Below are 57,671 nucleotides of genomic sequence, written 5' to 3'. Positions count from 1 at the left end.
AGTTCATCACGTAAGTCTCTTCGACCTTCAATTTCACTAGGATTGATTTCCTCTGGTACTGCTTTCGCTTCGGCTAAAACATTATCTGGAAACTCAATTTCAATACCATGTTGATAGATAATAGATAAAATATCTACACCTGGATCATTTTTGTGACCAAGTATGGCAGAAATATGGCCTTCGGGATTATCCGTACCGTCTGCATATTTAGTAATTTGAACTAACACTTTATGTCCGTCTATAGCGCCTAAATTTTGACCTTTAGGGATAAAAATATCCTGCATGATACGTTTATCGTCTGGTAAGACAAATCCGAAATGACGTGCTTCGCTATAAGTTCCTACGACTTGTGTCACTGCGTGGCTCTCAATAGACTTAACTTCGCCTTCTGTTTTACCTTTATGCTCACCCTTCGAATTCTGAATTTCAACTGTTACAGTGTCTCCATCCATTGCGCGGTTTATTTTTGTAGGTGGAATAAAAATATCTTCCATATCTTCTAATTCAGGACGTAAGAAAGCAAAGCCTTTTTTATTTTGACTTAATTTACCTCGAATTAATTTTGTTTCTTTTGACTTAGCAGAGACTTTACGTTGATATCTATCTGTCTTTGTACGTTCAATCAAACCTACTTGTTCTAATTCTACAAGTACTTTAATTAAATCTCTAAATGAATCTGCGCTGCTTAAGCCTAAGGCATCTTGAAAATCAGACACTGACATCGGTTCATAATCTGGTTGTTTGATTATTTCTTCAATGGATTGTTTTAAATTCATTATGCCCCTCCTTTCTATATTTTCTACTTATAATTTTTATTTTGACCAATCTAATGATTCTAGGAATTGATATACAGCTTCAAAGACTTGTTCTTTTTCTTTATCAATTGTTATTACATGTCCTGAATTTGCATACCATTTAATATCTTTAGTATCAGATTCGCTCTCGTTGTATATAATGTTTGCAGAATCTGTATTGATCATTTTGTCTTGTTCAGCTTGAATCACTAATAACGGATCCATAACTTCATCTATATGATCACGTACATCTTGTATTTGACCTTGTAGGTCTTTCAATGTATCTGTTGGATGAAATGCTGACATTTCTGATTCTATTGTATCTTGATCTTTACCCTCGTATTTTTTAAAATTACGTGCATAATCTAAGACCCCTTCAAACATTGCGCCTTCTGTTTTAATATACATAGGGGAACACATGGTTACAATACCCTTTACATCTCTATTTAAGCTTATTTTTAAAGCATAACATCCGCCTAATGATAATCCTGCAACTACTATTTCTTCATAGCCTTTGTCTACCAAAAAGTCATAGGCATCTATAGCATCTTTATACCATACATGTGGGCTTGATTTAAGGATTTCTTCAGGTGGTGCTGCATGTCCTTCATACTGCGGCGCATAACTTGTATACCCCTTCTTCTGTAAAAAGCGACCTAATTGTCTAACATCTGCTGAATTTCCTGTAAAACCATGTAACAATAACACAGCTCGAGGACCTTCTTCAAAAAAGAATGGCTCTGGTAGTTTGATTTGCATTATGATTCAATCCTTTCGCATATGCTTGTATCAATATTTGTTCTATAATTCGTTTTTAAAAATCCGTTTCTTTATAGGGCGCTACCCTATATATTATAAATAAAAAAGCCCGACTTTTACATTGTCGGACCTTATAAACCCAAATAACTTATGCCTAACATCAACAAGAAGAAAATGACAGACAATACAATTGTTAATCTATGCAAGAATAAATCGATGCCGCGTTGCTTTTGTTTTCCAAATAACTGTTCGGCGCCACCACTTATCGCACCTGAAAGTCCATTACTTTTACCTTCTTGGAGTAACACAACAGTTATTAATGCAATACAATCTATGATTAAAAGTAAGATGATTAATGTATGCATGAAAATTGTCCTCCATTCATTATATACGAAACGCATTATATCATACGTTCGTTAAGATTAGCAAACTTCTATCTATTAAATGTACTTTTACGCTTAATTGAAACGATAAACATATAAATTGCTAGTAACAATGACATCACGAGTACGATTGTTAACGGTAATATATTTATTGTTGCTTTCACATCTAATATCGCACCATAAACTGAACTTATATTTATTAAATTATATAAGATTTGTGATGTGAATACAGCAAACATAAACCACCATAAGTAAGTGTGTCTATTCCATATTGCAATCACCCCAGCCAAATTGGCTAATATATACATGACACCAGTAAACTGAAAGCTATTTCTAATTGTACCGATTGCGTTTGATGATGGTTGTTGACCACTGTTGGCTAACATTTGCTTAACTACACTATCATCTAATATAACAAATAGATGAATTGCATAAAGTATAGCGATGATTAATGAACAATAAGCAATCATGTGAGCAGTCTTAGTTTCTCTAGATTTTACTTTTGCCTCCATAATAAGTTCGTGCTCCTTCTTTAAATTACAACTTTAATTATATCAGTTTCAGAGCAAAATATGAATAAATTAAATAGCATATATCAGTATGATTGAAATTTATGGACATTCTGTAGATAAATAATCATGATACAACATAAAAAATGTATGCATTATCATTCGTCCAAGTAATCTTCTTTAATTTTCTTGTCAGTTTTGTTTAATATTTGCTATCTTAATTAGGTTGTTTTACTTATATCAAAAATTTTGATTATTTGCTTTCCTAATTATAAAAGAAAAAGAGCCGATTGAAATCTTTAAATTTCAATCGGCTCCCTTTATTGCTAAGATTTAAATCTTAAATTTAAGCGCGTGAACTCTCATTTAAAAATCTTAGTACTATTATTTAGATAAGTTATAGAAAGATTTAAGTCCGTCAAACTTGCCTGTTTCGTATAATTCATCTTCAATACGTAATAATTGGTTGTATTTTGCAATACGGTCAGTTCTTGATAATGAACCAGTTTTGATTTGTCCAGCATTTGTAGCTACTGCAATGTCAGAAATTGTAGTATCTTCAGTTTCACCAGAACGGTGAGAAACAACTGCTGTGTAACCAGCTTTTTGAGCCATTTCTATAGCATCAAATGTTTCAGTTAATGTACCGATTTGGTTAACTTTGATTAAGATTGAATTACCGATACCTTTTTCGATACCTTCAGATAATTTAACAGTATTTGTAACGAATAAGTCGTCACCTACTAATTGAACACGATCACCGATACGGTCAGTTAATACTTTCCAACCATCCCAGTCGTTTTCATCCATTCCATCTTCGATAGTGATGATTGGATATTTGTTAACTAATTCTTCTAAGTAGTCAACTTGTTCTTCAGCAGTACGTTTCGCACCAGTTTCACCTTCGAATTTAGCATAGTTGTATACGCCATCTTCGTAGAATTCAGAAGAAGCACAGTCAAATCCTAAGAATACATCTTTACCAGGCTCTAAACCTACAGCTTTGATAGCTTCTAAGATTGTTTCAACAGCATCTTCAGTACCTTCGAATTTAGGAGCAAATCCACCTTCGTCTCCAACTGCTGTTTCTAAACCACGGTTTTTAAGGATTGATTTAAGGTTGTGGAAGATTTCAGCTCCCCAACGTAATGATTCTTTAAATGATTCTGCGCCAACAGGCAATACCATGAACTCTTGGAATGCGATTGGAGCATCTGAGTGAGAACCACCATTTACGATGTTCATCATTGGTACTGGTAATTGTTTACCATTGAATCCACCTAAATATTTATAAAGTGGTTGACCTAATAAGTCAGCTGCTGCACGAGCTACGGCGATTGATACACCAAGAATCGCGTTAGCACCTAATTTACCTTTGTTTTCTGTACCGTCTAATTGAATCATCATTTTATCGATAGAAACTTGTTCTAATACTGAAAATTCACCTTCAACGATTTCAGGCGCGATGATTTCGTTAACGTTATCAACGGCTTTAGTTACACCTTTACCTAAGTAACGTGATTTATCACCATCACGTAATTCAACTGCTTCATGTTCACCAGTTGATGCACCTGATGGAACTAATGCGCGACCAAATGCGCCACTTTCAGTTAAAACTTCAACTTCAACTGTTGGGTTACCACGTGAGTCTAAGACTTCGCGAGCGTAAACATCTGTAATAATTGGCATGTTTATAATCTCCTTTTAATTAAGTAGTTTAGAAATATTAAATTTCATCTTCATTATAGCTTGTAAAGCCATAAATACAAGTAATTTAATTGTTTATAAATATATCAAGACATCCTATTGCTTAATTCAATTTTCTAATAAAAGTAATCATACAGAATGCCTTGATATTTCTAAAATTAGTCCTGTAAATTATTCATGGTTAATTAGTGATTCACCAGTCATATCTTCTGGTTGCTCAACATTTAATAAATCAAGTAATGTTGGAGCTAAATCGCCTAATTTTCCCGTTTCTTTTAATTTTAATCTATCTTTAGTAACAATAACTGGTACTGGATTTGTTGTATGAGTAGTCATTGGCTGATCATCATCTGTTAGGACCATATCTGAGTTACCATGGTCAGCAGTGATAATTGCTTGTCCACCCATTTCGATAATTTTATCGACAACTTCACCAAGACACTCATCAACAGCTTCGATAGCTTTGATTGTCGGTTCTAGCATTCCACTATGGCCTACCATGTCAGGGTTAGCAAAGTTTAATAGGATTAAATCTAAATCGCCTTTTGCTAATTCCTCTAATAAAGCATCTTTAACTTCATAAGCACTCATTTCAGGCTTCAAGTCATAAGTTGCTACTTTAGGAGAGTCAATAAGACGACGTCTTTCTCCTTCAAACTCATCATTTCGTCCACCGCTCATGAAATAAGTAACGTGTGGGAATTTCTCAGTTTCAGCAATACGTAATTGTTTTAAACCATTATTTTGAGCAACTTCACCGATAGTATTCGTTAAGTCAACTTTTTCAAATACAATTTTAGCGTCTACATTATCGTTGTATTTTGTGAAAGTTGCATAGTATAAATCATTTACACGATCAACTTTGAAACCGTCAAATGCTTTATCTGTGAATATTTCAGAAAGTTGTCCAGCTCTGTCGGGTCTGAAGTTAAAGAAGATTACTGCATCTCCATCATTCACACCGTTATTTTGGTCAGCAACAACAAATGGCTCAACAAATTCATCTGTTAAGTCTTTAGCATAGTTTGCTTCTACACCTGCTTTAGCAGATTCGAATTTTTCGCCACCAAAATTACGAATTGCATTGTAAGCTTTTTCTTCTCTATCCCAACGTTTATCACGATCCATCGCATAGTAACGGCCTGAGATAGAAGCGAATTGACCTACGCCAATTTCTTTGAACTTAGCTTCTGTTTCTTCAATATATTTCAATGCAGATTTTTGGTCTACGTCACGTCCATCTAAAAATCCGTGAACATAAACTTTATCTACACCTTGTTTTTTCGCTAATTCTAAAACAGCAAATAAATGCTTGTAGTGACTGTGAACACCACCGTCAGATAACAATCCGAAGACATGAAGTCCTGAATTATTATCTTTAACATGTTGCATTGCATTATTTAATACGTCATTGTCAAAGAAATCGCCGTCTTCAATTGATTTATTGATACGAGTTAAACTTTGATAAACAACACGCCCAGCACCAATATTCATGTGTCCAACTTCTGAATTACCCATTTGTCCTTCTGGAAGACCAACATCTAAACCACTTGCTTCGATTTGTGTTGTAGGGTAGTTACTGTAGTAACGGTCAAAATTGGGTTTGTTAGCTAGTTTTACGGCATTGCCATGTTCACTTTCTCTATTTGCAAAACCATCTAAAATAATTAATGCAGTTGGTTGTTTTGCCATATTATTTTGCACCTTCCAACAATTGTACATAATCATCTACTTTAAGAGATGCGCCTCCAACTAAAGCACCATCAATATCTGATTCAGCCATGTATTCTTTGATGTTGTTAGGTTTAACACTACCACCGTATTGGATACGTGTAGCGTCTGCAACTTCTTGGCTAGCTACTTCAGCAACTGTTGTTCTAACAAATGCACACATTTCGTTAGCATCTTTAGCAGTTGATGATTTACCAGTACCGATTGCCCAAATTGGTTCATAAGCGATAACAACTTGTTTTAATTGCTCTTCTGATAAACCTTCTACAGCTTTCTTAACTTGTTCTCCAACTACTTCGTTAGCTTTACCACTTTCGCGTTCTTCGTCAGTTTCACCAACACAAATGATTGGTGTCATACCATGGTTAAATACGGCATGCGCTTTTTTGTTAATTTCTTCATCAGTTTCATGGAAGATTTCACGACGCTCAGAATGACCGATAACTACGAATTTTACACCTAAATCAGCTAATGCTACTGGTGAAGTTTCTCCAGTAAACGCACCATTGTCTTCAAAATAAGTGTTTTGCGCACCGATTTGTAGACCTTGTGCCTTACCATCGTTAACAGCTGATACTAATGCATCTAATTGAATTGTTGGTGCACAAATAACAGATTCTACTTCGTTTGTATCAGGTAATGCTGGCAATGCATCGATAAAATCTTTTGCTTCTTGAACTGTTTTGTTCATTTTCCAGTTACCTGCGATAATTGGTTTTCTCATTATATTACACTCCTATTAGTTAAATTATGACTTAGTCTTTATTAAGACTAGTAATCAAAGGATCTTAGTCATTAGTTGTGTGTATTATTTATTAGCGATTGCTACTACGCCTGGTAATTCTTTACCTTCAAGATACTCTAATGATGCTCCGCCACCTGTTGAGATATGACTAAAGTCATCGGCATAGCCTAATGAAATTGCAGCTGCAGCTGAGTCGCCACCACCGATGATTGTATTTGCATCTTTAAGTCCTGCAATTGCTTCACAAACACCAATAGTACCTTTTGCAAAATTACTTAACTCAAACACACCCATTGGTCCGTTCCATACGACTGTATGCGCACCTTGTAATTGTTCTTTAAATAATTCTACTGTTTTAGGACCAACATCCATCGCTTCTTGATCAGCAGGGATGTCAGAAACAGAAACTTCTGTGATTTCAGCATCATTTGAGAACTCTTTTGCAACTTTACAATCTACTGGTAAGACAATTTGATCTCCAGCACGTTCTAATAACTCTTTAGCAAAGTCCACTTTATCTTCTTCTAAAAGTGATAAACCAATTTCTTTACCTTGTGCTTTAAAGAATGTGTATGACATTCCACCACCGATAAGTACTTTATCTGCGATGTTTAATAGGTTTGTGATGACACCAATTTTGTCAGATACTTTAGCTCCACCAAGGATTGCTACTACTGGCTTCTCAGGATTTTCAACTACGCCGCCGATATACTTAATTTCTTTTTCCATCAAGAATCCTGCAACTGTTTCTAAATTAGAAGCGATACCTACGTTTGACGCATGTTCACGATGAGCTGTACCAAATGCATCATTTACAAATACATCACCAAGTGAAGCCCAGTATTTACCTAATTCAGGATCATTTTTAGATTCTTTTTTGCCGTCAACATCTTCAAAACGTGTATTTTCTACTAATAATACATCGCCATCATTAAGACTTTTAACAGCTTTTTCTAGTTCTTCGCCACGTGTTTCTGGTACAAACACAACGTCTTTGCCTAATTTTTCAGTTAAAGCTTCTGCAACTGGTTTCAAAGTTAATTCAGCTTTATCGCTTTCTTCTTTCACTTTTCCTAAGTGTGAGAATAATACAACTTTTCCACCTTCATCAATAATATAATTGATAGTTGATAATGCTTGAACGATACGGTTGTCATTTGTGATTTTTCCGTCTTTCATTGGAACGTTAAAATCAGCGCGGACAAGTACAGTTTTACCTTTTAATTCTAAGTCAGATACAATTTTTTTAGCCATCTAAACTTCCTCCTTTTAATGGAACAATAAAGTAAAATAAGCGGAGAAGCGTTTGTGCTCCCCGCTTACTCCTAAGCCTATTGCTAAAATTTAATACAGCACATTGGGCTTGCTAAATTAATTTGACATTAAATATTATTTAGCTTGAGTTGCTAAATGTTCTAATGTACGTACTAATTGTGAAGTGTAAGACATTTCGTTATCATACCAAGCTGCAACTTTAACTAATTGACGGTCGCCAACAGTCATTACACGAGTTTGTGTTGCATCGAATAATGAACCGTAAGTGATACCAATTACGTCAGAAGATACGATTTCGTCTTCAGTGTAACCGAATGATTCGTTTGAAGCGTTTTTCATTGCATTGTTAACGTCTTCAACGCTTACGTCTTTTTCTAATACAACTGTTAATTCAGTTAAAGAACCTGTAGCAACTGGTACACGTTGCGCACCACCGTCTAATTTACCATCAATTTCAGGGATAACTTTACCGATAGCTTTAGCAGCACCAGTTGAGTTAGGGATGATGTTTTCTGCTGCTGCACGAGCACGGCGTTTGTCACCTTTAGCATGTGGAGCATCTTGTGTATTTTGGTCACCAGTGTATGCGTGGATAGTAGTCATAAGACCTTCAACTAAACCAAAGTCATCATTTAATACTTTAGCTACTGGAGCTAATGAGTTAGTAGTACATGAAGCACCTGATACAACTGTTTCTGAACCATCTAATTCGTTATGGTTAGTGTTGTAAACGATTGTTTTTAAATCACCAGTTGCTGGAGCTGAGATTAATACTTTTTTAGCACCTGCATTGATGTGAGCTTCTGCTTTAGTTTTGTCAGCGAAGAAACCTGTACATTCTAATACTACATCGATATCTAAGTCTCCCCATGGTAATTTACTTGGGTCTGGCTCAGAGAATGATTTAACTTCTTGTCCGTTAACACGGAAACCGTCATTTTCAACTTCAACTTCTCCAGTGAAGCGACCTTGCATAGTATCATATTTTAATAAGTGAGCTAACATTTCGTCATCTGTTAAGTCATTTACTGCTACTACGTCGATTCCGTCAACGTTTTGAATTCTTCTAAATGCTAAACGACCGATTCTACCAAAACCATTAATTGCTACTTTTACTGCCATTAAAATGGCCTCCTTTAAAAATGATATTTAAAAAGTGAAATCACTTTTTATTACTATTGTTTGCAATAACTCTAGCCGCACCTTCATCTGTAATCAATACAGTGTTTTTAGGAGCAATCGAGAGATAAGCTTTAATCGCTTCTCCTTTTGATTTACCCCCTGCTACGGCGAAAATAAACTTCTTCGATTCAAGATCTTCTAACTGAAGTCCAATTGTTTTCACTTTATGGACAATGTCACCTTGATCATCGAAATAATATCCAAATGCTTCTCCTGAGGCATTGTGATGTTGAAGCTTATTTATAACTTCACTAGGTGATTGACGTCTTCGCGCCATCTTCAGCGCATCACCAATGCCGTGGATTGTAATATTGGACTCTTTAATTTTTTCAAGTGTATGGATTACTGAAGGTTCCAACATAAGTGTGTTATAAGTTGTTTCACTTACATTGTCCGGGACGTATAATGTCGTATAATCTCCACCAGTTTGTTGCGCCATACTAGCTGCAATTGTGTTGGCTTGATATATCACATTTTCGCCTAACCCGCCACGTGCTGGGACAAAAAACACATCAAATGGTTGATCATGCATAGCTTCACTAACATAAGCCATAGTTGATCCACCCGTAACAGCTACAATCGCTTGTTCATAGAGTACATCCTCAACTAGTTGTCCTGCTTGTCGTGATAATTCGATCTTAACCGTCTTATCCGAATCAGAATCACCAGGAATTACATAAACATCCTTGATATCATATGTTTCTTTGATAACTTGAGCCAAATGGTGATCATCAGAATAACTGTTGAAATAACTATTCAACTGTCTAATCGTCGCTTCACCTTCGTCTGTAATTTCCATCCCAGTTGGCTTTACTTTTACAAGCTCTTGTTTCTTTAATGCATCCGTTTCTGATCGCAATACACGTTCAGTTAAATCCATATATTCACTTAAACTACGTCTACCTACAGGTTGATACTTTGAGATAGTAGTGAGAATTGAAAAACGACGATACATTTTTTCAACAATTTCAGGCACTAACTTCTGTTGAATTTTTATCAAGTCTTTCACTACTATCCTCCTCCTTATCAATTTAAAGGGTCAAGTTCTAACCATAGATTGACTTTTTACGTCCCTGGTGGGACAAAAAAATATAACCTTTATAGTTGCAATACTACTACTATATTTTCTAAATTGCAAGAGAAATACAAAGTGAAAAACAAATGATAACACTTACATTATTTTACCCATACTTTTACAACTTTCACTATTTACATTTTACCCTTTTATTCATTTATTAATCATAAATCATCAATTATATTTATATTATGATACCAAAATTGAACCTTCGTCAATTAGAATTATTTATTAAATTTTGCTATGTTTTTGCTTAAAAGTTAAACTAACTATAATACTGATATAAGGAGGTGTGTTATGACAAATTCTGAAACACCTAAAGTATTAAAGCCTGGTGATGAACAATATAAAGATGATAAGTATTTTAAAAATGAGCGTCATGACACAGATCATTATGATTCCAATGGTTATCGTCGCCATTATAAATATGGTACCCAAATAGGTTGTGGACCCTTGGGGTGTTTTAGCGGTTGCTTAATATTAATATTTTTCCCAATCATTATTATCTATTTATTGCAGTATTTATTTTAAATAAATATATCTATAACAATATCTATGTTACGACAATACCTTATTATTACAAATAATAAAAAGACATCGCACTTTAATGTTAAATCTAGTAAAAGTGTGATGTCTTTTTATTTTATATTATTTGATTAATCTTCATCTGAGGATTGACTGCTCTTTTCTGAGTTGTTATTACTTTGACTGCTAGAATTAGATGTGTCTTGTCCAGAACTTTGAGATGATCTTTGTTGTGTGGACGGTTGTTCAGTTGTTGATTTTGGTTCAGTCGTTTTTTTTTGTTGTGTTGATGGTTCTTCTGTTGTTTTTTCTTCTGTTGATGGTTCTTCAGTAGTCTTTTCCTCTGTTGATGGTTCTTCAGTAGTCTTTTCTTCTGTTGAAGGCTCTTCGGTTGTCTTCTCTTCAGTAGAAGGTTCTTCTGTCGTTTTTTCTTCAGTAGATTTTTCTTCTGTTGATGGTTTTTCATTTGTTTTCTTTTCTTGCGTTGTTTTACGCTCTACTGTCGCAGGTTGCTGTGTTTGTTGCGTCTGCTGCTGAGTCTGTTGTGTTTGCTGCGTTTGTTCTGTCTGTTGTTGTGTTTGTTGCGTTTGCTGTTGTGTTTGTTGTGTTTCTTCTGTTGATTTTTCTTTTTTCTTTTTCTCTTCTTTGGTTTTCTCTTTCTTCTTATCCTTTTCTTCTTGCTTTTGGTCACTTAAACGTTCATTCGCTTTATTAGAATGATCTACAAAAGCAAAGATTGCAAAAACAAGGCCGAATAAAAGTAGGAATACAATTACCCCACTCACTATCTTGGCGAACAAGCTCATCTTCTTTTTACCACGACCATCAAAATCATCATTATGATTATGCTTTGGCATATGCTTCCCTCACTTCAATTTATATCTATTTACTCGTAAGCTTAGTTATATATATATTTACTATTATTAAAAATATATTTTACAACATTTCAATGTTGATTAAAACTTATTAACTCTTTTTCATTCATTGATTATCAATCGGACATACCTTATTGTAGAATTAAAATACTATATAATTTATTATTAACTACAAATTCATCTTAATCTTTAATAGTTGTCCTTTCAATGCAATATTAAAATCTTAATTATTCTTAACATTTTAAAGGATGTGTTTTCACATGTTAGAAAATAATGACTTATTTAATACGCCCTATCAATCACCACAAGGTAAGCAAAATGGAATTCGAAAAATGATGACCGACAATGATGAGTATGAATCATTAGGCACAATCAAATCCAAATTCATTTTCCCGATTATAATACTAATTGTAATTATTTCTACTATTTCATTAATTTATTTTTTATAATCTCATAATCATGCATACAATACGCATTACTGATTAACATTATAAATTTATTTTGTGAAGTTATCAAAAGATAAAAAGATAGTTTTATAACAAGAATTGAGATAACATAAAAAAGGTCTATACTATAATGTATAGACCTATACTAAAGGGAGTCAAAATTTTACCTTCGCTTGTATATTATGGGGTATACTCGAATAATTAAGAAAAGATTAATTATTTTTGAAGGTACTTATATTATAACGTATATATTTTGAATTTAAAGGCTTCTAAAGCCTAGTAAATGACATATTATTGAACAATTTTTGAAAAAAATATGACTTATAAAATTTACCATTAATTGTAATTTTTATAAGTTTAACATGTAAAGTATCTTATTATAGAGGTGATATGATGAAACAATATTTAATCACAGGTGGAACAGGCATGATAGGGAGTCAACTTATCGATGCAATCGTACAAAGTGATGCACATGTAACAGTATTAACAAGACAAAATAAAATCAATTCTCATCCAAAAATCACTTACATTAATTGGACAGAAAATGGTTGGGAACAAAAAGTACCAGATATTGATATCGTAATCAATCTCGCAGGTGCAAGCTTAAACCATAGATGGACAAATCGTCATAAGCAACAAATCATGTTGAGTAGAATTCAATCTACTCAAGCTTTATTCGACTTGTTCAAAACACGAAAGAAACGTCCAGATATCTTTTTCAATGCAAGTGCTGTAGGTTATTATAGACCAGATTTAAATCGAACTTACACTGAATTATACAAATCTTTACCCTTCGATTTTCTATCGGAAGTTGTGTATCAATGGGAACGTCGGGCTCAACAGTTTGAATCGTTTGGCACACGCGTAATTATCGGTAGATTCGGCATGGTATTGTCCGATAAAGGTGGTGCCTTACCTTTAATGAAACAAGCATATGATTATTATGTTGGCGGAAAATTAGGTTCTGGCCGACAATGGTATTCTTGGATTCACATTGACGATTTAATAAGAGCGATACTTTATACTATCAGTGTCGATGAAGCAAATGGCGTATTTAACTTTACCGCACCAATTGTTGAACGACAAAACTTATTCGGATATACTCTAGCACGTATTACTCATAAACCCCATTATACTTGGGCACCATCATTGGCACTTAGATTAGTTTTAGGCCAAATGTCTACTGTTGTTTTAGACACACAAAAGGTCATTCCTAACAAATTACAAGCCCTTGATTTTAAATTTAAATATCCTGATTTAAAAATTGCACTAGAGGACCTAGTTCATTAACTTAAGAATCATTGAGAGGTGATATACGTGAATAAAGATAGTTTAACTCACATACTTTTGTTAATAGCAGGCATATTAATTATTATAAATGGCATATTTGCATTTGAAAGTTCCACACCTATGATAATCATTTCTTTATTCTTTATTGTAGTTGGAAGTATTTGCACAGTTTTTGCTAGCATACTTATCTATAAAAAAATCAAATCATAGTGTATTAGTTACAATACTTATAAAAAACAGGCAAGTTTCAAATAACTTTGAAACTTGCCTGTTTAACTTTAATTATACTGATTTATTATTAAGCTTCAGGATTCATAACATGGTCTACTAAGCCATATTCTTTTGCTTCTTCAGCTGATAAGAAATTATCGCGATCAGTATCTTTTTCAATTTTTTCAATTGATTGACCAGTACGATCTGCTAAAATTTGATTTAATTTAGCACGTGTTTTTAAAATATGGTTAGCAGCAATTTCGATTTCAGTTGCTTGACCTTGAGCTCCACCTAATGGTTGGTGAATCATAACTTCTGCGTTTGGTAATGCATAACGTTTACCTTTTGCACCAGCAGCAAGTAAGAATGAACCCATTGAAGCTGCCATACCAATACAAATTGTTTGCACATCAGGTTTAATATGTTGGATAGTATCATAAATAGCGAATCCAGCAGTCACACTACCACCTGGTGAGTTGATATAAAGATAAATATCTTTCTCAGCATCTTGTGCTTGTAGGAATAATAATTGTGATACGATAGAGTTTGCTACGTTATCATCGATTTGTGAACCTAACATGATGATTCGATCTTTTAATAAACGTGAGTAAATGTCATAAGCGCGTTCCCCACGGTTTGTAGTTTCAATTACTGTAGGTATTAAATTCATTAATATTGCCTCCTTATTTCTAACTGATAAACTTATTTTAACTCAAAAGTCAAACATGGTCAAAAAATAACGCTCAAAATATTTATCCATTTTTATTTCGTTCTTATTGACCCTAAGTCATAACATTTGTAAACTAATATTATCGTTATATTTACCCCTCGTAGTGTAATGGATAACACATAAGATTCCGGTTCTTAGAATAGGGGTTCGATTCCCTTCGAGGGGGCTATTTGGATATGCTATATTACTTGTTTCTATAAATTATATAATTGAAAACTCAAGAAGCATAAGGAACTAAAAGTCTAACTTGTTTTATAATAATATCAACTAAATATAAATGCACTGCCAATCACATAGATGCTTTAAAATTCAAATGTACTATCCAGTAAATATTTTTAAATTTTCAATAAGATAATAAAATTAATAAAAGCATATGCATATTTTCTATTGTATTCATAAAAACGTTATATAAAGGAGCTTTTAAAATGAGTTTAACTGTCAATTTATATTATACTGGTAAAAATGGGAGCGCTAAAAGGTTTATTGAAGCTATGATTAACAAAGGCATTGTAGCGAAGATTAAAGCACAACCAGGGAACCTTAAATATGATTATTTTATATCTTATGATGACCCTGAAACTGTATTGCTTATAGATAGTTGGATTAATCAAGAAGCATTGGATAAACATCACGCTTCAGAAATGATGCAGGACATTGCTGCATTACGGGATAAATATGATTTATATATGAAAATGGAACGCTATCAAGACGATAATACTTCACACGAGGATGATCATTTTTTAAGAACTTGATATCTATTTTAAAGACTAGATGTAAATGTTGCATCTAGTCTTTTTTATCAAAAAAGCAGTATAGCCGTAATGTGTATTTTCTAAATATATTTAATACAAAACAGAAGTATTATTATTTACCTTAATTTTCAACATCGTATGTGCATTTTTCTGAAATTCATAATCAACTTTAATTAATTCTGTCTCATGACCTAAGTCGTTAATATATGTCAAAATTTCATGCAAATACTGATATGGTTTTCCACTTAAATCAACAACTGGAAAAATTCTAATCTCATCTTTCGCAACGCGTAACATTTCATTTAAACAAGCAAGATGAAATTCATAATCTAAATGTTCAGCATACATAAATAAAAAATGAGCAGATAATAGCAGGTCAAAACTATTATTTTCATAAGGTAAATCAGGCAATCTCACAGCTAAATAATCTGATTCATTAATCAACATATCAGAATAACAAGCTTCTAAAGCCTGATTTCGTGCTTGTTTTAATTCTTGTATATCATTAAAATAGGTCCAATTATAAAGATTTGATGTTTGCTTAATTCCTTCCATTGCATGGTTTATATCTGCCTTACCTTTTTCAAATAATTCTTGTTTATCAAAATAATAAGCTATATCACAAGATTTAATATGTATTCCCATCGCCTTACCTTTTGACGCAAAAGCACATGCTCCTGCAGGACAATCAAGAAGTTTCTTATTTCTTAACATATTAGCGTTTAAATTAAACATCTTGATATATTCATTAAAAGTACGTCCAATAAATATAATTCTATCAAGGCGTAATTGATCCATATTTGTACTCAAACGAAACACCCCTTTAAATGGCTATTTTTTAGTTTGCTACTTAATATATCATAAAAATTAAAGTTTGAATATTCTGATATTTGCTTTTAATAATATTTCAGTTCTTAAAAATGAAATAAATTATTAGTAGTAGAAGTTCTGTATTAATCCAATACATCACTTATATATTTGATATTATATTCTACGGAAATCAAAGCACAATAAAATTCTTAGTTCACATAAAACGTGTATATTTATCTAATAAATTAACTATTAAATTAAAATAAGCACTTAACCTAGATGTTAAGTGCTTACTTAATTATACTATTTCAATTCTAATGGCTCACCACTTCTAATCTTATCAGCCATCTCATTCAATTTTCTTAAGCGGTGGTTTACACCAGATTTGGAAATTGCACCAGTAGACATCATTTCACCAAGTTCTTTTAACGAAACATCTTGATGTTCCACTCTCAATTTTGCAATTTCTCTCAATCTATCTGGTAAATTATCAAGTCCAATTTCTTGATCAATCAACTGAATACTTTCTACTTGTTTCATTGCTGCACTTACAGTTTTATTTAAATTGGCTGTTTCACAGTTCACAAGTCGATTCACCGAATTTCTCATATCTCTTACAATACGTACATCCTCAAACTTCAATAATGCTTGGAACCCACCAATCAAACTTAGAAAATCAGAAATTTTTTCAGCTTCTTTCAAGTAAGCTATGCTTCCTTTTTTGCGTTCCAAATGTTTGGCATTTAACTCATAATTATTCATTAATTGAGTTAATCCTTCAGAATGATCTTCATACAATGAAAATATTTCTAAGTGATAAGAAGATGTTTCTGGATTATTTACCGATCCACCAGCAAGAAAAGCACCTCTTAAATAACTACGTTTCATTTCATCATCTTGGATCATTGATTCATCAATTTCTCTAGTAAATACGCCTTCTTTTAATATACCTAATTCGTTTAATATTTCTCTAGAGCGTGCTTTAATTCTACAGATATAAATATTATTTTTTTTCAATTTCATTTTCTTTCTAACAAGTAACTCAACTTCTACACCAAAGACTTTCTTAATCAGTGAATAAATTCTTCTGGCTGTTGTTGCGTTTTCCGTTTGAACATTGATTACAAACTGCTGATTGGCAAGACTGAGTGCACCATTCATTCGAATCAGTGCACTGAGCTCTGCTTTTGCATTCGCTTCATCAACTTCTATTCTCGTGAGTTCATTTTTCATATCGGATGCAAAGCTCATTGTGAATCAGTCCTTTCCTTACTAAATAGATATTTCTTAGTAATAATTTATTATTCTTTCTCATTTCTATTAAATTCAATTGTCTCTGTTTCGTTAATAGCAATTTCGTAAATCATCTTCGCTAAAATTTCATAATTATGACGGACAAAGTTCTGTGATGATATTTCAATTAAATCAGAATGTGTCATCACTTTAATACCAAGTTTTTCCATTTCTATCGTATCACAATTAACAGGTTCTGCATTTTCTTCTCTATAACGTCTTAATACCTCTTCATTGTATGTTTGGGGACCACAAATTGCGTAATCTATGCACTTTTCACCAACATGTTCATGAATTGCATTTACATGATCTTCTGCTGTATAACCAGTTGTTTCACCGGGTTGTGTCATCACATTGGATACATATAATTTAGGGGCTTCACTTTTTAATATAGCCTCACTAATTCCTTTCACACATAAATTTGAAATTACGCTTGTATATAATGAGCCAGGACCAAGAACGATTAAATCAGCTTCTTCTAATGCTTGAATTGCTTCTTCCATTGGTTCAACATCTTCAGGCTCTAAAAAGACCTTTTTAATCCTTTTATTCTTTTTTGGAATTTCTGATTCCCCACAGACAACTTCACCATCATCCATTACCGCATTTAAACGCACACTTGTATTAGTTGAAGGAATTACTCGCCCTTTAATATTTAAAATTTCACTCAATAATTTTACAGCATGACCAAAATCATCTGTGATATTGGTCAATGCAGCAATAATTAAATTACCTAATGCATGACCTTCTATTTGATTTTCTTTAAAACGATATTGAAATAATTGATTTAAAGTTGTTTCTGTCTCACTTAATGCTGAAATTACATTTCGTATATCACCGGGTGCTGGTATATCCATTTCATTTCTAATTTTCCCAGTACTACCACCATCATCTGCTACTGTGACAATAGTCGTAATATCGATTGGATAGTCTCTTAAACCACGTGCTAAAACGGGCAATCCTGTACCTCCACCGATGAGAACAAGTCTAATTTTTCTCATTTTTATTTCTCACGCCACTTTCAACATGTGCATCACGATGGTGCACATATACATTATAGTCAAAACTATCTTGCAAATCTGTGCCTATTCGCTTCGCTAACGCAACAGAACGATGTTGTCCTCCTGTACATCCAATTGCAATTACTAACTGTGACTTACCTTCTTTTTTATAACCAGGAATCATAAATTTAAGTAAGTCCATTAATTTATCGAAGAATATATTTGTTTCTTTCCATTTCATAACGTAATTATAAACAGGTTCATCTTCACCCGTTAGTGGTCTTAAATCGTCTACATAATGTGGATTGGGTAAAAACCTTACATCGAAGACTAAATCGGCATCCATTTGTATACCATGCTTAAATCCAAAACTCGTGACACTAATATTAAATGTATCGATATCATTGCGATTAAAATAATCTTCAACGCGTTTTCGTAATTCTTTAGGTTTCATATATGAAGTATCAATCGTATAATTGGCTAAGCTCTTAATTTCATTTAATAAGTAGCGTTCTTCATCAATAGATTCAATTAATGAGCGTTGACCATTTTCATTCAATGGATGCGCCCGACGTGTTTCCTTATATCGAGAAATCAATTTCTCATTTGATGCTTCTAAAAACATCAATTCGACAATTAAATTTGAATTACTTTTGATTTGATCCATCTCTTGAATCAACGATTTAAACAGCTCTTTTCCCCTTAAATCGATTGCTATTGCAACTTTTTGTAATGATGAGTTACCCTGTTCCATAAGCTCAACAAATTTTGGTAACAAAATAGGTGGTAAATTATCAACACAAAAGTAACCTATATCTTCTAAACTTTGTATTACAACTGATTTACCGGCGCCTGATAAGCCTGTAACAACTAATAATTCACTCTTAATTATTTCCTTATCTCCATGTTGCATACCTTTACACCATCCGTTACATATTTTCTGTTGCTACTGCCAAGCAATTTCCTGTCTCAACTATTAAGCATTGTTGATATTGCATATTTAACTAATATGATTCATGCTATCATATAATATATTACATTAAAATCAACTCAGGTAATAGTTTATTATCTTAATAATTAAACCATATTTTTATTACTTCGTCTCTAATCTACTTTGAAACTACCTATATTAAACATGTGCAACTTTATCCCTTTTCCCCAATAGATTACTTTATAACAGTTCAATCAATTTTAACGTTCAATACATATGTAAAAAGCTAGAATGACATCATCACAATAAAATTAGTGAAATGAACATTCTAGCTATTACTGAAATTTTATTCTATTATATGCAAATGCGTATCAATCATTTAATTATGCTTCAATTGTGTCCATTAAATGTTCGATATATGCAATCGCACTTTGCGCAGCAATACTACCATCACCTGTTGCAGTTACGATTTGACGTAAACCTTTGTCACGTACATCACCTGCTGCATAAACACCTGGGATACTTGTACTCATATCTTCATTTGTAACAATATAGCCCACTTCATTTGTAATACCTAAACCTTCAAATGGTGCTGTTAAAGGCTTCATTCCGATATAAACGAATACACCATCAGCATCTAATGTTTGTTCTTCGCCATCTTTAGTAGATTCTAAAGTGACAGAACCAACTTTACCATCTTTTTCATTGATTGTTTTTAATGTATGGCTCCAAATAAAGTCAATCTTATCGTTTTTAAAAGCACGATCTTGTAGGATTTTTTGTGCACGTAATTCGTCTCTACGGTGAACGATTGTTACGCTATCTGCAAATTTAGTTAAGAATGTACCTTCTTCGACTGCTGAGTCACCGCCACCGATAACAAATAATTTTTTGCCTTTGAAAAATGCGCCATCACATACAGCACAATAACTTACACCTCGGCCACCTAATTCTTGTTCACCAGGAACACCGATTTTTTTGTATTCTGCTCCTGTGGAAATAATTACAGCACGCGCAGTAATTTGACTATTTCCTAAATTGATGACTTTATATTCACCTTTATCTTCAATTGATTTAATATCACCATATTGATATTTAGCACCAAATTTTTTAGCATGTTCAAACATTTTTGTTGATAAATCCGGTCCAGTCACCATTTCGAAACCTGGAAAATTTTCAACTTCTTCTGTGTTTGCCATTTGTCCACCTGGCATACCGCGTTCTATCATAACAGTGCTTAAATTTGCACGAGATGCATAAACTGCTGCAGTCATACCTGCTGGTCCAGCACCAATAATTGCAATATCAAAATCCACTTGTTCAGCCATTTAAATTGCCTCCTGTTTATTAATTCATTATGCGCATTATATATGATTTCTTGCTTTTATTAAACTTATATGCTCAATAGATAATCTATGGTTTTATTCAACTTATAAGTAGAAATTTCAAACCAATCACACACTTGTTGTTTAGTCACTTTCTGCTCTGAAACTTTGTAATGCATATACACATACGCTGCTACATATGCATTGGTGTCATCTAAATCCGTATTTTCTGCGATAATAGCTTCTGCTTGATCAATCCATGAAATAAATAACTTTTCATTATTTTTTAATGCTTCCACATTGTACATCATCAATAGACCCTTGTGAATGAAATCCAACTTATTTAGTTTCAAATCTTGGATTAAATAAGTTAAATATAACTTTTCATAGTCATTCATCGTCTCAAGCACCGACCATATTTCTTCTGTCATGAAAACTTCTTTACCTCTTAATTGATTTACTAAAAAAATACCATACAATCTATGATGATTATCATCATTCATAAGTAGTGGTAAAATCTTTTCATCAAAATATACCTTACTTTCAGCAATTACCCATGGCGCATATCCAACATCAACCTGAGAGATGTCCTGTAATTTTGACCAGAAATATTTACTTTCTTCAATATTATTTAAATGGTAATTATTAAAGCTAAGTGCATTATACATTTGAATAGAAAGGAATTTCCCTTTTTTATATAGAGGTAAAAGTACGCTTTGCGAAGCTTCATATTGCTTTAAATAGCATAAAACGATGCCGAGTTTAAATGACTCATCTTCATTCATTGGTGCAACTTTATTCAATAAATTTAAGTATCTTTCATACTTTTCAACATCATTCGTATTATATAATAACAATGTATAATGACATAATGCATGTACATCTGTATTATCTTCAGCTAGTAATTGTTCAAACATCTCTTTCGCTGTATCATACTTGTTAAGATAAAGGTAACACATCGCGAGTAAATTACGGACAACTCTATGTGCTTGCAATGTTTCATTTTGCCTTAGCAGATATTTTTGAGCATCTATTAATCGACCATGTGAAAATAAATACTGAAATATGAGTTGTATTGCAAATAACTGGCTTTCAACTTCTATTTTTTCAGGAGAATGATATGATACTTCAAACATTTCTTCTAATTCTTCTTGGTAATCTTCATCTTCAGATATAATGACGTAATTCATTCCAAATAAGAATGCTTTGTTGGGGTCATTTTTTACAATGTTTAACTGACTTAGTTCATAATAACTATCTTCTATATGTTCATCTTGCGCAATACTTTCATAAAATAATTGTTCTGCTTTATTACTCAAACCTAATTTCACAAGACTCTCTGCATACTTTACTTTGCTTTCAAAATCTTGGGGTGACATATCAAGCACTTTTTCATAGTATTCTGCAGCCTTTTTATAATCTTGATGTTGGAATTTTTGATCTGCCAATCTTTTATAAAAATGACTATCAAGTTTCATTTGTATCACTTTATTATTTTGCGCCATCTATGTCCACCTCCTAATTATTTAATTCATAGTTTTTAGTTGCATTGGATTACCATATGCAACCGCATTATCTGGCACATCTTTAGAAACAACTGTACCTGCACCTACTTTGACATTACTACCAATCTTTACGCCTGCTAAAATAGTGACGTTTGCGCCAATCAGTGTATTATCTCCGATTACAACTTGCCCTGTTCTATATGCTTCTACTAGAAATTCGTGTGTCAAAATAGTCGTATTATAGCCTATCACACAATTTTTTCCTACAGTGATTAATTCTGGTCTTAATATATCTGGAACAACCTTGAATGCGAATGCTGTATTTGTTCCTATATTCATCTTTAAAATATGCTTATATATCCAATGTTTTATCTTTAGTTGTGGCAAATAGCGACAAATTTCAATGACAACCGTTTGTTTAAATACTTTAATACCTCTTACATACCGGTACATATGCCAAAGTGGATTTGTATCATTGGACTGTATTGTTTTTAATCTACGCATAGATTATTTATCACTTCACTTTTTTATTTGGCCAACTCAAAGGACCAACTGCTTTATATTGGGGAGCTTTATATTTAACTCTACGTATAATCATAATTGAAATACCAATGATTATTAATATAACGGACATAAGTTGTGCTACTCTAATATGCTCTGTTAACATCAAACTATCCGTACGCATGCCTTCCACAAAAAATCTACCGATCGAATACCAAATAAGGTATAGGCATAATGTATCTCCAACTCGCATATGTTTTCTTATACTAATTAATACTACGAATCCTAAAACATCCCACAGTGATTCATATAAAAATGTTGGTTGATAATACTTTCCATTAATATACATATTTTCTATTATAAAATTGGGGATATGCAGATTTTCTAAGAAACTTTTGGTAACTGGCCCACCATGTGCTTCATGATTCATAAAGTTTCCCCATCTACCAATACCTTGTCCTAAAATCATACTAGGTGCAATAACATCACCGATTTGAAATGGATTAAGATTTTTATTTCTACAAACAAAAATCCCTGTAACAAAACCACCAATTAATCCACCATGAATTGCAATTCCACCATGCCAAATCATTGGTATTTCTATAGGGTTTTGTACATAATATGGCCATTGGAATATGACAAAATAGATACGTGCAACAATAAATCCAATTATTGCACTCCAAAAGATAATATCCACTAGCGTATCTTTATCATGACCAATACGCTTCACACTTGCTTGAGCAATAAAATACCCAAGCAAAATGCCGGCAGCAATAATAATGCCATACCAACGCACTGAAATTGGTCCTAATTCAAACGCAATAGGATCAATAAAATTTAAACTCATCATCAATTAGTTCTCCTCACCGTTGTGTCCATTTCTCATTATTTCTGCGTTGAGACGGTCGTTGAATTCCTCAGCGGTATTGATGCCCATAATATTCAAACGATAGTTCATCGCTGCTACTTCTATAATTACTGCTACATTTCGTCCAGGACGCACTGGTATTGTTTTCTTTGTAATTTCATTATCTAAGATTTTTAGTTTCTCTTCATTTAGTCCTACACGATCATATAGTTTCTCTTTATGCCAATTTTCTAAATGAATATTTAAACGCAGTCGCTTCTCAGTTAAAATTGACCCCGCTCCAAATAACGTCATAACATTTATGATGCCTAGACCTCTGATTTCGAGTAAATGTTCAATTAATTTCGGTGCTTTACCTATCAACTCATCTTTACTTACTTCTCGTATTTCTACATTGTCATCAGCGACAAGTCGATGTCCACGTTTAACTAATTCTAACGCAGTCTCACTTTTACCAATACCAGAGTCACCAGTAATTAATACACCAACACCATATACATCAACTAGCACGCCATGTAATGAAGTCGTTCGCGCTAGCTCATGTTCTAAAAAGGTTGTAAGTCTTCCCATCAATTGTGTTGTTGCTATAGTTGAAGTAATCAATGGTGTTTCAAGCTCTGTGGCTGCTTGAATTAATTCTTCTGGTGGTTCTAAATCCCTAGTAACAATGATAGCTGGCGTTTCGGGACGACATAACTTTCTCATTCTACCTTTTCGTTCTTCATCTGGCAACAAATTATAAAATGAAAGTTCCGTTGTTCCTAATAATTGGATTCGATCAGAAGCGTAATGCGAAAAATAGCCCGCCATTTCCAAACCCGGTCTTGAAATATCTGTGTTTTTAATTTGTTTATTTAAGCCCGCTTCACCTGCGATAATTTCAAGTTCAAAGCGTTCTACTAAGTTCTTCGTAGTTAACATAGCTTCACCTCTATCAATATTTCTTCTACATTTACAATATGTATTAATCATATCAAAAAGCATTGATAATCCATATTAAAAAGTGTAGTAGTTCATAAAATAATTCATACCTTTCTATTTTACCTTACATTTGTAGTTAATGATATTGCGTTATGACACGTATGATAACTTTAATTTCTTAATGCTTTATTAGTTATGTATTATCAATTGAATTTCAAAATTCAATAAAATTTAAAATATTTCTCCTCTAGTATTGAATATTTTTGCATAAATTGTCTGAATAAAGACAGGAACACAAATATCCTTTCTCAAAATAAGAGAGAGCTAACCTTTTATGGATTAGCTCTCTCTTATATTTTAAAATATATTTACTTTTTATTTTTCTATACTTTATGTTCCATAACCTTTAGTACCCTAATCAAATCTTAATAGAATTACAATTACATTTAGCTAATGCCTTATAGTGTCAAACATCGACCAACAATATTGAACTCATTCGATATATATACTTAGATTTTTTAATCGATTTCATCCAGTATAACTTATACTTAGCTATCCACAATGAATCCATTAATAGCTTATGATTTAACAGTATCCCTTTCTAAGACAGGCTTCAAATATTGACCTGTATAGCTATCTTTTACATTCGCTATTGCTTCAGGGGTACCAGTAGCTACTATTGTACCACCACCATCGCCACCTTCAGGACCTAAATCAATAATATAATCCGCCATTTTGATTACGTCCAAATTATGTTCAATTATAACAACGGAATCTCCATTTTCTACCAATTTATTTAGCACTTTTAATAAACGGCTAATATCATCAACATGTAATCCAGTCGTTGGTTCATCTAAGATATAAATTGACTTACCAGTAGAACGTTTGTGCAATTCTGACGCAAGTTTCACACGTTGTGCTTCACCACCTGATAAAGTTGTAGCAGGCTGACCTAGCGTAACATAACCTAACCCAACATCTACCAATGTTTTTAACTTGCGGTGTATCTTTGGTACATTTTCAAAGAAATTAGTAGCATCTTCTGCAGTCATAGCAAGAATATCAGCAATATTTTTCCCTTTATATGTCACTTCTAATGTCTCACGATTATATCTTGTTCCACCACAAACTTCACAAGGAACGTATACATCTGGTAAAAAGTGCATCTCAATCTTGATAATCCCATCCCCTTTACAGGCTTCACAACGTCCGCCTTTAACATTAAAACTAAAACGTCCTTTCGAATACCCTCTTACTTTTGCCTCATTCGTTTGTGCAAAAATATCTCTAATATTATCGAACACTCCAGTATAAGTTGCGGGATTAGATCTTGGTGTTCTACCAATTGGCGATTGATCTATATCAATAATGCGTTCTATTTGATCTATACCTGTGATTTCATCACAATCACCAGGCTTCACCTTCGATTTATTAATTTCCTTAGCTAATGATTTATATAATACTTCATTGACAAGTGAACTTTTACCCGAACCTGAGACACCTGTAACAACTGTCATTGTTGATAGTGGAAAAGAAACATCAACACCTTTTAAGTTATTACTTCTTGCACCTTTAACTTCAATTTTTCTATCTGTAATTGCTCGACGTTGTTCCGGTACTTCTATTCGTTTTTTGCCACTCAAATATTGACCAGTTAATGATTTTTTATTATTCATAACTTGCTTAGGTGTTCCACTCGCAACGACTTGTCCACCGTGTTCACCTGCACCAGGTCCTACATCCACAAGATAATCTGCAGCTCTCATTGTATCATCATCGTGTTCGACAACGATTAATGTATTTCCTAAATCTCTCATTTCTTTCAATGTGTCAATCAAGCGATCATTATCTCGTTGATGTAAGCCGATTGATGGTTCATCTAACACATAAAGAACACCGGACAACCTAGAACCAATTTGTGTTGCTAAACGAATTCGTTGCGCCTCACCTCCAGATAAAGATCCAGAAGCACGATTTAATGTTAAATACTCCAAGCCTACATTGTATAAAAATTCTAACCTAGATATAATTTCTTTTAAAATTTGATCTGCAATTTTTTTATCTTGTTCAGACAAATCAATATGTTGATATAAATCTAAGGCATTCTTTATTGAATTTTCAACGATTTCGCCAATATTATGACCTGCTACATATACTGATAAAGCTTCTCTGCTTAATCGTTTACCGTGACAAGTTTCACATGGCAACTCAGTCATATACTTGCTCATCATTTCCCTTACTAATTCTGATGGTGATTCATGATAGCGGCGATTAATATTTGGGATAACCCCTTCAAATTCCATCGTACGTTTACGTGTTTGACCGTTACGTTGTTTAAATGTAAATTCGATTTCTTTACCTTTTGAACCGTATAAAATAATATCTTTTTGTCTATCTGTTAATTTTTTATATGGCTTATCCATATTGATTTTAAATACTTCACATACACGCTTCAACAATGTTGGATAATAATCCGAACTTGTCGGTTCCCACGGGATAATTGCTCCTTCATTAAGCGTTTTATTAGTATCCGGTACAACTAATTCTAAATCTACCTTTAATTTTTGACCTAAGCCATCACAAGTTGGACATGCACCAAATGGACTATTAAAACTGAACATACGCGGCTCTAATTCACCGATTGAAAATCCACAAATTGGGCACGCATGATTTTCAGAGAACTTTAATTCATCTCCATCAATAATATCGACAACAAGATTACCTTCAGCAAGACGTAGTCCTGTTTCAATCGAGTCGGCCAAACGTGTTTCAATACCTTCCTTGACAACCAATCTATCAATTACAACTTCAATTGTGTGATTTTTATTTTTATCTAGTTCTGGCACCTCATTAATGTCTGTAATTTCTCCATCGACACGCACACGCACATAACCTTTTTTACTAATATCTTCGATCAACTTTTCATGTGAGCCTTTTCTATGCGAAACGACAGGTGCCAACAATTGTATCTTCGTACGTGCTTCCAACTCTAATACACGATCTACCATCTGTTGCACAGTCTGTGACTCGATTTCTATGCCATGGTTTGGACAAATTGGTTTGCCTACTCTGGCATATAATAATCGAATATAATCATAGATTTCTGTAACAGTCGCCACTGTTGATCTAGGATTTTTACTTGTTGTCTTTTGATCAATAGAAATCGCTGGTGATAGACCTTCAATTGTATCTACATCTGGTTTATCCATTTGTCCTAAAAATTGGCGTGCATAGGCACTTAATGATTCGACATAACGACGTTGTCCTTCTGCATAAATAGTGTCAAATGCTAGCGATGACTTTCCTGATCCAGAAAGCCCTGTCATTACGATTAATTTATCTTTAGGTATTTCTATATCTACATCTTTTAAATTATGGGCACGAGCGCCTTTAACTACAATAGATGGTTGTTTCATATATTTCACCCTTCTGCTTTCAATTCAAATAACATATCTCTCAATTCGGTCGCCTTTTCGAAATCTAGATCTTTGGCGGCTTGCTTCATTTCTTTTTCTATATTTGCAATTGTTTTTTCACGTTCTTTTTTCGTAAGCTTTTTCGGTACTTCTGTTTGTTGTTTTTCATTCGTGTCATCATTTTCAACAGTAGCACTGATTACATCATGAATAGCTTTATTGATTGTTGTTGGTGTGATACCGTGTTTTTCATTATAAGCCATCTGAATATTACGGCGTCGCTCTGTTTCATCTAAAGCATAACGCATAGAATCAGTTATCTTATCACCATACATGATTACTTCACCTTCGCTATTACGTGCAGCTCGTCCAATTGTTTGTACTAATGAACGTTCTGATCTTAAGAAGCCTTCTTTATCAGCATCTAAAATGACCACCAGTGAAACTTCAGGAATATCAATACCTTCTCTTAACAAGTTGATTCCGACAATGACATCATAAGTTCCCATACGCAAATCTCTGATGATTTCTATTCTTTCAAGCGTCTTTATCTCTGAATGAAGGTAATTTACTTTAACGCCGGCTTCCTTCATATAAGTTGTTAAATCTTCACTCATTTTTTTAGTTAATGTCGTGACAAGGACACGTTCATTACGATCAATGCGTTCTTGAATTTCACCAAGTAAATCATCTATTTGATTTTCTGTTGGTCTAACCTCAATCTTAGGATCAAGTAAACCAGTTGGTCTAATAATTTGTTGAACCATTTCATCTGTATGTTCAAGTTCGTAAGGCCCTGGCGTTGCTGATACATACACAAGTTGATTAGTCTTTTCTTCAAACTCTTCAAACTTTAATGGTCTGTTGTCCAATGCACTCGGCAATCTGAAACCATGATCTACCAGAACTTGTTTACGCGCTCTATCACCATTATACATACCACGGATTTGAGGCAAAGTAACATGTGACTCATCAATCATTACCAACCAATCGTCACCAAAATAATCTAACAATGTATATGGCGTTGAACCCATTGGTCTTAACGTAAGATGGACAGAATAATTTTCAATACCTGAACAAAAGCCCATCTCTCTCATCATTTCCAAATCATAATTTGTACGTTGTTCTAGTCTCTGTGCTTCTAGTAACTTATTTTCCGATCTCAATTCTTCCAAACGTTCCGCCAATTCATTCTCAATTCTTTGAATTGCAGATTTCATTTTTTCTTCCCGAGTTACGAAGTGAGATGCTGGGAATACCACAAAGTGTTCACGTTCTCTAAGTACTTCTCCAGTCAAATAGTTCACTTCTCGAATTCGATCAATTTCATCTCCAAAAAATTCCACTCGAATACACATTTCTTCACGTGATGCTGGGAATATCTCTACTACATCCCCCCTTACTCGAAATGTCCCACGACGAAAATCTATATCATTTCTCGTATATTGAACGTCAACTAACTTTCTTAATAATTCACTTCTATCCATTTCCATACCCACACGAACACTTACTACTAAATCTCTATATTCTTCCGGGTTACCTAAACCATAGATACAACTCACACTTGCAATAATAATAACGTCATCGCGTTCAAATAAAGCACTTGTAGCTGAATGTCGCAGCTGATCGATTTCATCATTGATTGAAGCATCCTTTTCTATAAAAGTATCTGTAGATGGCACATATGCTTCTGGTTGATAATAATCATAGTAGCTGACGAAATATTCTACACGGTTTTCTGGAAAAAAAGCCTTAAACTCACTATAGAGTTGACCTGCTAATGTTTTATTATGCGCTATGATTAACGTTGGCTTTCCAACTTGTTTGATAACATTACTCATCGTAAATGTCTTACCAGTACCTGTTGCACCAAGCAACGTTTGATGTCTTTTACCTTCGTTAACGCCTTTAACGATTTCTTTAATCGCTTCGGGTTGGTCTCCTTGCGGTTCAAAATCGGATTGTAATTTAAATGGATAGTGTTCCATGTTGACACACGCCTCCTATATGTTTTCTTATGTGACAAATGTAACTTAAAGTACACTGTTTTTATATTGATTTGCCTGTCAATTTGTAATTAATCGTGTATAGTTTATACCCTTATTCTATATTTTAACAGATTTTTGCACAAAAATACAAACGTTTGTTCGTTGTTTTTGTATATTAAACAAAGAAAAACAAACATAGTAAATTACCATGTTTGCATCAATTAATTATTTTTATTATTTATTTCAAAAAGATAGTTCTTTTACATCTATCCATTCTTATTATCTATAATCTTATTTAATTAACAATTTTAATCATCATGATTATGAAATTCTAACTGATCTATAATGATGTATCCGGCTAATAATGATACGACATCAATAAATATAATCCATTCATTATGAAAAAAACCTTTTTCAACAGATGCACCTATAAGTATAAGCGTCAATGCAGTGCCAACCCACTTATTTCTTGTTAATACGCTAAACAACACAACTAATATGCACGGAAAAAAGGCCGCTAGCATATACCAAATCATCTATGTCGACCATTTCTATTATTTAGAATCGTCATGGTTGTTTCTCTTAGCTCTGCACGTGGAATAAAGTTTTCTGTTAACATTTCTGGAATAATATTGTCTATAAAGTCTTGAACAGAACTTAAATGATCAAATTGCATAATTGTTTCTAATGACATTTCATAAATTTCAAAAAACAATGGTTCAGGATTACGTTTTTGAATCTCACCAAATGTTTCATAAAGTAAGTCAATCTTATCGGCAACTGACAGAATTTGTCCTTCTAGAGAATCATCTTTACCTTCTTGTAATCGTTCACGATAAATATTTTGATATGCTTCAGGGATTTCCTCATTAATAAAGTGATCGACCATTTCTTCTTCTACTTGTGAGAATAATTTTTTCAACTCTCCACTTGCATATTTAACCGGAGTTTTAATATCACCAGTAAAAACTTCGGCAAAGTCATGGTTTAATGCTTTTTCATATAAACTTTTCCAATTCACTTCATTTCCATGATATTCTTCAACAGTACCTAAATATTGAGCAATCTTAGTAACTTTAAATGAATGTGCCGCAACATTATGTTCAAAGTATTTAAATTGTCCTGGTAGTCGAATTAATTTTTCTAAATCAGATAAACGTTTAAAATATTGGTGTACGCCCATGATTTCGCCTCCTAAGTTTATTTAATGAATGATTATACTTACTTTCATAATATCATTCAACAAATAAAATGTCTTATCAAATAGGTTCTATTCAAATAATTCGTACCTTTGAATAACTTCATTTTTGATTTTAATATCATTATCTATAATTTTTAAAGCTAAAATAAACATAATAAGATTTTTAGTGAAAATATCTAAGATGATAGATTGCTTCACTGATATTTTTTATAATCATAAGATTTTAAATATAAAAGAGAGCTAATCAATTATATTAGCTCTCTTATTTGAAGAATGGCGTTTTATGACCTAGATTGTTATTCTAAATATTATTATAGATTGATTAGCTTAGTGAATATAATTATAAGCTCCTGGTTGGTTTATTGTTCTATATGATTTTTGACCAAATCCTTGCCAATTCATTTCTGACACCAATATTGACCCATCTTGGTTTCTACGCTCTACTACACCAACATGTCCATTAGGACCAGCTGTACTTTGTATGATTGCACCTACTTCAGGCTGATTATTAACTTGATATCCACTTTGCTTAGCCGCATTTGCCCATTGATTTGCATTTCCCCATAAATTACTTACTGGCTTACCTAATTGGCTTCGTCTTTCAAATGCGTATGCGGTACATTGTCCATAGTCATAATAATTTGCTCTACTATACTGACTCTGAGGCTGAGGCTGATGGTACATATTATTATATTGCTTCATACTTTGGTCATATGCAGTTGAGTAGCTGTTCACAGTTTGACTTTCCCATGTTTGATATTGATTAAAACTTGTATCTTGTGAAGTGAAATTGCTCGAATTATTACTGATGTATGATTGTGCATCACCTTCATTAATTGAATCGTCCGTATCCTGAGATGTTGCTAATTCACCTTTAATTGACTTGTAAATTTGTTGTGATCCTTTCTCAGAAATTGCTATCAGTTGTCCTGGATGAATTAATTCGGTGATATTCGGATTAAGTTCGTATAATTTATCTAATGTAATATGGTGTTTATTTGCAATATGTAAAAGTGTATCACCTTCAACAACTTCTATAATGTCTCTATCAGGAACTGTAATTGTTGTTCCTGCATTAATTGTTGTTGATTGATTATCTAATTTGTTTAATGACTTGATTTCATCAATATTAGTTGCGAACTGATTTGCGATTTCTGCCAGCTTTACATTTGCTGTTGTTGTGTGCGTTTGCGCTGCAGCAGCGATATGATTTACCCCTAAAAATAATGCTACCGAAGAAACAGTAACAGTTAAACCTTTCTTCATCGTTATGTTCATTCCTTTGCTGTCTTAGTTTTATACATATTTAATGTAGCACAAAACTTTATAAAATATTATGTTGTTATAGTTATGTAATACAATAGTTATTTATCTATGGTTAACTTAATTACCACCTATGTAAAAACCCTATGTGTCACTTGAATTTGAAGACCTATTTTTTCCAATATAAAAGTTCCTAAAAATTGATATGTAATATAACTAAATGAAATGTACATAGATATTGTATTATTTATCTATATTCACTTTAAATCTTTCAAGTCATTCTACTAACATTTAAATTTTGCTAAAAAAAAGCTTTATATCCGTATTGATTTAATCCCATCAATAAGGATATAAAGCGCTAAATAATAAATCTATAGTCACATTTATGAATGGTCCATTTGACTGCGTAAATATGCTTCAATAAATGGTCCGATTTCACCATCCATTACAGCATCTGTCTTACCAGTTTCTTCATTTGTTCTATGATCTTTTACCATTGCATATGGATGAAATACATAAGAACGAATTTGGCTACCCCAGCCTATTTCTTTTTGCTCTCCACGAATTTCTGCCATTTCTTGTTCTTGTTCTTCTAATTTTAATTGATAAAGTTTAGATTTCAATGTTTTCATTGCCGCTTCTCTGTTTTTAATTTGAGAACGTTCATTTTGGTTATTAACAACAATACCAGAAGGATGGTGAGTAATTCTAATAGCTGATTCCGTTTTATTAATATGTTGTCCACCAGCACCAGAAGCTCTAAATGTGTCTACAGTAATATCGTCTGGATGAATATCAATTTCGATTTCTGCATTATTAAACTCAGGAATAACATCACATGAAGCAAACGAAGTATGACGTCTTCCAGAAGAATCGAATGGTGATATGCGTACTAATCTATGTACGCCTTTTTCTGCCTTCAAATAGCCATATGCATTATGGCCTTTAACTGCAAAAGTTACACTCTTAACGCCAGCTTCATCTCCTGGTAAATAATCCATAATTTCCACCTTATAACCTTGCTGTTCACAGTAACGTTGATACATACGCAATAACATATTCGTCCAGTCTTGTGATTCAGTACCACCAGCACCCGGATGTAATTCAACTATTGCATTATTAGTATCGTATGGACCATCTAATAATAATTGCAATTCAAACTGATCTATATTTGCTTTTACTTGTTGAACAGCATTTTCTAAATCTGCCTTCATCGTTTCATCTTCATCTTCTAATAGTAACTCTCTGGTTGTATCCATATCTTCAATTTGATTTTCAAGGTCCCGATATGAATTGACAATACTTTTTAGAGCATTATTCTTATCGATGATTTCTTGGGCTTTTTCTTGATTATCCCAAAATGTTGGGTCAGTCATCATCTCTTCATATTCTTGGATGTTAGTTTCTTTTTCTTCTAAGTCAAAGAGACCCCCTAAGTTGTTCTAATTTTTCAGTATAATTATCTATATTTCGTTTTATTTCTGATAATTCCATATAACATCTCTCCTATTGTATTCATTGCTTACTACCATCAAATTTCAAAAACATTATGCTCATTAATTTTACATAAATAACGTACTTTATTTCAACAATATCAATAGAACCAATAAGCAATTTATAAATTATGCTTAAAATAAAACCGGAAGTTGATAAATAATAATCAAATCTTCCGGTTAAATACTGACATCTTCGTGTTAATTAAGAACCATGACAGTTTTTGTATTTTTTACCACTACCACATGGGCATGGGTCGTTACGACCTATGTGATCATCTTTGACATATGGCTGTGCTTTAACTTTTTCTTTACCGTCTTCAGCAGATGCTGAAACATGTTCTGCTTTACCAAAATCAGTTGTCTTATCACGTTCAACATCATCTTCTACAGTAATTACAGATTTCAAGATATATTTACTTACATCTTCTTCAATTGTTTGCATCATTGTATCAAATAATTGATGCCCTTCATTTTGGTAATCACGTAATGGATTTTGTTGAGCATATGAACGTAAATGAATACCTTGTCGTAATTGATCCATAGTATCAATATGGTCAGTCCAATGATCATCGATAGAACGCAATAATATCATTCGCTCAAATTCATCGAATTGACTACCAATTTTTTCTTTTTGATCTTTAAATGCGACTTCAACTTTAGCCCATACGACTTCAAAGATATCATCATTATCTTTACCTTTAATTTCAGCGGCTTTTAAATCACCTTCACTTAGGAAGACATCACCCACATAATTGATGAAAGGTTCGTAATCCGGCTCGTCCTCTTCTTCATTTACATAATAGCGTATACTACGTTCCAATGTAGCTCGCATCATTGCTTCAACTAACTCACCACTAGAATCACTATCAATAATACTATTACGTTCCGTATAAATAATCTCACGTTGTTTACGTAAAACATCATCATATTCAAGTACACGTTTACGCGCATCAAAGTTATTACCTTCAACACGTTTTTGTGCGGATTCAACTGCACGTGACACCATTTTCGATTCGATAGGTGTAGAATCATCCATACCTAAGCGATTCATCATATTTTGTAAACGTTCTGAACCAAAACGTACCATTAACTCATCTTGTAGTGATAAATAGAAACGACTGTCCCCTTTGTCACCTTGACGACCAGAACGACCACGTAATTGATCGTCTATTCTTCGAGATTCATGACGTTCTGTACCGATTACCGCAAGTCCACCGATTTCTTCAACACCATCACCTAATTTAATATCCGTACCACGTCCAGCCATGTTTGTTGCAATTGTTACTGCGCCTTTTTGACCTGCACCAGCAACAATTTCCGCTTCACGTTCATGGTTTTTAGCATTTAACACGTCGTGACGAATGCCTCGTTTCTTCAATAAATCAGATATATATTCACTTGTTTCAACTGCAACTGTACCTAAAAGTACTGGTTGACCTTGTTTATGCTTTTCGATTACGTCTTCGACTACTGCATCAAATTTGCCTTTTTGGCTGATATAAATTAAATCCGGTTTATCCTGTCTTTGTACAGGTTTATTCGTCGGAATTTGTGTAACGGTCATATTATATATATTTCTAAATTCTTCTTCTTCAGTTTTAGCTGTACCTGTCATACCAGATAGTTTGTTGTACATTCTGAAATAGTTTTGGAAAGTAATTGATGCCATCGTTTTAGATTCATTTTGAATAGTTACGCCTTCTTTAGCTTCAATTGCTTGGTGTAAACCTTCTGAAAAACGACGTCCTGGCATTGTACGACCAGTAAATTGATCTACAATCAGTACTTCGCCATTGTTAACCATGTAGTCAACATCTTTTTGCAGTGTTACATGCGCACGCAACGCTGTATTAATATGACTAATAACTTCAACATTTTTTACGTCATATAAATTTTCAATTTTAAACATACGCTCTGCTTTATCTATACCTTGCTCAGTTAATTGTACTGCTTTTGTCTTTTCATCAAAGTTATAGTCATCTTCATTTTTAAGCATTTTAGCGAATACATTTGCTTGAGTATATAATGATGTTGACTTTTCAGCTTCACCAGAAATAATTAAAGGCGTACGTGCCTCATCGATTAAAATGGAATCGACCTCATCGATAATGGCATAGTTTAATGGTTTCATTACACGTTCTTCTGCATAGTTCACCATATTATCTCTTAAGTAATCAAACCCTAACTCATTATTCGTACTATACGTGATATCGCTTGCGTATGCTTCCCTCTTTTGTTCAGTAGATTTACTATTTAAATTCAATCCAACTGATAGACCTAAAAATTCATAAAGTTCAGCCATTTCTTGACTTTGGCTACTTGCTAAGTATTCATTAACTGTAATGACATGTACCCCACGGCCAGTCAATGCATTTAAATAAGTTGGCATCGTTGCTGTTAAAGTTTTACCTTCACCAGTTCTCATTTCAGAGATATCGCCATTATGAATAGCAATACCACCCATAACTTGAACCTTATATGGAATCATATTGAATACACGCTTTGAACCTTCTCTTACTAAGGCGAATGCTTCTGGTAGAATTTCTTCCAGTATTTTGTTTTGCTTTTTAATATCTTCTTCGTTACGCAATCTTTCTTGGTATGATTGCGTTTTTTGCTTTATTTCTTCATCTGTTAATATCGACATGTCCTCTTCTAATGCAAGGACTTTATCGGCTAATTTGCCAAGGCGTTTTATTTCTTTTTTATTGCCATCTGCAATTTTTGATAAAAAACCCATTTTGTTCGCTCCTTTAGCTTTATAACTCTTAGCTTACAACAACTTATGATATCACTTATAAGCTTAAATTTACACTTATAGACCTCTATATTTGCGTCTTTATCATCGTGTTCAATGAAAACAAATTATTTATACGATTCATAATTTAAAACTACCCTATTTCGTAGTGTTGCATTCCTTATTATATTTCACTTTCAAATTATTTCATAGTAACATAACAAAAATGGGGCGTCCACGATTTAACATAACCATGAACGCCCTACTTTATTAATCATTTATAGAAAGTACAAAGATTAATCAGTTGTTTCAATCAATCCATATTTTCCATCTTTTCTTTTATAAACGATGCTTGTTCCATCAGTTTCACGATCTGTGAAAATAAAGAAATCATGACCCAATAAATCCATTTGTAATACTGCTTCTTCTGAATCCATTGGTTTCAAACTGAAATTCTTCGCACGAATAATTTCGATGTCTCCATCACCGTCATTTTCGCTATCTAATGGTTCAACTTCTAATTGTTCTGCTTCGTTTTCTTCTGGTAAGGAAGCAAACACCTCTTGTTCCCCACGATTTCGTTTCTTACGGTTTACTCGTGTTTTATATTTTCTTACTTGTCTTTCAAGTTTGTTATTAATTAAATCGATGCCAGCGTATAAATCATCATGGCGTTCTTCAGCTCTTAAAGTAACATTTTTCAATGGAATTGTAATCTCAATTTTAGTAGCTGAATTTTGATATGTTTTTACTTTAACGTGTGCTGTTGCGTTTGGCACATCGTTAAAATAACGTTCTAATTTACCAATTTTCTCCTCAATATAGTTGCGAATCGCATCAGTAATAGTGAGGTTCTCTCCGTGAATTTCAAATCTAATCATAGTAATCGACTCCTTTAAAACCTCTATATTGGTAATATTGCTTACTCATATAATACCACGTTTATACTAACGTGCAAACGTAAACACATCGAATTTTCTGATTTTTCTAATAAAAAGTTTTTCAGCAGCTTGATGAACCGTTAATCCAGTAGTATAAATATCATCTACCAATAAAATTTTTTTGCCTTTTAATGCTATATCTTCTATTACTTCAAAGGGATTAACTGATTTCAGTCGTGTCATTTTATCTAAATATGCTTGTTTATCTCTGTAATTCATTTTAAGAAGTTGATGGTGTTTAATTTTTTTATTATATAATACTGCTCGAACTGGGTTAAAAGTCCTAAGTTCATCTCTTTCATTCGGTGATGGTATCGGGATAATATAATCATATTTAAATTTAGGTAACTTTATTATCTCGCCTATAATCTGTGACAATGCAAAATCCTTGTTGAATTTATAGTTTTGCAGTAATTTTTTCATTACACTTCGATACTGAAATTGACAATATAATTGACCCATAAGTTTATATTTCTGTGATAAAAATTTACAATCTAAGCACTCTGTTTCACTGTTATTTAATTGCTTCAAACATCTTTGACAATGATTTTCCGTACGATTTATTGTTATGTTTTTCCACAATAATGCACACTGTTGACAAAAATTAGATTTGGGAAGGTAAAAATTCAATGCATTGAGTTGTTCAATAAATTGTTTTTGGCAATACAAGCATTTAGTCATTTACCCATCCCCTTAATCTAGCTAACGTATTCATTTGTTTAATTTCACTCTTTGCCTTTAACATGCTGACTGAAATCCCTTGATGCAAATATAGTACTAAACCTTTTGGAGAATCTGATTTTCTGCCAACACGACCTGCAATTTGAATTAATGCACTGGCTTTAAATTTGTGACTATCGATAACAATTACATCTAAATGGCTCATTGTAAATCCACGCTCAAGAATCGTTGTAGTAAATATAACATTATACTTTCCTTTTCTTAATTCCGAAATTTTCTCTAATCTTAACGCATCTTGACTATGCACATATGTTAGACCAGCAATATATTGTTTATATATATGATACATTGTTTCCATTATGTCAATTTGATGAAAAAACACCAATGTATAACGTTTTAATGCTAGTTGTCTCTTTAATAGCTTTAAAAAATATAATTGTTTTTTATATGGATATATTTTGTAGTATTTGAACGTGGGAATTGGCAATATGTGCTGATGAAATCTAGCGGGTAATTTAATGATTTGATCTTTGGGGAATTGATTAATAAATCGATTTGAAGGTGTCGCTGTCATATATACTGTACAACATTGTGTTGTAGAGGCGGCACGAACCACAGATATTAAATCATTATCCATAGATAATGGAAAGGCATCTACTTCATCTATGATTACAAAGTCAAAATGGCGTTTAAAACGCATGAGTTGATGAATTGTCGCTATTACAAAGTGGCCATTATATAATTGTCTTTGCCCTTTGTATAATACATCTATCATTTCAGATTCAAATGCTGTTTGTATCCTTAAACTTAATTCTACAACAACATCTATTCTTGGAGATACAACAGCAACATTAAGACCGTCTTTTCTTGCTCTATGAATTGCTTCAAATATCATTTCCGTTTTACCTGAACCAGTTACAGCATAGAGTAACAACGATTGATGACATAATAAAGCATCCACAATTCGTTGAGATGCATATTGTTGTTGAGGCGTTAAATGAAAACTAAGTTTATAATTTGCATCAGATTTACAATGCTCAGTTGCTGTAATCATGATGTCATTATGATTATCCATCCTTCCTAGTGCAATACATTTTCTACAATAGACGATTGTCTTTTTAAACACGTCTGTATAGTACTTATAAAAATGACGTTGCTTTGTCGTTTCACACTGATTGCAATGCCATTTACCTTTTATATAGTTTACACCTTTAATCGTTGCTACCACCGTTTCATCTGTCAAAATCAGTCGATTTGTGATTAATTTTCCAAAATAGTGAATAGAATATCTCCTCCAAAAAAAGACATAACACTACCGAAGTATGTCATGTCTTTGACTTAATTATTATTAATCTAAACGAATGTTTCTACCTACATAGCCTACAGCTATACCACCCGAACCAAGATGCGCTGCCACTACAGGGCCAAAATATGATTTGTAAATTTGATGTTGTGGAAAAGTTTTTTGAACTTCCTCATACAACCAACGTCCATCTTCTTCTATATCACCAACCACAACATGCAAAGTCGCTTCATCGTAGTCTTTAATGTGATCATGAACTTTTTCAATTATTTTCTTTAACGCACGTTTCTTTGTTCTAACTTTTTCATCTGGCACAATCAAACCATCATCAAATTTCAACACTGGCTTCATTTTCAGCATCGTACCAATCCAAGCTTGTGCACCAGTAATGCGTCCACTTTTTTGTAGGTTTTTCAAATCATCTACCATTAAAATAGCACCTGTTACATCTCTCATACTAGTAAGTTCAGCCATAATTGTATCAGGATGTTCTCCCTGTTCAATCATTTCTATTGCACGCAAAACATAACTACCTTCAATCATTGCAGCTAATTTAGAATCCAAAGTATATACATTAATACCGTCAATCATTGCACCAGCTTGTGTGGCAGTTTGATAACAACCACTAATACCTGAAGATAAGAAGATACAAATGACATCTGTATAACCTTCTTCGCGAAGTTGTTCAAAATGTTCTATAAATGTCCCGATTGCCGGCTGGCTAGTAGTAGGGATTGTTTTAGATGCTTTCATTTTTTCATAAAATTCTAATCTAGAAATTGATTCATTTTCAACAAAATTTTCCCCTGTATCAAAAGTTACACTTAAAGGGGCTATTCTTATATTATATTTATCAATTAATGTTTGTGATAGATAGCTTGTAGAATCTGTCAAAACAGCAATCTTCATCATAATCCTCCTTCATTATACTCACAACAATAATACATTATTTCTTGTTAAAAGAAAATTTATTTTTTTACATTTAATACATTACTGGTTTCAGTGTATACTAGATATAAATTATCGATCTGTATGACTTAATAATGATTTAAATCACATAAATTTATAGGAGGATTAAACATTGGAAGATTCAATTATAACGATTAAAGATGAACATACAATAGAAAATATAATCAGCAAGTCACGCTTCATCGCACATATACGACCAGTGACATCAGAACAAGAAGCCAAAGACTTTATTGAACAGATAAAAAAAGAACATAAAGAAGCAACGCATAACTGTTCCGCTTATACTGTAGGCGATCAAATGAATATACAAAAAGCGAACGACGATGGTGAACCAAGTGGCACTGCAGGTGTCCCAATGTTAGAAATCTTAAAAAAACTAGATATACACAATGCATGTGTTGTAGTTACACGTTACTTCGGTGGTATTAAACTTGGTGGAGGCGGATTAATTCGCGCATATAGTGGTGCCGTTAGAGATGTTATATACGATATTGGTCGCGTACAGTTAAAACAAGCGATACCAACTACAGTGAGCATCGCTTATGATTTAACAGGTAAATTTGAGTATGAGTTAGAAACAACATCTTTCTTTTTAAGAGATAAAGCCTACACAGATAAAGTAAGCTATCAAATAGACGTTGTTGCTACTGATTACGATTCATATATTGATTTTCTAAACCGTAACACATCCGGAAATTATGATTTAACTGAAAATGAAACAGTTTTATTACCATTCGATATTGAAACAACTTAATCTAAACAACAATGAATAACACAATGATTTAAAATATTTCCAACAAAATATTGATGTCCTATCCTGTCAATTTAATAAGATTGGCAGGTTTTTTTATAAACTAGAAACAGCTGAATTTCATTACCATTTTATTTATAGTAATATCCCAACTCTACTTTAAACACATAATAAAAAGGACACATTCGGATTTACCAAACATGCCCTACTTTATATATCATTAATTATGCTTTTCTTTGTTCTCAATCAGTTTTAATAACGGACGATAGTCATCATCTATTAAGCCTGTAAACTCTACAATAAGTTCAATCGTAATTAATATCAAGATTAACATCATGAGTACGCCCCATGGTTGTGATAAATATAAAATGATACTAGAAAGACTGAATAATAATGCTATAGAGTAAATGAGCATAACCGTTTGACGATGAGAATAACCTAGATTCAATAATTTGTGATGTAAATGGGATTTATCGGCCTGCATAATATGCTGACCTTTTTTCACACGTCTAATCATCGCAAATAAAGTATCAATAAATGGTACTGCCAAAATGACAATTGGGAAAAATAATGATACAAATGTAATATTTTTAAAACCTAGCAATGATAAGAAACCTACGATAAAGCCAATCATCAAAGCGCCACTATCACCTAAAAATATTTTTGCAGGATGGAAATTAAAACATAAAAACCCTAGTAGCGATCCAATTAAAACGCTACAAATCATAATGATAAAAACATTTGCCTGCAAAATTGCTATAAATCCAATTGTTATTAAGGCTATCATCGATACACCCGACGCTAATCCATCAAGTCCATCAATTAAATTAATCGCATTTGTAATCGCTACGATCCATATAACTGTGATAGGAATAGCAAAAATTCCAAAATGAATCGTTGGACCAATTGGTAATGAAATAAAGTCAATTGTCACCCCGTAATATACTACAACAAGCGAAGCAACCACCTGACCAAATAATTTCAATATGGGTTTCAAGTCATAGATATCGTCAATCAATCCAACTAAATACATTAACACTGCACCAATAACCAATGGTTTAACTTCTGTTTCAATGGGATGACCCAACCATATACCTAATAGAAACGAAAGTAATATCGTTGTTCCACCAAGTACAGAAACAGGTTTCGTATGGATTTTTCTGAAATTAGGTTTATCTACAATCCCTAATTTATGGGATACCTTAATCACAATTGGTGTGAGTATTAAACTGATAATCATTGAAAAAATGATTAATAATAACGTATACATCAGTTCACCTTCAATAAAATAATTCAAAATTATTTAGATTTAAAATTTTAGTAATTGAGTTTTGTTTACAATAATAAATTCAAATTCTTACAATAGAAGTATACTTGCTATATTTTACTTATAGTTAAAATAACAAGAAAATCATACGATAAATCAACTTCTTAACTCTATCATACATGATTCGCTTTTACTTATACAAATAGTAATGAGATAATAGCTATCAAACACACGAAATAGTTAAGAAATTTATATAATAATCGAATTATTATTTAGTTATTTCCTCAAACAAATATTCTAACATGAAATTATATTCAATGTTATAACTTTCTGTTTACATATTGATGACAAAATGTAAGTTTTCACTTACAATAACTAAGGGTTAATTTAAAGGAGCGTAAAATAAAATGTTCGAAGCAATTATTTATAATATTTCAGTTATTGTTGCAGGAATATATTTATTCCATCGATTACAATATTCCGAAAATAGAAACATGGTATTTTCTAAAGAGTATGTAACTGTATTAATGACGATTGTTGCATTATTATTATCTGCCTATCCAGTAACTATTTTCAACGAATACTCGTTGTATCTAACTTTCGTCCCTATTTTATTTTTAGGACGGTTTACAAATACATTCTATACTGTGTTGTCTGCAGTTATTATCGCATTAATTAATGTTTTATTAGGTAATGATACTGTGATTGCCGCAGTTATACTCGTAGTTATAGCCATAATTGTCGGTGCTGTTGGACCATTTTTAAAACAAAATGATATCATTTCAATCCAAATATTGAATGCAATCGCACTTATTATATTCGCGATGCTTTCCTTAATCAGTCCATACTACGAATTCAAAGAAGTACTTTATCTCATTCCATTATCTTATGTATTGACGATTGCATCTTCTGTCACTTTTGTTGATATGTGGCATTTTTTCTCTTTAGTTAATAGATATGAGAACGAAGACAAATTAGACTACTTAACCGGTCTAGGAAATGTTAAGGAATTTGATAGACATTTGAATGAAGTAACACGTATTGCCGAAACAAACAATGAAAGTTTGGGTCTCTTACTTATTGATATAGATGGATTCAAAGATGTTAATGACACATATTCACATCAATCCGGTGATGCTGTATTGAGACAGATCGCGCAATTATTAAAAAATTATGTACCTCAACAATTTAGTATTTACCGTAATGGCGGAGAAGAATTTTCTATTGTACTAAATGATTATACGCTTGATCAATGTGTTAAATTAGGAGAGAGTATACGTGCTGGTGTGGAACAATCTACATTCCATTTGCCAAACAAAGAAGTTATTAAACTTTCTGTTTCTATAGGTGTTGGTTATTTAACTCAAGATGATTACAAATCACAAAGAAAAGTCTTCAAAATTGCAGATGATATGCTGCATATGGCTAAAAATGAAGGTCGAAATCAAGTCATGTTTAACCCAATCGTTAAACTTTAAACAATTAAACTATACTATTTCATATTAAAACACCTAAATTGTAACAAGTCTTTATTAATATTATTTTATAAAATTAGAATACATCATACTATAATTGGTGATTTCTGTTGTTAATTCAACAGAGGTCATCTTTTTTTATTTTTTAGTTGTTTTAAAGTACTAGATAATATATACCGCTTTTGCTTTAAACATAACTTCAATATTTTCAAAATGATACATTATAATTTAATTGCAACAATTATTTATCTATGGTGGTTTATAATGAATTTAAGAATAATTGTAATTAATAATATTCCTTTAAACTAAATTTGTCGTATATTAAATGGAAATATTAAAAAATGATGACGGAATAATCATTGCTATTGAAAGTTCTAATTGTACACTGTAAACTTTCAATTGTTCTATTATCAAATTTTATGGGGGTGAATCATCTATGTCAGAATCGATTACAATCATCGATGAAGATAAAGTTATCGATGTAGTGCTCATAGCTGGAAGGATTTTATTAGAGAGCGGTGCAGAAACTTACCGCGTAGAAGATACGATGAATCGTATTGCTGCAAGTTATGGATTAGATGATACATATAGTTTTGTCACTTCCACAGCGATTATTTTTTCACTAAACAATCGTACGAATACTCGATTAATACGTATTCGTGAACGCACAACTGACTTAGAAAAAATAGCATTAACTAATAGTTTATCTCGTAAAATTGCGAGTAAACAGTTGGATATTGATGAAGCAAAATCAGAATTAATTCACTTGCATCATGCTTCATTACAATTTTCATCTATTACTAAATTTATTGCTGCTGCAATTGCATGTGGATTCTTTTTATTTATGTTTGGTGGCGTTATGAATGACTTTATTTTTGCAATACTAGCTGGTGCTGGCGCATTTTTAACTTTTGATTTTGTCCAGCGCTTTATACAAATCAAATTCTTTTCAGAATTTATAAGTGCCGCAGTAGTCATCTCTATTGCCGCATTTTTTACACATATTGGTTGGGCACAAAATCAAGATATCATAACAATTGCCGGTGTCATGCCATTAGTACCTGGTATATTAATAACAAATGCAATACGTGACTTGATGGCTGGAGAATTATTAGCTGGTATGTCTCGTGGTGTTGAAGCTGCCCTTACCTCTTTTGCAATTGGTGCTGGTGTAGCAATTGTCTTACTACTCTTTTAAGAAAGGAGCAATGATATGGTCTTTATATATTATATATTACAATTTATTATCAGTTATTTAGCGACAATGCTTTTTTCTATCATTTTTAATGCGCCTAGACGTTTATTATTAGCCTGTGGTTTTGTTGGCGCAATGGGTTGGTTTATCTATAAGTTAACTCTAGATTTAGACTTAGGTAAGGTAATGGCATCATTTTTAGGTAGTTTTATCTTAGCGTTAATGAGTCACGTTATGAGCCGACGTTATAAACGACCAGTCATTATCTTTATCGTACCCGGTATTATACCATTAGTACCTGGGGGATTAGCGTATGAGGCAACACGCTTTTTAGTGAGCAACCAATATACGCACGCCGTTAACACTTTTCTTGAAGTAACACTTATTTCAGGTGCAATTGCTTTTGGTATATTGTGTGCTGAAATTATATATTATCTATATACACGCATCAAACAATATTTTGGTAAAATGAATGGTAAGATATATAAAAAATCTTACAATATGAATAATAGAGCTTAAGAGGTGTTAACTATGAAAAAAGAGATAATCGATCGTTTAACGAAATATGTCATTATTGATACGCAGTCTGATCCTGAATCAAATACTACACCATCTACAGATAAACAATGGAATTTATTACATTTGTTGGAGCAAGAGTTAACTGATTTAGGCTTAAAAACAGATTTAGATAATAACGGCTACTTATTTGCAACTTTAGCGAGTAATGTTGAAGCGGATTTACCTACTGTGGGCTTTCTAGCACATGTAGATACTTCTCCCGATTTTAATGCATCAAATGTTAATCCACAAATTATAGAACACTATGATGGTAATCCAATCAAATTAGGTGAAACAACACGTGAATTATCACAAGATGTCTTTCCAGGGTTAAAGCAAGTCGAAGGTCATACATTAATGGTAACAGATGGAACATCATTACTTGGTGCTGACGATAAAGCTGGTGTCGTTGAAATTATGGAAGCTGTAAAATATCTTACTGAGCATCCAGAAATCAAACATGGAACAATCCGTATTGCATTTACACCAGATGAGGAAATTGGCAAAGGACCGCATGCTTTTGATGTCGAACGTTTTAATGCTGATTTCGCCTATACTATGGATGGTAGTGAATATGGTGAATTACAATATGAAAGTTTTAATGCTGCAGAAGCAAAAATAACTTGTCACGGCGTAAACGTTCACCCTGGTTCTGCAAAGAACACATTAATTAATGCGATATTGTTAGGTAATCAATTTAATGCCTTATTACCACAACAAGAAGTACCTGAACGCACAGATGGTTATGAGGGCTTTTATCATTTGATGAAATTTAATGGCGATGTTGAAAAAACAACATTACAATACATTATTCGAGATCATAATCGTGAACAGTTCGAATTACGTAAAAAAAGATTAATTGAAATTAAAGACGATATCAATACGCATTATCAAAACAATCCAATTGAAATAGAAATTAATGATCAATATTTCAATATGGGAGAAAAAATATCTGAAAATCCTCATGTTATCGACATTCCTAAACGCGTATTTGCTAAATTAGGTATTGAACCAAATACTGAACCAATACGTGGTGGTACAGATGGTTCACAATTATCATATATGGGCTTACCAACACCAAATATATTTACTGGTTGCGCTAACTTCCACGGCCCATTCGAATATGCATCAATAGATGTTATGGAAAAAGCTGTCGAAGTTATCGTTGGCATTGTACAAGAAGTTGTTAACACATACGATCAAAATTGATTTCTATGATACATTGATTAAACCGCTTTATCATTAAAATGAATTCGAAAACATTTTCAATTCAACTAAGAACATCAAACAAGGAATTACTGCACAAACTAAGAACATCAAACAAGGAATTACTGCACAAACTAAGAACATCAAACAAGGAATTACTGCACAAACTAAGAACATCAAACAAGGAATTACTGCACAAACTAAGAAACAAGCAGAAACATTTATAATGTTTCTGCTTGTTTCTTTATGTTTAAGGCTTTAAATTTCATTCAAACCATTTTCCTAACTACTTTGTTGAATCAAAATCTGTTTTCAATAATTTAATTGCTTGAACCGCATAATGTCTAATCTGTATACCCATTTTAAAATCCGTAAAATGTTTAGGCATTTGAATAAATGTATTAAACATAGATGTAACACCCATTGATTCAAATAAATCGAATTTATCATCAGTGGCACAAATAGCAATAGACGGTTTGTTATGCTTGGTAGCTAACTCAGCTATTCGGATAGTTGTCGTTTCTAATAAACGGTCTTCTTCGCTTACACCTTCACCAAAAATAACCAAATCTGCTTGTTCAATTAATGATTCTAAATGCGTAATCTGGTCAACTAGTTCATGACTTGTCATTATTTCTGCATCATATAATGCTTTAAGTACTGCAGCAATACCACCTCCTGCACCACCTTTAACAATTGGACCCATCGCAATTTTCAATTCACTTTTAAATATTTCACTTAAATACCAAATTAAATTATCGATTTCAGCTGCATCATTTCTAGATAAACCCAATTGTTCATGCAATTGAATAATTTCACTTTCTTTTCCATACAGTTTACTGTCAAAATCTGACATTACTTGAAGTCTGACATTTTTTAATTTTGGATGTAATTGCGAGTCATCAATTTTTCTAATATGCTTTAATACTCGACTACCTTCAGTTACATCTACTTCATTTGCTTCATCATCATAGAATTTCATGCCTAGTGCTTGTAACATTCCTGCACCACCGTCAAAGCTATCAATGCCGCCTAAAGATATAATGATGTGCTTTGCATTATTCTCCAAAGCATCCACTATAATTTCTCCTAGGCCATAACTTGTACGTTGATTGATTGGTTTTTGACCTTTTAAAAATAGATTCCCTTCAATAACCGTGACATCATTATCTGTTATGCCATATACAGCCTCTATTTTATTCATATCCGCATCATGTGTCATCACTCTATACTTTGTTCCCGATTGCCATAAAAATACAGAATCCATTAATTCATGACGGCCATTAAACAGTGGTACTTGAACGATATCCGCACGCTCAATTTGGCTTGCTACCGCTTCTTCCACATATCGATTTGCCTGGTAACTAGAAATAATACCATTAAATTCATCCATCGCCACTAATACTTTCATCTTGTCACCTCAAAATATTTATATTAACAACAACTACTATATATCTGTATATCTCACTTGACTTAATACATAGTACTTTCAACATATAATTCGCAGTGCACTATTCTTCAAACGGATTAATCAGTTATTTGAAAAATGAAATCGTTCACTACTTCCCGAAATATCATAGCTACAAAATGTAGCGCTATAATTTGGTACACTATCATATCGTAAACTATAATTTCCCATTCATTTTTCATTATACATGTCATTCTAAATTTTTTCACATTAAAAGAAAAATGAGCGCTTGTTATATTCTCCTTAAAAAGAAAAATTTAACAAGCGCTCGTGTTAATTTTTAAAATTTATTATTCTTCAGCATTGGCTAAAGAACTAACATTAATATTTTCATGATCTGCATTCCAAACCGCTTGTCCCTTCACAAAATAAAAAGCTTGTGGCGATTCGTGTTTCACATTTGTTTTCTCTTCGATATAGTTTGATAATTCACGTTCTTGTTGAACGACTAAATAATACCCATCCATATCACGTTCATATAAAAATTTGTTAAATTGATCAAATGCATCTGCAGAAATTGGACAGGTTTCGCTGTGTTTCAACACAAATACATAACTATTTTCTTCAATCACTTGTTCAAACTGGTCAATCGAACTCAGCTTTATAGCCATTCTATTCACCTCTAAAAATATTTAACACACAATAAGTCTCAAATTGTGTGAAAGTGCCACGATATTAACATATCATCGCTTCCAATTATACACAATTACCTTTTTGTTGTTAACCGTTTATTTAAAATCTTATAACTAAGCAAAAGTATTATCTCGCTTTATCTATCTTTAATTTTTTTATATTTCTTATTAAACGCTTTATCATAACGTTCTAAATCCTTGCCTTCCTTCGGCATTGACTCAATATCAATCTTTTCAATTTTCCCGCTATTTTCAATCGTTTCTACTCTAGTTTCATAATAATTCTGTAAACTATAGTACATCTCAATCGCATTTTTACGTGCATCATTTACATAACCACTTTTAATCTCTGTTTTATTTAAATCTCTAATCTCTTTTGTTATCAGTGGCATAATATCTTTTTTAATCAATTGTTTCACTTTTTGCGGGTCTGAAGAGTCAAAGCCATCGTCAACTGTTGCTTTTAAAGCTTTATTATTTTCTTCTAACTTATTTTCGAAATATTTTACATCTGAAGTTTCGCCTGCGTTATTAGCTTTCTTCATGTTATCTTCAACTTGAGATCTATTTTTTTCAAATAATTTAGTATAATCTAGAATATCTTCATTCGCTTTTATAGATTGATTATATAAATCAACAAACTTTTTAGTTTGATATAATGCCTTTTTTTTCTTTTCAACTACATCTAAGTATGAAGACTTTAACGCTTTCGTTTCGGATGATTTTGCTGGTAAATGTTTGGCTGCTTTTTCATATTCATCCATTTTAGGAATAACTTTGCTATTTATTTTATTCTGTAAATCATTAAACTCTTTTTTATTTTTATCTGTAGTGTCCGTTTCACTTAAATCATTTAAACGGTTTAAATGGATAGCATCCATTTCCTCTTCTACGTTTTTCCCTTTATTTTTGACATCATTCAATGATTTATCAAAATCTTTTAATTCGGACGACCATTTATGACTACAAGATGCGAGTATTATAGATAAACTGACTAATACAACAATGCACAGTATTCTCTTCATTTCTGCACTCCTTATCATTCCGTATTATACAGAAACTTATTTAACTTGAAAATGATATGTGATATATTATTTCAGAATTTATAGTTTAACAGTAATAAAACTAGAATAAAAGGAGCGCTCAACTTAATGTATTCTCAAGTACAAAATTTTATCGTTGAGGATAAAAATAATAATTTTTCAAAAAAATATCAATCACTGAGTAATACTTTGTTCAACCTGTTAGATACGCCCGTTAAATCAACACATCACATCGGTGGTACAAAGCACTTTAATTATCCTACTGAACCAATTTTAGATATACTCGTAGGCGTCGATAATTTACACGATATCACTGCTTTGGATGAAAAACGACTTAACTATGCAGGCTTTTATCGATTACACCATCCGTATAAAAAGAAAGTTGTGATGGCTCAATTTAATAACCTAATTGAATTAAAACAAATAGCACGTTTACATATTATTCAAAAAGATTCCACCGTATATAATGACTATTTAGCAACCACTAATTATTTAGCAAATAATTTAGACGAGGCTCATATGTTTGGTGAAAATAAACAAAATATAGCTGAGCGTACATCAACTATTCGTGCATATGACAATCAGAAACAGCAATTATTTTCAAAACTAATTAAACAGCTACCAATCGAATAGTATGCCGAGTTATTGCAATCATTTTTTAATCAAACCATGATATAATCAACTATACTTTAACCATGTTATTTATATATTATTTTATCTACCATACTATTTAGCATATACTAACAATTATTGGTATAATATATAAATGAATTCATAACGAAAGGACGTATGCTACATTGCATAAAGATGATATCTTAAAAGAATTAGAAGCGATTGTACCTAAAGATATAATTAAAATAGATGAACCTTTAAAAAGATATACATACACAGAAACTGGTGGTCAAGCTGATTATTACTTATCACCTACAACACATCAACAAGTTCAAGCGATTGTGCACTTTGCATACTCTAATGATATTCCTGTTACTTATTTAGGTAATGGATCGAACATTATTATTCGTGAAGGTGGCATTCGAGGTATTGTCATTAGTTTACTTTCACTAGACTATATTGATGTTTCAGATGACGCTATTATTTCAGGAAGTGGCGCCGCAATTATTGATGTTTCGCGTACTGCAAGAGATTATAGCTTAACAGGTTTAGAATTTGCTTGTGGTATCCCCGGTTCAATTGGTGGAGCCGTATTTATGAATGCCGGTGCTTATGGGGGCGAAGTTAAGGATTGTATTGATTATGCGCTTTGCGTAAATGAAAAAGGTGACTTAATTACCTTAACAAAGCACGAACTTGAATTGGATTACCGTAACAGTATTGTACAAAAGCAACATCTTGTAGTTCTTGAAGCTGCATTTACACTTGAACCTGGCCATAAAGAAGAAATACAAACAAAAATGGATGATCTTACCGAACGTAGAGAAACGAAACAACCATTAGAATATCCATCTTGCGGAAGCGTGTTTCAACGACCACCTGGTCACTTTGCAGGTAAGTTAATCCAAGACTCAGATTTACAAGGACATCGTATTGGTGGCGTTGAAGTGTCGACAAAACATGCTGGTTTTATGGTGAACGTCGACAACGGTACTGCCACTGATTATGAAGATTTGATACACTACGTTCAAAAAATTGTAAAAGAAAAATTTGATGTAGAGTTACATCCAGAAGTACGTATTATAGGAGAACAACCGCAAGCTTAATTAGGAGACGGATACAATGGTTAAAATTTATGGTCCTACAATTGATAACGAAGGACGATGTACACATTATCAAACACCTTTGGATATCATTTCTATTAAATTTAAATGCTGTAATAAATATTATCCCTGTTACAAATGTCATAATGAATCTGAATCACATCCAATTAAGCGGTGGAACTCAGACGAATTTAATGAAAAAGCGATTTTATGTGGTGTATGTAAACATGAAATGACAATAAATGATTATATGATGATTGAAGCTTGTCCAGAGTGTAATGCGCATTTTAATAATCGCTGTAAGTATCATTATCATCTTTATTTTGCGATTTAATCGATTTTAAATGGAGTCTGGATATAAATATCACTGGCTAAAGAATAAACGTTAATTTCTATTGATATTATATAGAAATTAACGTTTTCTTTTTAGGACTATATGAAGTTGCACCACGATGGTATTTGAAACCTTCGAACGCTCATTTTAGTTTTTTCAAAGACTTCATTTGTAAGTTGTAGTATCTCATTATTACTAATTAAAATCTGAAATTTCCATAAGTAGAGAAATTTGAGTCGGTTTATAAACTTTATACAATAAGGCTCTTTTTTTAGTATTTTAAAGTAATACCATGTATTTTAGCGAGACGCTTGAGGGAACAGGACAAGCTGAAGACTACAGGCTGAAGCTGTCCCCTAAGCAAGCGAGCTAACAATAGAAATATTGTATAACAAGTTAAAATCTTTATACCTAAGATACTTTGTTAATTTAGTTTAATAGTGTTTATTAAATTAAACCAAAGCGCTTTAGTTTTCAATGTAAAACCACATATGAATACCACGTATTTTAGCGAGACGCTTGAGGGAACAGGACAAGCTGAAGACTACAGGCTGAAGCTGTCCCCTAAGCAAGCGAGCTAACAATAGAAATATTGTATAAAAAAAGCACTCAGATACATTGAATTCAATAATCTGAATGATATGTTTTGGAGATTTATGGCCCATACTCCTATCATATTTATTGAATAAATTCATCAATCACAAATTAGTAAACCATAGCTTATTCTTTTTGTGCTTTAACATACTCAACAAACGTTTGGATATCACCTTTTTGAATATCCTTTATTGGCATTGGTCCTACATTAAATACAAATTGAATTGTATCACCATCTACTTCTATACTTTCTATTTCATTATAAGCGATGCTTCTATAATAAAACTCACCATTCATATCTGCATTTAAAATCACACGTTCATTAGTTGCTATAAACGCCCCTTCAAATTCAGAACTACCATGTATTTTATACTCAATTGTTCCTAAAACAGTTGGTCCCTGTTTTTCAGTAGGATACAAATCATTTGGATTCACTTTATCTAAAATCATTAAAATTCCCCTTTTCGTTAAAATGTCTTTAACTACGCCCATTAAACATACGAATATTCATTGTATTAACAATAATTTGACTCGTCATCATTTTACCCTATTTCATTTCAAATATAACACATCGCACTCCGACTAACTTTTATAAAAAAAACTCCCTTCAAAGTTTTCACTTTACAGTGTCTACTTTAAAGAGAGTCCATCGGCAATTTCTAAGTCATTGACCAAATTAAATAAGTTTCTAAATAAACACTTATTTAATCTGAAATATAGCTTATCACCGTAAAACAAAAGAAAATTTACTTTGAATCATATCTTTTACTATTTCTATAAATTAACATTGTCCCCACATAAAATATTAATTATTTTTTATCGATTGCTTTTTCAACTTCCTCAATTTGTTTGATTGCAGTTGTTGTTGAACCACTTGCAAAATACCATAATTTAGGATCTAGTTGATATACTTTATTATTTTTTACAGCATCTACATTTTTAATTACATCGTTACCTAAAGCTTGTTTAGCTGTTGATTTACCACCGATTGCTTGTCCACGGTCCATTGCAAATATAATTGCTGGATTTTTCTCTGCAACATATTCGTTTGTTACATTTTGTCCATGTGTACTACCTTTAATATTTTCATCAGCTGCTGTGAATCCCATTGTATTAAAAATTAATGAACCAAAACGGTCACCAGCACCATAAGTAGATAATTCACCTTCGTTAACTAATAAGAATAACGCCTTTTCGTCTTTCATATCTTTTGTTTTGTCTTTTACTTCAGCAATTTTATCATCTAATTTTTTATTTAAATCTTTAGCTTTGCTTTCTTTACCGTAGATTTTACCAATTTTTTCAGCATTTTCTTTTAATGAATTCACTTCATTTTTATTATCTACACCTACGTATACAACTTTTGCATCCGGAGCGGCTTTTTTAAATTCATCTAAGTTCTTCTGATTAGCTGTACGACCAGATATGTAAATAACGTCCGGTTTAGCTTCTGCTACTTTATCGAAATTAACTTCTTTTAAGCTACCAGTATTTAAGTATTTTTCATCTTTAAAATCGCTTAAGAAATCTGGTAAAGATTTATTACCTTCACCTTTAGGAACTGCTTTGACTTTATCTTCTAAACCAAGTTCTTTCATTGTATCTAATGTTCCGTAATCAAATACGACTGCTTTTTTAGGATTTTTTGGTACTTCTACTGTTTCTTTAACAGTTTTAGCATCACTACCATCGCGTTTTTCACCACTTGCCTCGTAGTTATTTTCAATTTTTACCGTTTCTTTTGTATCTTTTTTTTCTGATTTTTTATCATCAGAACTTCCATTACCACAAGCTGCTAATAAAAACATTAAACCTATAATTAAGACTAAAGCATATTTTTTCATGGTGTTTCATTCCTCCAATTTTTAAGTTAAATACCCAATTTATCCCTCGAAATAAAATTAACGCTACGTTTGCATCACTCCTTTCAAAGTTTACAAAACATAACTAAAATGATTGAACCAATGATAATTCTTCTTCTTCTTCAGTAGCCTCATCAAAATAAACACAAATACGTTGTCCTCGTATTTCTTCAATTTTCACTTCCATATCGTATAATTGTTGAAGCACATCCGTTTGTATCACTTCATCTTTTTCACTTGCTTTTACCAAAGCTCCATTTTTCAAAGCGATGATGTCATCTGAATAACACGATGCAAAGTTAATATCATGAATAACAATGACGATAGTTTTATCAAGATTCTTAGCGAGTTGTCGTAGTGTTTGCATAATTTGAACAGAGTGTTTCATATCTAAATTATTTAATGGTTCATCCAGTAAGATATAATCTGTATCTTGTGCAATTGTCATCGCAACATATGCACGTTGACGTTGACCACCAGATAAAGTTTTAAGATATCTATGTCTAATTTCTTTAAGTTGCAATAATTCTAACGCATATTCAACCTGTGCCTTGTCTTCTTTTTTAAGGTGCCCCTTACAATGTGGAAATCTACCAAAATTGACCAGTTGTTCTACTGTTATATTTAATTCGGTATGATTACTTTGTTTTAATATCGATAATTTTTTTGCTAGTTCATTACTTTTATAGTCAGTAATCGAACGACCTTCAATTTCAATTTCACCTGATTCAAACTCCATTAAACGCGTAATAGCTGCTAAGAGTGTACTTTTCCCTGCACCATTAGGTCCAATCATTGAAGTAAGCTTCCCTTTTTGAATATCGACATTAATATCTTTTAAAATTGGTTTATCTTGAATCGTTTTATTCAGTCCTGATACACGGATCAATTCGCATTCCTCCTTTTTATTAATAAGTAAATGAAGTAACTACCACCGATTAAATCAATAATGATACTGACTTGTGTTGTTGCTTCAAAAAGATTTTCTACAACACCTTGCGCGATAAATAAACTCAACCAACTAATACAAATCGTTGCAGGTAATATATATTTATGTTCATAGGTTTTCATCAATTCATGTGCTAAATTTACTGTTAGTAATCCTAGAAAAGTGATTGGTCCTACGAGTGCTGTCGATATTGATACTAAAATTGCCACTAAAATTAATAACAAGCGCGTTAATTTTTTATATGATAAACCTAAATTGATTGCCTGATCTCTTCCTAACAGTAAAACATCGAGATACGGTATTAAAATAATTGTAATGATAACCAAAATTATCAAAATAAACCCACATAATGTAACTAATTTACCGTTAGAGGCATCAAAGTTTGCAAACATAGCACTTTGAACCGCTAAATAATCCTCAGGATTAATAATTAATTCTAAAAAGCCTGTGATGCTTTTGAAAAATGTACCTAAGATAACCCCAACAAGTAATATAAAGTAAACGGATACATCGCCTATTCTAAAAATACCTTGAAAAAGTAATAAAGAGAATACAACCATTACAACTAAAGTAATAATAAAGTTTAAATAAAGGTTTGTTACGAATGCTGATTGAACTCCGAAGACAAATACTAGAAGAACTTTTACAAACATATATACTGAATCAAGCCCCATAATAGAAGGTGTTAATAAACGATTTGTAGTTATCGCTTGGAAAATAACAACCGACGCTGCGATAGCACCACCTACAAGAACCATTAATATTAGTTTTCTCAATTTACTAGAGAATTGATATTGAAAGATATTAAAATCTATACCTACTATTAAGTAAAGTCCACCAGCGACTATGGTTAAACCAATAAGTATAAATAATTTTTGTTTTGCACTAATTTGCATGTTGGTGTCTTCCTTTCATTAGCAAGATTATGAAAATAACAGTGCCAAATACACCAATCGTTAAACCTATATTTATTTCATATGGATAAACTATAATTCTTCCTATAATATCAGAAAACATTACAAATATTGCACCTAACATCGCTGTATGTGGTAATGCATTTTTTAAGTGATCTCCTCTAAAGATAGAAACAATATTTGGTACGATTAAACCTAAGAAGGGTAATGTACCAACAGTAACAACTACTAAAGCAGTAATTGTAGCAGTAATAAATAAACCAATATTGATTATTTTCTCGTAATTTACGCCCAAGTTATTACTAAAATCTTTCCCCATCCCAGCAATCGTAAAATGATTGGCAAAAATATATGTAAGTATAAGTAATGGAATGCTTAAGTATAATATTTCATATCTGCCACTTGTTATAATTGCAAAATTGCCATTCAGCCAATTACTAATACTTTGAACAGCATCTGTTCGCAATGCTATAAATGTAGAAAAGCTAGAAACAATACCACCTAGCATAATTCCTAAAAGCGGGATAAATATAACATCTTTAAACTGAATATACTGAACTAATTTAACAAACATAAATGTACCTAAAATACTAAGTACAACGGCAAAAGCTAACTTAATTAATATATTCTCTTGCGGAAAAAATATCAGTGATATTAGAATTCCTAATTTTGCCCATTCCATTGTACCTGCAGTTGTTGGACTAACAAACTTATTCTGCATCATCTGTTGCATTATTAAGCCGGCGAGTGCTAAAGTACTTCCCGCTATTAAAATACTCACTGTTCTAGGTATTCTACTTGAAACAATGATGTTTTTTTGTTCATTTGTTAAATGAAAAATATCAGTGATTGATACTTTGCTAACACCTATGAACAAAGAAAGGATGGTTAAAATAGCTAAAACGGTAAATAACACTTTGCCTTTAAGTAAAAATTTCATAATGACATTCCCTAAATCCTTTCTATTTAATTGATCCCAAATTCCATTGGTTATGATAATCATTATCACTCTTTATATAAAAATTTTACCACTTTCCTAGTTAAATTCAATAGTAATCCGTAATTTTACGAATTTGTTAAAATAATTTATAGAGTTAAATTGTTTAATTTATTACTTTTATTTGATTATATTTTAATTAAGTAGTTGAATTTATTTATATATTTGCTGTTGTATGATTAAAATAACTTTCAATATATTTTTGGAATCAAATACAGTTACTCCACGGCGATAATAGAATTCAACAAAAATTAGGCTACTAGTTTCCTGTACAATACAGAAAACTAGTAGCCTAATCCAATGCTTTTTTAACTCCTAACTAACAGACTGAAACTGTTTCCTAAAAATGCGAGCTAATGGGAGCTAACAATAAGAAATGTTGAATGAAAAAACCTCAGATGAATTAATTCATCTGAGGCTATTTATCTAGGATTTATGTCCCAGACTCTTTTCCTACGATTAGTCAAGGTATCATATTTAAAATAAGCATTACTGAATTAAACCGTTCAATTTAATTTTTTTGAATAAGGTGTTAAACTAGATTTGATTGTACGTTTGGCTAATGTGGGG

Annotated in this window: 53 protein-coding genes and 1 tRNA gene (1 of these 54 running past the window's edge); 13 read left to right on the top strand and 41 right to left on the bottom strand. The window is 32.5% G+C overall.

The genetic code is table 11. From position 1 onward, the window contains the following. The 10 genes from rnr to MHZ36_RS12430 all read right to left on the bottom strand — a co-directional run. Positions 1–776, bottom strand: partial view of a ribonuclease R gene (gene rnr, locus MHZ36_RS12475; RefSeq protein ID WP_239232037.1) — the beginning only. 1,603 nt of this gene lie to the left of the window's left edge; 776 of the gene's 2,379 nt are visible here — the first part of the coding sequence; it begins with the start codon at positions 774–776; its stop codon lies off the left edge, out of view. A 36-nt stretch (positions 777–812) separates the two neighbouring features. Then, positions 813–1,553 (bottom strand): alpha/beta hydrolase, encoded by a 741-nt coding sequence (locus tag MHZ36_RS12470; protein ID WP_239232035.1) that lies wholly within the window; start codon positions 1,551–1,553, stop codon positions 813–815. Between the two features lie 131 nt (positions 1,554–1,684). Next, complete coding sequence (gene secG, locus MHZ36_RS12465; protein WP_239232033.1) at positions 1,685–1,918, bottom strand: preprotein translocase subunit SecG; 234 nt, start codon at positions 1,916–1,918, stop codon at positions 1,685–1,687. Positions 1,919–1,986: 68 nt separating this feature from the next. Further along, complete coding sequence (locus MHZ36_RS12460; RefSeq protein ID WP_239232031.1) at positions 1,987–2,448, bottom strand: hypothetical protein; 462 nt, start codon at positions 2,446–2,448, stop codon at positions 1,987–1,989. A gap of 381 nt (positions 2,449–2,829) precedes the next feature. After that, positions 2,830–4,134 carry a surface-displayed alpha-enolase gene (eno, locus tag MHZ36_RS12455; RefSeq protein WP_239232029.1) on the bottom strand — a complete coding sequence of 435 codons (1,305 nt, stop codon included), beginning with the start codon at positions 4,132–4,134 and terminating at the stop codon, positions 2,830–2,832. Between the two features lie 189 nt (positions 4,135–4,323). Next, the gene (gene gpmI, locus MHZ36_RS12450; RefSeq protein WP_239232027.1) at positions 4,324–5,844 is read right to left on the bottom strand and encodes a 2,3-bisphosphoglycerate-independent phosphoglycerate mutase; all 1,521 of its coding nucleotides are present in this window, start codon (positions 5,842–5,844) and stop codon (positions 4,324–4,326) included. A 1-nt stretch (position 5,845) separates the two neighbouring features. Further along, the gene (tpiA, locus tag MHZ36_RS12445; protein WP_239232025.1) at positions 5,846–6,607 is read right to left on the bottom strand and encodes a triose-phosphate isomerase; all 762 of its coding nucleotides are present in this window, start codon (positions 6,605–6,607) and stop codon (positions 5,846–5,848) included. 84 nt (positions 6,608–6,691) lie between these two features. Next, a complete protein-coding gene (locus tag MHZ36_RS12440) occupies positions 6,692–7,882 on the bottom strand; it encodes a phosphoglycerate kinase (protein WP_239232024.1) in 1,191 nt (396 codons plus the stop codon). A 135-nt stretch (positions 7,883–8,017) separates the two neighbouring features. After that, positions 8,018–9,025, bottom strand: coding sequence for a type I glyceraldehyde-3-phosphate dehydrogenase (gene gap / locus MHZ36_RS12435; protein ID WP_239232023.1), 1,008 nt, complete (start codon positions 9,023–9,025; stop codon positions 8,018–8,020). 40 nt (positions 9,026–9,065) lie between these two features. Continuing rightward, entirely contained in the window at positions 9,066–10,094 is a 1,029-nt protein-coding gene (locus MHZ36_RS12430; protein ID WP_239232022.1) for a sugar-binding transcriptional regulator, read from the bottom strand. A 363-nt stretch (positions 10,095–10,457) separates the two neighbouring features. On the opposite strand from MHZ36_RS12430, the gene MHZ36_RS12425 reads away from it, so the two are divergent. Continuing rightward, positions 10,458–10,691, top strand: a complete 234-nt coding sequence (locus MHZ36_RS12425; protein WP_239232021.1) for a hypothetical protein — start codon at positions 10,458–10,460, stop codon at positions 10,689–10,691. A 125-nt stretch (positions 10,692–10,816) separates the two neighbouring features. Here MHZ36_RS12425 and MHZ36_RS12420 read toward each other — a convergent pair whose 3' ends face one another. Further along, entirely contained in the window at positions 10,817–11,542 is a 726-nt protein-coding gene (locus tag MHZ36_RS12420; RefSeq protein WP_239232020.1) for a DUF4887 domain-containing protein, read from the bottom strand. A 278-nt stretch (positions 11,543–11,820) separates the two neighbouring features. On the opposite strand from MHZ36_RS12420, the gene MHZ36_RS12415 reads away from it, so the two are divergent. Continuing rightward, entirely contained in the window at positions 11,821–12,009 is a 189-nt protein-coding gene (locus MHZ36_RS12415; protein WP_239232019.1) for a hypothetical protein, read from the top strand. Between the two features lie 390 nt (positions 12,010–12,399). Then, positions 12,400–13,296 carry a TIGR01777 family oxidoreductase gene (locus MHZ36_RS12410; RefSeq protein WP_239232018.1) on the top strand — a complete coding sequence of 299 codons (897 nt, stop codon included), beginning with the start codon at positions 12,400–12,402 and terminating at the stop codon, positions 13,294–13,296. Between the two features lie 298 nt (positions 13,297–13,594). Here the strand turns inward: MHZ36_RS12410 and clpP are convergent, their stop codons facing one another. Next, on the bottom strand, positions 13,595–14,179 hold the full coding sequence (gene clpP / locus MHZ36_RS12400; RefSeq protein WP_239232016.1) for an ATP-dependent Clp endopeptidase proteolytic subunit ClpP: 585 nt from the start codon (positions 14,177–14,179) through the stop codon (positions 13,595–13,597). Between the two features lie 154 nt (positions 14,180–14,333). Between clpP and MHZ36_RS12395 the strand changes: the two genes are divergently transcribed. Together MHZ36_RS12395 and MHZ36_RS12390 are read left to right on the top strand one after the other, a co-directional pair. Then, positions 14,334–14,405, top strand: a tRNA-Arg gene (locus tag MHZ36_RS12395). A gap of 259 nt (positions 14,406–14,664) precedes the next feature. After that, complete coding sequence (locus MHZ36_RS12390) at positions 14,665–14,991, top strand: putative quinol monooxygenase (RefSeq protein WP_239232014.1); 327 nt, start codon at positions 14,665–14,667, stop codon at positions 14,989–14,991. 90 nt (positions 14,992–15,081) lie between these two features. Here the strand turns inward: MHZ36_RS12390 and MHZ36_RS12385 are convergent, their stop codons facing one another. The 20 genes from MHZ36_RS12385 to fakB1 form a co-directional block, all read right to left on the bottom strand. Further along, complete coding sequence (locus MHZ36_RS12385; protein ID WP_275432212.1) at positions 15,082–15,801, bottom strand: class I SAM-dependent methyltransferase; 720 nt, start codon at positions 15,799–15,801, stop codon at positions 15,082–15,084. 303 nt (positions 15,802–16,104) lie between these two features. Next, entirely contained in the window at positions 16,105–17,052 is a 948-nt protein-coding gene (gene whiA, locus MHZ36_RS12380; protein ID WP_239232011.1) for a DNA-binding protein WhiA, read from the bottom strand. Positions 17,053–17,102: 50 nt separating this feature from the next. Then, positions 17,103–18,095 (bottom strand): gluconeogenesis factor YvcK family protein, encoded by a 993-nt coding sequence (locus tag MHZ36_RS12375; RefSeq protein ID WP_239232009.1) that lies wholly within the window; start codon positions 18,093–18,095, stop codon positions 17,103–17,105. Continuing rightward, complete coding sequence (gene rapZ, locus MHZ36_RS12370; RefSeq protein ID WP_239232007.1) at positions 18,082–19,008, bottom strand: RNase adapter RapZ; 927 nt, start codon at positions 19,006–19,008, stop codon at positions 18,082–18,084. Before rapZ ends, MHZ36_RS12375 begins: the two co-directional genes overlap by 14 nt. A 401-nt stretch (positions 19,009–19,409) precedes the next feature. Further along, the gene (gene trxB / locus MHZ36_RS12365; RefSeq protein WP_239232005.1) at positions 19,410–20,354 is read right to left on the bottom strand and encodes a thioredoxin-disulfide reductase; all 945 of its coding nucleotides are present in this window, start codon (positions 20,352–20,354) and stop codon (positions 19,410–19,412) included. A 65-nt stretch (positions 20,355–20,419) separates the two neighbouring features. Continuing rightward, positions 20,420–21,856, bottom strand: coding sequence for a tetratricopeptide repeat protein (locus MHZ36_RS12360; RefSeq protein WP_239232003.1), 1,437 nt, complete (start codon positions 21,854–21,856; stop codon positions 20,420–20,422). Positions 21,857–21,877: 21 nt separating this feature from the next. Further along, the gene (locus MHZ36_RS12355; protein ID WP_239232001.1) at positions 21,878–22,360 is read right to left on the bottom strand and encodes an acyltransferase; all 483 of its coding nucleotides are present in this window, start codon (positions 22,358–22,360) and stop codon (positions 21,878–21,880) included. A gap of 10 nt (positions 22,361–22,370) precedes the next feature. Further along, positions 22,371–23,207 carry a prolipoprotein diacylglyceryl transferase gene (gene lgt / locus MHZ36_RS12350; RefSeq protein ID WP_239231999.1) on the bottom strand — a complete coding sequence of 279 codons (837 nt, stop codon included), beginning with the start codon at positions 23,205–23,207 and terminating at the stop codon, positions 22,371–22,373. A gap of 3 nt (positions 23,208–23,210) precedes the next feature. Further along, entirely contained in the window at positions 23,211–24,146 is a 936-nt protein-coding gene (hprK, locus tag MHZ36_RS12345; RefSeq protein ID WP_239231997.1) for an HPr(Ser) kinase/phosphatase, read from the bottom strand. 578 nt (positions 24,147–24,724) lie between these two features. After that, positions 24,725–27,562 carry an excinuclease ABC subunit UvrA gene (gene uvrA / locus MHZ36_RS12340; RefSeq protein ID WP_239231995.1) on the bottom strand — a complete coding sequence of 946 codons (2,838 nt, stop codon included), beginning with the start codon at positions 27,560–27,562 and terminating at the stop codon, positions 24,725–24,727. Between the two features lie 5 nt (positions 27,563–27,567). Continuing rightward, a complete protein-coding gene (gene uvrB / locus MHZ36_RS12335) occupies positions 27,568–29,550 on the bottom strand; it encodes an excinuclease ABC subunit UvrB (protein ID WP_239231993.1) in 1,983 nt (660 codons plus the stop codon). A 308-nt stretch (positions 29,551–29,858) separates the two neighbouring features. Continuing rightward, complete coding sequence (locus MHZ36_RS12330; RefSeq protein WP_239231991.1) at positions 29,859–30,086, bottom strand: CsbA family protein; 228 nt, start codon at positions 30,084–30,086, stop codon at positions 29,859–29,861. After that, the gene (locus tag MHZ36_RS12325; protein WP_239231990.1) at positions 30,083–30,733 is read right to left on the bottom strand and encodes a YfbR-like 5'-deoxynucleotidase; all 651 of its coding nucleotides are present in this window, start codon (positions 30,731–30,733) and stop codon (positions 30,083–30,085) included. The genes MHZ36_RS12330 and MHZ36_RS12325 overlap by 4 nt, the downstream gene beginning before the upstream one ends. 345 nt (positions 30,734–31,078) lie before the next feature. Next, positions 31,079–32,017, bottom strand: a complete 939-nt coding sequence (locus MHZ36_RS12320) for a COG3942 and LysM peptidoglycan-binding domain-containing protein (RefSeq protein WP_239231988.1) — start codon at positions 32,015–32,017, stop codon at positions 31,079–31,081. 380 nt (positions 32,018–32,397) lie between these two features. Continuing rightward, a protein-coding gene (gene prfB / locus MHZ36_RS12315; protein WP_239231987.1) for a peptide chain release factor 2 occupies positions 32,398–33,508 on the bottom strand; the annotation gives its coding sequence in 2 pieces (ribosomal slippage) (positions 32,398–33,435 and positions 33,437–33,508; 1,110 coding nt in all). 204 nt (positions 33,509–33,712) lie between these two features. Next, complete coding sequence (gene secA, locus MHZ36_RS12310) at positions 33,713–36,250, bottom strand: preprotein translocase subunit SecA (RefSeq protein WP_239231986.1); 2,538 nt, start codon at positions 36,248–36,250, stop codon at positions 33,713–33,715. Positions 36,251–36,543: 293 nt separating this feature from the next. Then, positions 36,544–37,128, bottom strand: coding sequence for a ribosome hibernation-promoting factor, HPF/YfiA family (hpf, locus tag MHZ36_RS12305; RefSeq protein WP_239231984.1), 585 nt, complete (start codon positions 37,126–37,128; stop codon positions 36,544–36,546). A gap of 66 nt (positions 37,129–37,194) precedes the next feature. After that, a complete protein-coding gene (locus tag MHZ36_RS12300; protein WP_239231982.1) occupies positions 37,195–37,869 on the bottom strand; it encodes a ComF family protein in 675 nt (224 codons plus the stop codon). After that, a complete protein-coding gene (locus tag MHZ36_RS12295) occupies positions 37,862–39,112 on the bottom strand; it encodes a DEAD/DEAH box helicase family protein (protein ID WP_343237214.1) in 1,251 nt (416 codons plus the stop codon). The genes MHZ36_RS12300 and MHZ36_RS12295 overlap by 8 nt, the downstream gene beginning before the upstream one ends. A 105-nt stretch (positions 39,113–39,217) precedes the next feature. After that, positions 39,218–40,081, bottom strand: a complete 864-nt coding sequence (gene fakB1, locus MHZ36_RS12290; RefSeq protein ID WP_239231981.1) for a fatty acid kinase binding subunit FakB1 — start codon at positions 40,079–40,081, stop codon at positions 39,218–39,220. 172 nt (positions 40,082–40,253) lie between these two features. On the opposite strand from fakB1, the gene MHZ36_RS12285 reads away from it, so the two are divergent. Beyond that, positions 40,254–40,895 (top strand): YigZ family protein, encoded by a 642-nt coding sequence (locus tag MHZ36_RS12285; RefSeq protein WP_239231979.1) that lies wholly within the window; start codon positions 40,254–40,256, stop codon positions 40,893–40,895. Between the two features lie 217 nt (positions 40,896–41,112). Here the strand turns inward: MHZ36_RS12285 and MHZ36_RS12280 are convergent, their stop codons facing one another. Next, positions 41,113–42,162 (bottom strand): glycosyltransferase family 4 protein, encoded by a 1,050-nt coding sequence (locus MHZ36_RS12280; RefSeq protein WP_239231978.1) that lies wholly within the window; start codon positions 42,160–42,162, stop codon positions 41,113–41,115. A 404-nt stretch (positions 42,163–42,566) separates the two neighbouring features. Here MHZ36_RS12280 and gdpS point away from each other — a divergent pair, with 404 nt between their 5' ends. From gdpS to pepT, 4 genes are all read left to right on the top strand, one after another. Next, positions 42,567–43,637 carry a GGDEF domain-containing protein GdpS gene (gene gdpS, locus MHZ36_RS12275; RefSeq protein ID WP_239231977.1) on the top strand — a complete coding sequence of 357 codons (1,071 nt, stop codon included), beginning with the start codon at positions 42,567–42,569 and terminating at the stop codon, positions 43,635–43,637. Positions 43,638–44,070: 433 nt separating this feature from the next. Then, on the top strand, positions 44,071–44,832 hold the full coding sequence (locus MHZ36_RS12270) for a threonine/serine exporter family protein (RefSeq protein WP_239231975.1): 762 nt from the start codon (positions 44,071–44,073) through the stop codon (positions 44,830–44,832). Positions 44,833–44,847: 15 nt separating this feature from the next. Beyond that, positions 44,848–45,348 (top strand): threonine/serine exporter family protein, encoded by a 501-nt coding sequence (locus MHZ36_RS12265; RefSeq protein ID WP_239231974.1) that lies wholly within the window; start codon positions 44,848–44,850, stop codon positions 45,346–45,348. Positions 45,349–45,360: 12 nt separating this feature from the next. Beyond that, entirely contained in the window at positions 45,361–46,596 is a 1,236-nt protein-coding gene (gene pepT, locus MHZ36_RS12260) for a peptidase T (RefSeq protein ID WP_239231973.1), read from the top strand. A 283-nt stretch (positions 46,597–46,879) separates the two neighbouring features. Here the strand turns inward: pepT and MHZ36_RS12255 are convergent, their stop codons facing one another. From MHZ36_RS12255 to MHZ36_RS12245, 3 genes are all read right to left on the bottom strand, one after another. Beyond that, entirely contained in the window at positions 46,880–48,004 is a 1,125-nt protein-coding gene (locus MHZ36_RS12255; protein WP_239231972.1) for a glycerate kinase, read from the bottom strand. A gap of 347 nt (positions 48,005–48,351) precedes the next feature. Beyond that, on the bottom strand, positions 48,352–48,672 hold the full coding sequence (gene ytxJ / locus MHZ36_RS12250) for a bacillithiol system redox-active protein YtxJ (RefSeq protein ID WP_042738216.1): 321 nt from the start codon (positions 48,670–48,672) through the stop codon (positions 48,352–48,354). 158 nt (positions 48,673–48,830) lie between these two features. After that, positions 48,831–49,718: an EMYY motif lipoprotein gene (locus MHZ36_RS12245; RefSeq protein ID WP_239231971.1), complete on the bottom strand. Its 888-nt coding sequence runs from the start codon at positions 49,716–49,718 to the stop codon at positions 48,831–48,833. A gap of 126 nt (positions 49,719–49,844) precedes the next feature. On the opposite strand from MHZ36_RS12245, the gene MHZ36_RS12240 reads away from it, so the two are divergent. From MHZ36_RS12240 to MHZ36_RS12230, 3 genes are all read left to right on the top strand, one after another. Then, positions 49,845–50,369: a GrpB family protein gene (locus tag MHZ36_RS12240; protein WP_239231970.1), complete on the top strand. Its 525-nt coding sequence runs from the start codon at positions 49,845–49,847 to the stop codon at positions 50,367–50,369. A gap of 164 nt (positions 50,370–50,533) precedes the next feature. Then, a complete protein-coding gene (gene murB, locus MHZ36_RS12235; RefSeq protein WP_239231969.1) occupies positions 50,534–51,454 on the top strand; it encodes a UDP-N-acetylmuramate dehydrogenase in 921 nt (306 codons plus the stop codon). Between the two features lie 16 nt (positions 51,455–51,470). Further along, entirely contained in the window at positions 51,471–51,785 is a 315-nt protein-coding gene (locus MHZ36_RS12230; RefSeq protein ID WP_239231968.1) for a CHY zinc finger protein, read from the top strand. Positions 51,786–52,505: 720 nt separating this feature from the next. Here MHZ36_RS12230 and MHZ36_RS12225 read toward each other — a convergent pair. The 5 genes from MHZ36_RS12225 to MHZ36_RS12205 form a co-directional block, all read right to left on the bottom strand. After that, complete coding sequence (locus MHZ36_RS12225) at positions 52,506–52,829, bottom strand: PH domain-containing protein (RefSeq protein ID WP_239231967.1); 324 nt, start codon at positions 52,827–52,829, stop codon at positions 52,506–52,508. A 359-nt stretch (positions 52,830–53,188) separates the two neighbouring features. Further along, positions 53,189–54,223, bottom strand: a complete 1,035-nt coding sequence (locus tag MHZ36_RS12220; protein ID WP_239231966.1) for a ferrated catecholamine ABC transporter substrate-binding lipoprotein SstD — start codon at positions 54,221–54,223, stop codon at positions 53,189–53,191. Between the two features lie 103 nt (positions 54,224–54,326). After that, on the bottom strand, positions 54,327–55,130 hold the full coding sequence (locus MHZ36_RS12215) for an iron ABC transporter ATP-binding protein (RefSeq protein WP_239231964.1): 804 nt from the start codon (positions 55,128–55,130) through the stop codon (positions 54,327–54,329). Next, positions 55,127–56,086, bottom strand: coding sequence for an iron chelate uptake ABC transporter family permease subunit (locus MHZ36_RS12210; RefSeq protein WP_239231963.1), 960 nt, complete (start codon positions 56,084–56,086; stop codon positions 55,127–55,129). The genes MHZ36_RS12215 and MHZ36_RS12210 overlap by 4 nt, the downstream gene beginning before the upstream one ends. After that, positions 56,076–57,044, bottom strand: coding sequence for an ABC transporter permease (locus tag MHZ36_RS12205; RefSeq protein WP_239232072.1), 969 nt, complete (start codon positions 57,042–57,044; stop codon positions 56,076–56,078). The genes MHZ36_RS12210 and MHZ36_RS12205 overlap by 11 nt, the downstream gene beginning before the upstream one ends. Positions 57,045–57,671: the final 627 nt, after the last annotated feature.

Origin of the sequence: Staphylococcus sp. ACRSN (genome assembly GCF_022346615.1) — a bacterium.
In the GTDB taxonomy this organism is placed as follows: domain Bacteria; phylum Bacillota; class Bacilli; order Staphylococcales; family Staphylococcaceae; genus Staphylococcus.
This window is presented reverse-complemented; position numbering and strand designations above follow the sequence as displayed.

Coding starts and splice junctions, on each gene's coding strand:
- MHZ36_RS12470 (WP_239232035.1), bottom strand. CDS start 1,553: ATGCAAATCAAACTACCAGAGCCATTCTTTTTTGAAGAAGGTCCTCGA.
- secG (WP_239232033.1), bottom strand. CDS start 1,918: ATGCATACATTAATCATCTTACTTTTAATCATAGATTGTATTGCATTA.
- MHZ36_RS12460 (WP_239232031.1), bottom strand. CDS start 2,448: ATGGAGGCAAAAGTAAAATCTAGAGAAACTAAGACTGCTCACATGATT.
- eno (WP_239232029.1), bottom strand. CDS start 4,134: ATGCCAATTATTACAGATGTTTACGCTCGCGAAGTCTTAGACTCACGT.
- gpmI (WP_239232027.1), bottom strand. CDS start 5,844: ATGGCAAAACAACCAACTGCATTAATTATTTTAGATGGTTTTGCAAAT.
- tpiA (WP_239232025.1), bottom strand. CDS start 6,607: ATGAGAAAACCAATTATCGCAGGTAACTGGAAAATGAACAAAACAGTT.
- MHZ36_RS12440 (WP_239232024.1), bottom strand. CDS start 7,882: ATGGCTAAAAAAATTGTATCTGACTTAGAATTAAAAGGTAAAACTGTA.
- gap (WP_239232023.1), bottom strand. CDS start 9,025: ATGGCAGTAAAAGTAGCAATTAATGGTTTTGGTAGAATCGGTCGTTTA.
- MHZ36_RS12425 (WP_239232021.1), top strand. CDS start 10,458: ATGACAAATTCTGAAACACCTAAAGTATTAAAGCCTGGTGATGAACAA.
- MHZ36_RS12420 (WP_239232020.1), bottom strand. CDS start 11,542: ATGCCAAAGCATAATCATAATGATGATTTTGATGGTCGTGGTAAAAAG.
- MHZ36_RS12415 (WP_239232019.1), top strand. CDS start 11,821: ATGTTAGAAAATAATGACTTATTTAATACGCCCTATCAATCACCACAA.
- MHZ36_RS12410 (WP_239232018.1), top strand. CDS start 12,400: ATGAAACAATATTTAATCACAGGTGGAACAGGCATGATAGGGAGTCAA.
- clpP (WP_239232016.1), bottom strand. CDS start 14,179: ATGAATTTAATACCTACAGTAATTGAAACTACAAACCGTGGGGAACGC.
- MHZ36_RS12390 (WP_239232014.1), top strand. CDS start 14,665: ATGAGTTTAACTGTCAATTTATATTATACTGGTAAAAATGGGAGCGCT.
- whiA (WP_239232011.1), bottom strand. CDS start 17,052: ATGAGCTTTGCATCCGATATGAAAAATGAACTCACGAGAATAGAAGTT.
- MHZ36_RS12375 (WP_239232009.1), bottom strand. CDS start 18,095: ATGAGAAAAATTAGACTTGTTCTCATCGGTGGAGGTACAGGATTGCCC.
- rapZ (WP_239232007.1), bottom strand. CDS start 19,008: ATGCAACATGGAGATAAGGAAATAATTAAGAGTGAATTATTAGTTGTT.
- trxB (WP_239232005.1), bottom strand. CDS start 20,354: ATGGCTGAACAAGTGGATTTTGATATTGCAATTATTGGTGCTGGACCA.
- MHZ36_RS12360 (WP_239232003.1), bottom strand. CDS start 21,856: ATGGCGCAAAATAATAAAGTGATACAAATGAAACTTGATAGTCATTTT.
- MHZ36_RS12355 (WP_239232001.1), bottom strand. CDS start 22,360: ATGCGTAGATTAAAAACAATACAGTCCAATGATACAAATCCACTTTGG.
- lgt (WP_239231999.1), bottom strand. CDS start 23,207: ATGATGAGTTTAAATTTTATTGATCCTATTGCGTTTGAATTAGGACCA.
- hprK (WP_239231997.1), bottom strand. CDS start 24,146: ATGTTAACTACGAAGAACTTAGTAGAACGCTTTGAACTTGAAATTATC.
- uvrA (WP_239231995.1), bottom strand. CDS start 27,562: ATGAAACAACCATCTATTGTAGTTAAAGGCGCTCGTGCCCATAATTTA.
- uvrB (WP_239231993.1), bottom strand. CDS start 29,550: ATGGAACACTATCCATTTAAATTACAATCCGATTTTGAACCGCAAGGA.
- MHZ36_RS12330 (WP_239231991.1), bottom strand. CDS start 30,086: ATGATTTGGTATATGCTAGCGGCCTTTTTTCCGTGCATATTAGTTGTG.
- MHZ36_RS12325 (WP_239231990.1), bottom strand. CDS start 30,733: ATGGGCGTACACCAATATTTTAAACGTTTATCTGATTTAGAAAAATTA.
- MHZ36_RS12320 (WP_239231988.1), bottom strand. CDS start 32,017: ATGAAGAAAGGTTTAACTGTTACTGTTTCTTCGGTAGCATTATTTTTA.
- secA (WP_239231986.1), bottom strand. CDS start 36,250: ATGGGTTTTTTATCAAAAATTGCAGATGGCAATAAAAAAGAAATAAAA.
- hpf (WP_239231984.1), bottom strand. CDS start 37,128: ATGATTAGATTTGAAATTCACGGAGAGAACCTCACTATTACTGATGCG.
- MHZ36_RS12300 (WP_239231982.1), bottom strand. CDS start 37,869: ATGACTAAATGCTTGTATTGCCAAAAACAATTTATTGAACAACTCAAT.
- fakB1 (WP_239231981.1), bottom strand. CDS start 40,081: ATGAAGATTGCTGTTTTGACAGATTCTACAAGCTATCTATCACAAACA.
- MHZ36_RS12280 (WP_239231978.1), bottom strand. CDS start 42,162: ATGTATACGTTATTATTAATCATTTTTTCAATGATTATCAGTTTAATA.
- gdpS (WP_239231977.1), top strand. CDS start 42,567: ATGTTCGAAGCAATTATTTATAATATTTCAGTTATTGTTGCAGGAATA.
- MHZ36_RS12270 (WP_239231975.1), top strand. CDS start 44,071: ATGTCAGAATCGATTACAATCATCGATGAAGATAAAGTTATCGATGTA.
- MHZ36_RS12265 (WP_239231974.1), top strand. CDS start 44,848: ATGGTCTTTATATATTATATATTACAATTTATTATCAGTTATTTAGCG.
- pepT (WP_239231973.1), top strand. CDS start 45,361: ATGAAAAAAGAGATAATCGATCGTTTAACGAAATATGTCATTATTGAT.
- MHZ36_RS12255 (WP_239231972.1), bottom strand. CDS start 48,004: ATGAAAGTATTAGTGGCGATGGATGAATTTAATGGTATTATTTCTAGT.
- ytxJ (WP_042738216.1), bottom strand. CDS start 48,672: ATGGCTATAAAGCTGAGTTCGATTGACCAGTTTGAACAAGTGATTGAA.
- MHZ36_RS12245 (WP_239231971.1), bottom strand. CDS start 49,718: ATGAAGAGAATACTGTGCATTGTTGTATTAGTCAGTTTATCTATAATA.
- MHZ36_RS12240 (WP_239231970.1), top strand. CDS start 49,845: ATGTATTCTCAAGTACAAAATTTTATCGTTGAGGATAAAAATAATAAT.
- MHZ36_RS12230 (WP_239231968.1), top strand. CDS start 51,471: ATGGTTAAAATTTATGGTCCTACAATTGATAACGAAGGACGATGTACA.
- MHZ36_RS12225 (WP_239231967.1), bottom strand. CDS start 52,829: ATGATTTTAGATAAAGTGAATCCAAATGATTTGTATCCTACTGAAAAA.
- MHZ36_RS12220 (WP_239231966.1), bottom strand. CDS start 54,223: ATGAAAAAATATGCTTTAGTCTTAATTATAGGTTTAATGTTTTTATTA.
- MHZ36_RS12210 (WP_239231963.1), bottom strand. CDS start 56,086: ATGCAAATTAGTGCAAAACAAAAATTATTTATACTTATTGGTTTAACC.
- MHZ36_RS12205 (WP_239232072.1), bottom strand. CDS start 57,044: ATGAAATTTTTACTTAAAGGCAAAGTGTTATTTACCGTTTTAGCTATT.